Annotated in this window: 59 protein-coding genes and 1 riboswitch (2 of these 60 running past the window's edge); of the genes, 12 read left to right on the forward strand and 47 right to left on the reverse strand. The window is 43.8% G+C overall.

Translation table 11 applies throughout. The annotated features are described in order from the left end of the window. Positions 1–427: the 3' portion of a DUF2243 domain-containing protein gene (locus F6X55_RS04315; RefSeq protein WP_026571712.1), read on the forward strand. The gene continues 44 nt to the left of window position 1, outside the view; the window shows 427 of its 471 coding nt (coding positions 45–471); the start codon falls outside the window, past its left edge; the stop codon is at positions 425–427. Positions 428–431: 4 nt separating this feature from the next. After that, the gene (locus F6X55_RS04320; protein ID WP_153462094.1) at positions 432–1241 is read left to right on the forward strand and encodes a cytochrome c oxidase assembly protein; all 810 of its coding nucleotides are present in this window, start codon (positions 432–434) and stop codon (positions 1239–1241) included. 58 nt (positions 1242–1299) lie between these two features. On the opposite strand, the gene xylE is transcribed toward F6X55_RS04320, so the two are convergent. The 3 genes from xylE to F6X55_RS04335 form a co-directional block, all read right to left on the reverse strand. Beyond that, entirely contained in the window at positions 1300–2697 is a 1398-nt protein-coding gene (gene xylE / locus F6X55_RS04325; protein ID WP_026771615.1) for a D-xylose transporter XylE, read from the reverse strand. Between the two features lie 128 nt (positions 2698–2825). Next, positions 2826–3608: a class I SAM-dependent methyltransferase gene (locus tag F6X55_RS04330; RefSeq protein WP_337189817.1), complete on the reverse strand. Its 783-nt coding sequence runs from the start codon at positions 3606–3608 to the stop codon at positions 2826–2828. Between the two features lie 78 nt (positions 3609–3686). Beyond that, entirely contained in the window at positions 3687–4940 is a 1254-nt protein-coding gene (locus F6X55_RS04335) for an MFS transporter (RefSeq protein WP_153462098.1), read from the reverse strand. Between the two features lie 98 nt (positions 4941–5038). Between F6X55_RS04335 and F6X55_RS04340 the strand changes: the two genes are divergently transcribed. After that, positions 5039–6826, forward strand: coding sequence for an ABC transporter substrate-binding protein (locus F6X55_RS04340; protein ID WP_161993053.1), 1788 nt, complete (start codon positions 5039–5041; stop codon positions 6824–6826). Continuing rightward, positions 6823–7737 carry an aminoglycoside phosphotransferase family protein gene (locus F6X55_RS04345; protein ID WP_153462103.1) on the forward strand — a complete coding sequence of 305 codons (915 nt, stop codon included), beginning with the start codon at positions 6823–6825 and terminating at the stop codon, positions 7735–7737. The genes F6X55_RS04340 and F6X55_RS04345 overlap by 4 nt, the downstream gene beginning before the upstream one ends. Here F6X55_RS04345 and F6X55_RS04350 read toward each other — a convergent pair. The 3 genes from F6X55_RS04350 to F6X55_RS04360 form a co-directional block, all read right to left on the reverse strand. After that, a complete protein-coding gene (locus tag F6X55_RS04350; RefSeq protein WP_153462105.1) occupies positions 7734–8693 on the reverse strand; it encodes an aminoglycoside phosphotransferase family protein in 960 nt (319 codons plus the stop codon). The two genes, F6X55_RS04345 and F6X55_RS04350, sit on opposite strands and share 4 nt — an antisense overlap. Continuing rightward, positions 8686–10074, reverse strand: a complete 1389-nt coding sequence (locus F6X55_RS04355; protein ID WP_153462107.1) for a bifunctional metallophosphatase/5'-nucleotidase — start codon at positions 10072–10074, stop codon at positions 8686–8688. Before F6X55_RS04355 ends, F6X55_RS04350 begins: the two co-directional genes overlap by 8 nt. Positions 10075–11002: 928 nt before the next feature. Next, positions 11003–11566, reverse strand: coding sequence for a beta-class carbonic anhydrase (locus F6X55_RS04360; protein WP_153462109.1), 564 nt, complete (start codon positions 11564–11566; stop codon positions 11003–11005). A gap of 258 nt (positions 11567–11824) precedes the next feature. Here F6X55_RS04360 and F6X55_RS04365 point away from each other — a divergent pair, with 258 nt between their 5' ends. Continuing rightward, entirely contained in the window at positions 11825–13315 is a 1491-nt protein-coding gene (locus F6X55_RS04365) for a peptide MFS transporter (protein WP_026771622.1), read from the forward strand. A 141-nt stretch (positions 13316–13456) separates the two neighbouring features. Here the strand turns inward: F6X55_RS04365 and F6X55_RS04370 are convergent, their stop codons facing one another. From F6X55_RS04370 to F6X55_RS04420, 11 genes are all read right to left on the reverse strand, one after another. Next, positions 13457–14896: a hypothetical protein gene (locus F6X55_RS04370; protein ID WP_153462111.1), complete on the reverse strand. Its 1440-nt coding sequence runs from the start codon at positions 14894–14896 to the stop codon at positions 13457–13459. Further along, positions 14893–15585, reverse strand: coding sequence for an ABC transporter ATP-binding protein (locus F6X55_RS04375; protein WP_153462113.1), 693 nt, complete (start codon positions 15583–15585; stop codon positions 14893–14895). The genes F6X55_RS04370 and F6X55_RS04375 overlap by 4 nt, the downstream gene beginning before the upstream one ends. 195 nt (positions 15586–15780) lie before the next feature. Then, positions 15781–15960, reverse strand: coding sequence for an H-type small acid-soluble spore protein (locus tag F6X55_RS04380; protein ID WP_153462115.1), 180 nt, complete (start codon positions 15958–15960; stop codon positions 15781–15783). Positions 15961–15973: 13 nt separating this feature from the next. Then, positions 15974–17452, reverse strand: coding sequence for an aldehyde dehydrogenase family protein (locus tag F6X55_RS04385; RefSeq protein ID WP_026771626.1), 1479 nt, complete (start codon positions 17450–17452; stop codon positions 15974–15976). Between the two features lie 338 nt (positions 17453–17790). Then, positions 17791–18348, reverse strand: a complete 558-nt coding sequence (locus tag F6X55_RS04390) for a TVP38/TMEM64 family protein (RefSeq protein ID WP_153462117.1) — start codon at positions 18346–18348, stop codon at positions 17791–17793. A 173-nt stretch (positions 18349–18521) separates the two neighbouring features. Further along, positions 18522–19082 carry a GNAT family N-acetyltransferase gene (locus F6X55_RS04395; protein ID WP_153462118.1) on the reverse strand — a complete coding sequence of 187 codons (561 nt, stop codon included), beginning with the start codon at positions 19080–19082 and terminating at the stop codon, positions 18522–18524. Positions 19083–19097: 15 nt separating this feature from the next. Beyond that, a complete protein-coding gene (locus F6X55_RS04400; protein ID WP_153462120.1) occupies positions 19098–19886 on the reverse strand; it encodes a nucleotidyltransferase domain-containing protein in 789 nt (262 codons plus the stop codon). A gap of 105 nt (positions 19887–19991) precedes the next feature. Then, positions 19992–20525, reverse strand: a complete 534-nt coding sequence (locus F6X55_RS04405) for a GNAT family N-acetyltransferase (protein WP_153462122.1) — start codon at positions 20523–20525, stop codon at positions 19992–19994. 150 nt (positions 20526–20675) lie between these two features. Further along, positions 20676–21515 carry a DUF2785 domain-containing protein gene (locus tag F6X55_RS04410; protein ID WP_051382082.1) on the reverse strand — a complete coding sequence of 280 codons (840 nt, stop codon included), beginning with the start codon at positions 21513–21515 and terminating at the stop codon, positions 20676–20678. A gap of 78 nt (positions 21516–21593) precedes the next feature. Further along, positions 21594–22718 (reverse strand): radical SAM/CxCxxxxC motif protein YfkAB, encoded by a 1125-nt coding sequence (gene yfkAB / locus F6X55_RS04415; protein ID WP_153462124.1) that lies wholly within the window; start codon positions 22716–22718, stop codon positions 21594–21596. A 108-nt stretch (positions 22719–22826) separates the two neighbouring features. Then, positions 22827–23669 carry a LysR family transcriptional regulator gene (locus F6X55_RS04420; RefSeq protein ID WP_153462126.1) on the reverse strand — a complete coding sequence of 281 codons (843 nt, stop codon included), beginning with the start codon at positions 23667–23669 and terminating at the stop codon, positions 22827–22829. Positions 23670–23790: 121 nt separating this feature from the next. Between F6X55_RS04420 and F6X55_RS04425 the strand changes: the two genes are divergently transcribed. Together F6X55_RS04425 and F6X55_RS04430 are read left to right on the forward strand one after the other, a co-directional pair. Continuing rightward, positions 23791–24384 carry an NAD(P)H oxidoreductase gene (locus tag F6X55_RS04425; RefSeq protein WP_026771633.1) on the forward strand — a complete coding sequence of 198 codons (594 nt, stop codon included), beginning with the start codon at positions 23791–23793 and terminating at the stop codon, positions 24382–24384. Positions 24385–24392: 8 nt separating this feature from the next. Beyond that, positions 24393–24938, forward strand: coding sequence for a flavodoxin family protein (locus F6X55_RS04430; protein ID WP_202616112.1), 546 nt, complete (start codon positions 24393–24395; stop codon positions 24936–24938). Between the two features lie 315 nt (positions 24939–25253). Here the strand turns inward: F6X55_RS04430 and F6X55_RS04435 are convergent, their stop codons facing one another. From F6X55_RS04435 to F6X55_RS04500, 14 genes are all read right to left on the reverse strand, one after another. Next, on the reverse strand, positions 25254–26096 hold the full coding sequence (locus F6X55_RS04435; RefSeq protein ID WP_153462128.1) for a nucleotidyltransferase domain-containing protein: 843 nt from the start codon (positions 26094–26096) through the stop codon (positions 25254–25256). A gap of 795 nt (positions 26097–26891) precedes the next feature. Beyond that, entirely contained in the window at positions 26892–27641 is a 750-nt protein-coding gene (locus tag F6X55_RS04440; RefSeq protein ID WP_153462129.1) for an ABC transporter permease, read from the reverse strand. Beyond that, on the reverse strand, positions 27642–28403 hold the full coding sequence (locus F6X55_RS04445) for an ABC transporter ATP-binding protein (RefSeq protein WP_026771636.1): 762 nt from the start codon (positions 28401–28403) through the stop codon (positions 27642–27644). A gap of 432 nt (positions 28404–28835) precedes the next feature. Further along, entirely contained in the window at positions 28836–29180 is a 345-nt protein-coding gene (locus F6X55_RS04450) for a DUF1048 domain-containing protein (RefSeq protein ID WP_026571692.1), read from the reverse strand. 1 nt (position 29181) lies between these two features. Next, positions 29182–29520, reverse strand: a complete 339-nt coding sequence (locus tag F6X55_RS04455) for a PadR family transcriptional regulator (RefSeq protein ID WP_026571691.1) — start codon at positions 29518–29520, stop codon at positions 29182–29184. A 233-nt stretch (positions 29521–29753) separates the two neighbouring features. Further along, entirely contained in the window at positions 29754–30515 is a 762-nt protein-coding gene (locus F6X55_RS04460) for a class I SAM-dependent methyltransferase (RefSeq protein ID WP_153462130.1), read from the reverse strand. A 113-nt stretch (positions 30516–30628) separates the two neighbouring features. Next, complete coding sequence (locus F6X55_RS04465) at positions 30629–31318, reverse strand: LrgB family protein (RefSeq protein WP_026571689.1); 690 nt, start codon at positions 31316–31318, stop codon at positions 30629–30631. Continuing rightward, on the reverse strand, positions 31315–31683 hold the full coding sequence (locus tag F6X55_RS04470) for a CidA/LrgA family protein (RefSeq protein ID WP_026571688.1): 369 nt from the start codon (positions 31681–31683) through the stop codon (positions 31315–31317). Before F6X55_RS04470 ends, F6X55_RS04465 begins: the two co-directional genes overlap by 4 nt. Before the next feature lie 113 nt (positions 31684–31796). Further along, positions 31797–32681 carry a LysR family transcriptional regulator gene (locus F6X55_RS04475; RefSeq protein WP_153462131.1) on the reverse strand — a complete coding sequence of 295 codons (885 nt, stop codon included), beginning with the start codon at positions 32679–32681 and terminating at the stop codon, positions 31797–31799. Between the two features lie 225 nt (positions 32682–32906). Then, a complete protein-coding gene (locus F6X55_RS04480) occupies positions 32907–33890 on the reverse strand; it encodes a ring-cleaving dioxygenase (RefSeq protein ID WP_026571686.1) in 984 nt (327 codons plus the stop codon). Positions 33891–34049: 159 nt separating this feature from the next. Then, positions 34050–34712, reverse strand: a complete 663-nt coding sequence (locus F6X55_RS04485) for a VC0807 family protein (protein WP_026771640.1) — start codon at positions 34710–34712, stop codon at positions 34050–34052. Between the two features lie 179 nt (positions 34713–34891). After that, on the reverse strand, positions 34892–35308 hold the full coding sequence (locus tag F6X55_RS04490) for a GNAT family N-acetyltransferase (RefSeq protein WP_026771641.1): 417 nt from the start codon (positions 35306–35308) through the stop codon (positions 34892–34894). A gap of 12 nt (positions 35309–35320) precedes the next feature. Further along, positions 35321–35761: a VOC family protein gene (locus F6X55_RS04495; RefSeq protein ID WP_153462132.1), complete on the reverse strand. Its 441-nt coding sequence runs from the start codon at positions 35759–35761 to the stop codon at positions 35321–35323. A 15-nt stretch (positions 35762–35776) separates the two neighbouring features. Then, positions 35777–36811, reverse strand: coding sequence for a S66 family peptidase (locus tag F6X55_RS04500; RefSeq protein WP_153462133.1), 1035 nt, complete (start codon positions 36809–36811; stop codon positions 35777–35779). Between the two features lie 187 nt (positions 36812–36998). On the opposite strand from F6X55_RS04500, the gene F6X55_RS04505 reads away from it, so the two are divergent. Then, entirely contained in the window at positions 36999–37694 is a 696-nt protein-coding gene (locus tag F6X55_RS04505; RefSeq protein WP_153462134.1) for a YetF domain-containing protein, read from the forward strand. 61 nt (positions 37695–37755) lie between these two features. Here F6X55_RS04505 and queE read toward each other — a convergent pair whose 3' ends face one another. From queE to queC, 3 genes are read right to left on the reverse strand one after another with little or no spacing between them, the layout of a single operon-like run. Further along, positions 37756–38487, reverse strand: coding sequence for a 7-carboxy-7-deazaguanine synthase QueE (queE, locus tag F6X55_RS04510; RefSeq protein ID WP_153462400.1), 732 nt, complete (start codon positions 38485–38487; stop codon positions 37756–37758). Next, a complete protein-coding gene (queD, locus tag F6X55_RS04515; RefSeq protein WP_153462135.1) occupies positions 38477–38953 on the reverse strand; it encodes a 6-carboxytetrahydropterin synthase QueD in 477 nt (158 codons plus the stop codon). Before queD ends, queE begins: the two co-directional genes overlap by 11 nt. Beyond that, on the reverse strand, positions 38953–39618 hold the full coding sequence (gene queC, locus F6X55_RS04520; protein WP_026571678.1) for a 7-cyano-7-deazaguanine synthase QueC: 666 nt from the start codon (positions 39616–39618) through the stop codon (positions 38953–38955). Before queC ends, queD begins: the two co-directional genes overlap by 1 nt. A gap of 153 nt (positions 39619–39771) precedes the next feature. Next, a riboswitch (PreQ1 riboswitch) is annotated at positions 39772–39816 on the reverse strand. A gap of 114 nt (positions 39817–39930) precedes the next feature. On the opposite strand from queC, the gene F6X55_RS04525 reads away from it, so the two are divergent. The 3 genes from F6X55_RS04525 to F6X55_RS04535 all read left to right on the forward strand — a co-directional run bounded on the left by F6X55_RS04525 (position 39931) and on the right by F6X55_RS04535 (position 43300). Beyond that, positions 39931–40683 (forward strand): AAA family ATPase, encoded by a 753-nt coding sequence (locus F6X55_RS04525; protein ID WP_026771645.1) that lies wholly within the window; start codon positions 39931–39933, stop codon positions 40681–40683. A gap of 81 nt (positions 40684–40764) precedes the next feature. Then, positions 40765–41079, forward strand: a complete 315-nt coding sequence (locus F6X55_RS04530; RefSeq protein ID WP_153462136.1) for a DUF3889 domain-containing protein — start codon at positions 40765–40767, stop codon at positions 41077–41079. Between the two features lie 940 nt (positions 41080–42019). Further along, positions 42020–43300: a glycosyl hydrolase family 18 protein gene (locus tag F6X55_RS04535; protein WP_161993054.1), complete on the forward strand. Its 1281-nt coding sequence runs from the start codon at positions 42020–42022 to the stop codon at positions 43298–43300. Here F6X55_RS04535 and F6X55_RS04540 read toward each other — a convergent pair. From F6X55_RS04540 to F6X55_RS04600, 13 genes are all read right to left on the reverse strand, one after another. Next, complete coding sequence (locus tag F6X55_RS04540) at positions 43293–43892, reverse strand: response regulator transcription factor (protein WP_153462138.1); 600 nt, start codon at positions 43890–43892, stop codon at positions 43293–43295. The genes F6X55_RS04535 and F6X55_RS04540 overlap by 8 nt on opposite strands. 20 nt (positions 43893–43912) lie before the next feature. Beyond that, the gene (locus F6X55_RS04545) at positions 43913–45025 is read right to left on the reverse strand and encodes a sensor histidine kinase (protein WP_026571672.1); all 1113 of its coding nucleotides are present in this window, start codon (positions 45023–45025) and stop codon (positions 43913–43915) included. A 217-nt stretch (positions 45026–45242) separates the two neighbouring features. Further along, complete coding sequence (gene desA / locus F6X55_RS04550) at positions 45243–46307, reverse strand: Delta(5) desaturase DesA (protein WP_026571671.1); 1065 nt, start codon at positions 46305–46307, stop codon at positions 45243–45245. Between the two features lie 174 nt (positions 46308–46481). Then, entirely contained in the window at positions 46482–47423 is a 942-nt protein-coding gene (locus tag F6X55_RS04555; protein ID WP_153462139.1) for an ArsA family ATPase, read from the reverse strand. A 15-nt stretch (positions 47424–47438) separates the two neighbouring features. Continuing rightward, positions 47439–47696: a cory-CC-star protein gene (locus tag F6X55_RS04560; protein ID WP_026571669.1), complete on the reverse strand. Its 258-nt coding sequence runs from the start codon at positions 47694–47696 to the stop codon at positions 47439–47441. A gap of 211 nt (positions 47697–47907) precedes the next feature. Continuing rightward, the gene (locus F6X55_RS04565; protein ID WP_153462141.1) at positions 47908–49632 is read right to left on the reverse strand and encodes a carbon starvation CstA family protein; all 1725 of its coding nucleotides are present in this window, start codon (positions 49630–49632) and stop codon (positions 47908–47910) included. Positions 49633–50024: 392 nt separating this feature from the next. Next, positions 50025–50891 carry a BglG family transcription antiterminator LicT gene (licT, locus tag F6X55_RS04570; protein ID WP_153462143.1) on the reverse strand — a complete coding sequence of 289 codons (867 nt, stop codon included), beginning with the start codon at positions 50889–50891 and terminating at the stop codon, positions 50025–50027. A 264-nt stretch (positions 50892–51155) separates the two neighbouring features. Then, a complete protein-coding gene (locus F6X55_RS04575; RefSeq protein ID WP_153462146.1) occupies positions 51156–52577 on the reverse strand; it encodes a DHA2 family efflux MFS transporter permease subunit in 1422 nt (473 codons plus the stop codon). A 549-nt stretch (positions 52578–53126) separates the two neighbouring features. After that, positions 53127–54368 (reverse strand): dicarboxylate/amino acid:cation symporter, encoded by a 1242-nt coding sequence (locus F6X55_RS04580; protein ID WP_026771652.1) that lies wholly within the window; start codon positions 54366–54368, stop codon positions 53127–53129. 154 nt (positions 54369–54522) lie between these two features. Then, positions 54523–55008 (reverse strand): DUF1189 family protein, encoded by a 486-nt coding sequence (locus F6X55_RS04585; RefSeq protein ID WP_026571664.1) that lies wholly within the window; start codon positions 55006–55008, stop codon positions 54523–54525. An 89-nt stretch (positions 55009–55097) separates the two neighbouring features. Then, complete coding sequence (locus tag F6X55_RS04590; RefSeq protein ID WP_026571663.1) at positions 55098–55346, reverse strand: YuzB family protein; 249 nt, start codon at positions 55344–55346, stop codon at positions 55098–55100. A 37-nt stretch (positions 55347–55383) separates the two neighbouring features. Further along, the gene (locus F6X55_RS04595; protein ID WP_026771654.1) at positions 55384–56337 is read right to left on the reverse strand and encodes a bifunctional riboflavin kinase/FAD synthetase; all 954 of its coding nucleotides are present in this window, start codon (positions 56335–56337) and stop codon (positions 55384–55386) included. A 432-nt stretch (positions 56338–56769) separates the two neighbouring features. Beyond that, positions 56770–56922 carry a small acid-soluble spore protein P gene (locus F6X55_RS04600; protein ID WP_026571661.1) on the reverse strand — a complete coding sequence of 51 codons (153 nt, stop codon included), beginning with the start codon at positions 56920–56922 and terminating at the stop codon, positions 56770–56772. A gap of 276 nt (positions 56923–57198) precedes the next feature. Here F6X55_RS04600 and F6X55_RS04605 point away from each other — a divergent pair, with 276 nt between their 5' ends. Continuing rightward, positions 57199–57671, forward strand: the 5' portion of a protein-coding gene (locus F6X55_RS04605; RefSeq protein WP_153462148.1) for a TetR/AcrR family transcriptional regulator. It continues 133 nt past the right edge of the window; 473 of the gene's 606 nt are visible here — the first part of the coding sequence; its start codon is at positions 57199–57201; its stop codon lies off the right edge, out of view.

Consider the following 57671-nt stretch of genomic DNA (forward strand, 5'->3'; position numbering starts at 1 on the left):
CCTTTGGTCCGGTTTTCTATTCGGTTTGGGCCTGATTGCCTTTTTTGATGAAGCCGTTTTTCATCAACTGCTTCACTGGCATCATTTTTATGATAAATCGACAACGAGTATAGGACTTGTTTCAGATGGTTTTTTTCATGCTTTCAGTTGGTTCGCTACCATCGGCGGCTTGTTTCTTGTGGCGGACTTGCGAAGAAGGAATGCCTGGTATATCAAACGTTGGTGGGGCGGCGTTTTGACTGGGGCTGGGCTCTTTCAACTATATGACGGGACAATCCAACATAAATTATGGAGGCTGCATCAGATCCGCTATCATGTCGACATCCTCCCTTATGACTTGGTCTGGAACATTACAGCCTGTTTGATACTGTTGGCTGGTTTGATCATGGTCGTCAGGACCCGGCCAAAAGTAAAGGAGGAAAAATGAACAAATGGATCACCGATTGTACTGGATTCCCCAACTGCTTTTGTTGCTTCCTTTCGCGGTCGCCGGCTTTGCCTATTTATTCGGAATCATACATACAACGAGACGCCAGCGGCCTTGGCCGGTATTTCGGACATGTTTCTGGTTTGCAGGTTCCGTTTTTGCCATAATCTCTGTTGCCGGACCAATAGCAATCCTAGCGCATGATAGCTTTTTCTTTCATATGCTCGGACACTTATTGCTGGGAATGCTCGCTCCATTATTGATGGTACTTGGAGCTCCTGTGACGCTGTTACTCCGCGCCTTGTCTGTAGCCAATGCCAAGAGGGTCTCACGATTTTTAAGAAGCCGCCCATTTTCGTTGCTGAGCGATCCATCATTTGCCGGTATCTTAAACATCGGCGGTTTGTGGGTATTATACACAACAGGATTGTACCAAGCGATGCATCACAGTATCTTTTTACATGTCTTTATTCATTTGCATGTTTTTATTGCGGGATATGTATTCACCGCTGCCATGGTGTACATCGATCCGACTCCACACCGTGCGGGTTACCGTTACCGTGCTAGTATCCTGTTACTGGCGCTGGCAGGGCATGCCATCCTGGCCAAATATCTTTACGCGCACCCTCCTGCACAAGTTCATGTAGCGGATGCAGAAGCCGGGAGCATGCTGATGTATTATGGTGGAGATTTAATTGACGCCTTCCTCATTTTTCTTGTCTGCCTGCAATGGTATAAAGCCGCCCGGCCATCGGTCCTGCATACCAGCCATCATGCATCCCGAGGAGTCAAGAAACAGCCAACCTCCAGTTGATATCCCAGAGGTTGGCTGTTTCAACGAGCACTGCATACTCTATCCGAAACCGGATGGATTATGCTGAATGCTTCCTGCTTCTAACCAATATCGATTCCAGTTCTTCCAAAGAACGCCCTTTGGTTTCGGGGACCATTTTCCAAACAAACAATGCAGAGAGGACACTCATCAGCCCATAGAAAGAATAAGTCAAACCACCGCTGAATTCCATCATCGATGGATAAGTAGAAGATATAAAATAGTTAGCTGCCCACTGTGCTGCCACGGCAATCGCAACTGCCTGGCCGCGGATTTTGTTCGGGAAAATTTCCGCAATCAGCACCCAGACAATCGGACCCCATGACATCATAAAGGAAGCAGTATAAATAATGATGAAAATCAAGGTTCCGATGCCGATCGCATCAGAAAATGCCATGCCAGCTACCCCGAACATTCCCACAGCCATACCGATTGAGCCGATAATCAGCAGTGGTTTACGACCGAATTTATCAACTGTGAAGATGGCAATGAGGGTAAACACGACATTGACCAGTCCCATAATGATTGTCTGGAACATGGATGCATCCCGGGCAGCTCCCATGCTTTCAAATATTCGAGGAGCATAATAAAGCGCCACGTTTATGCCGACAAATTGTTGAAAAACGGATAACAAGATACCGATTACAATTATTCTCTTGCCAAACGCCAACAGTTTTGCCTTTTTTTCATCGAAGGATTTTTCAATTTCAAACATCGTGGCTTTCGCCATCGTTTTGTCGTAGATTTTGTTGAGTATTTCCCTCGCCTTTTCATTTTTCTGTTTGGAGACAAGATATCTCGGTGTTTCCGGCACAAAGAAGAGTAAAAAAAGAAACAACGCTGCCGGTATTGCCTCTGATAAGAACATATAGCGCCAACCGGTTTCATTTACCCATGCGACAGACTGTCCCCTGGCTATACCCCAGTTTACGAAATAGACGACCAGCATGCCGAATATAATAGCGAACTGATTCAGCGAAACCAGACTGCCTCTCGTTTCGGGAGGTGCAATTTCTCCGATATACATCGGTGACACCGCAGAAGCAAGGCCCACACCGATTCCCCCTATTATCCGATAGAGATTGAAGGTCACCAACAAAGCAAGCGTAGGTTCACCTTTTGTAAAAAATAGAAACTCGGGAAATGCGGAACCAAGCGCGGAAACAAGGAATAACACGGCAGCCAGCACGAGCGAATACTTCCGGCCAAGCCTGGAAGCCAAATAACCAGACAGAAGACCGCCGATGATACATCCAATCAGGGCACTCGAAACGGTTATACCGTGTACTAGCGCGCTGAGGTCGAGATTATCGGCAAAATAAGCCTGCAATGCTCCCTCTGCACCGGAAATCACGGCAGTATCGTAGCCGAATAACAATCCACCAAGTGTCGCTACCAGGGTTACAAGAATGATATAAAACTGTTTATGATTTTTCATTTACCGCCGGAAAGTATCGAACACTCTCCGTCTACACCCCTTTCAACTGTAATCGCTTTCTCAGGGATATTTTATCAATCACTTCTTAGTTTGTCCAGTAAACAAACTAAGTAAAAAGACTCATTCTTTTATCCTTTCAAAGCTTTTATGAGGCTCGCCTCCGCTTGAAAGCTGGAAACCGCCCCTTTTTCCTCAGTGATGCGGAATTTCTGCCTGATATCCATGGGAGCCTTAAGCATTTCCTTCGATAAGGTGTGTTTTTCTTTATCGGGCAAATCCATTGTTTTACACCACTTTTCAAACTGAAATTGCTTGGGGAATCGATATAGTTCTTCCAAATCAAACCCTTGTTCTTCGATCAACTGCAGCCATTCCGACTTTTTCCAGGCACGTTGGTGACTATAATCTCGGCGTTTTTCTATTTTGTTATAAAAGTGGTCCATTCGTTCGGATTCGGGTGCTGTATTGTCGATGAGGATAAATGCGCCGTTCCTTTTCAGCACCCGGTAGGTTTCATGAATAAACGCCCCTACATTTGAAAAATGGTGGGCTGCAATTCTGCAGACAGCAATGTCAAAGGATTCATTTTTAAATGACAGCTGTTCAGCGTCTGCTTCCATAAATTCTACGTTTCTATGCCCGTTTTTCTCTATAAACATCCTGGAAACAGCCAGGATTTCCGTGGTCAAATCGACGGCGGTCACTTTTTTAACAAGAGGAGCCAGTGCATTTGCCACATGTCCTCCACCTGTTGCAATATCCAATACGTTCTCTTCACCTGTCCAATCGATGATTGCTTTCAATTTTTCCAAGTCTTGGCCATGGGCATGGATTGTGCTTGTTATATAATTGGCTGCATTTTTTCCAAATTGCGCCTGAACATCCGCTTTCGATTGATTCTCTCGGTTCATCGACATGATCCCTTTCTTGATTAGATTTTCCGTCCCATTCCTTCTTTCTAGATTTTCCTCTTGAATCCCTTCTGTGTATCAGCTGTTAATATCAAAACTACTGCCACCCCTCACATATGCGACCAACCAGCAAAAGCCACCTACGAAAAAAATATAACCAGCCATTGTGTAAACAAGCGCTATACTCGTCAAATCCAGCAATAGGAATGAAATCAGCGGCCCCAAAGCTGCACCTACATCGACAACGATGGTATAAGCCGTCATCATTTTCACCCGATCAGTCTTCGCTGCTGTACTGGCGGCCAATGTGTCGGAAGTCGTGACAAACGCTGTTGAAATCAGCTGGAACACCAATAATGCTGGTAACAGAATGGCCAGCGAAGCAGCGTTTCCGAGCAGGATAAAAATCATCCCGCCGGAAAACAGTACAATCAACAACGACCGAACCATACCCCGGTGAGTCGTTAGCGTTTTCCCGATCAATGGAGCGACAAATGGATCCCATCCCCAGCGTACTGCCTGTATGACACCGGCAATAGTTGCCGCTCCAACAGCAAATCCGCCTGCAGACCAGTTATTCGGTATATTCCCAGCGATTAATTGACTGAGCGTCGATGCGAATAAACCAAATACAAGGATGCCAACAGCCCCTCCGGTACCAAGCACAAACCAAGTGTGGACAGATTTCCATTTCCATGCCGCTGTCTGTGCTCCTGGCTCGGAAGTACTTTCTTGATGATGGACTGGTATGAATCGGTACACTGCCGGAATTGCTAATAGACCGACAAATGCAAACAAGCTGGAAGTAAACAGGAAGGAAGTTTGATCAATCAGCATGCCGCCAACAAGCATCCCGGTCAATCCTCCAATCCCCCATAATCCATTATACAGGCCGACATACTGACCACGATTCCTGTCATTCGATGCCTCAATCACGGACAGATAACCGCCGAGACGAAGAAGGGACCAGGCAACCCCCCATATGGCACGCATAAGCAGAAGCAACCAAAAATCCTTAAGCCATCCATATGAAGCTGTCGTAAACACGGCCAGGATTACTGCAATCATGATACCGGTACGTCGGTGAAAATGTTTATAAAACAAACCTATTAGAGGATTGACCGGCAGTCGGATAAAACGATTCACCGACAAAAGCATCCCTACTTGCCAGAGGGAATCAATTCCGGCTTCCTTCCAATAGATCGGCAGTGCGATCAACAGCATGGAATCCCCCAGAACTGCTGCTGCTGTGATTAAAGCTATTCCAATAATACGTTTCTTTCCAAAATCGATCGTCCCACCAGTTTCTTTCTTCTTGCATTCATTTTTCATAAAATCTCCCCCTCCTTAAAGTCTACCTGCTGAAAAGAGGAAAAAAAGTGTATAATCAAACCATATAAATTTCCCCTTTTTCCATGAGAGGTGACAAAGTGAGATTATTGGAACACTATCAACGTTTATCCGGGATATTATCCGAACATGAAAAGGCTCATTCCATAACCATCAGCGAGCTCGCCAAAAACTTATCCTGCACAGAACGGAATGCAAAATTGATCGTCCACCGCTTGCAGCAGGCTGGCTGGATCATATGGAAGCCGGGCAGAGGGAGAGGGAACACTTCCTCTATTCAGCTAATAGCCGATCCTGAAGACTTGATACTAGCAGAAGCAAAAGCTCGCAGTTCGGTTTCGGCGGAAGAAGGAATCCGCTATTTACAAGCGTTATCAGTAAGCAGGTATACGCAACAACGATTTATCGACTGGCTGTTTTTCACCTCTGATAGAGGGAAGGCCCGACAAAGCGAAACAATCGACCGGATTCAATTCCCGTCTTACCGGCCATTGCCAAAGTTGGACCCTTTACTTGTCCATCGCCGCTCGGAAAACCATATCATGCGGCATATATACAGCCGACTGGTCCGTTATGACAAAAAAACTGAAAAGCATGTACCAGAGCTGGCTCATTCCTGGTCCCACCATGCCAACTATACCGTGTGGATTTTTCAATTAAGAAAAGGGGTTCTTTTTCACGATGAAAATGAAATGACCGCAGAGGATGTATGTTACAGCTTTCTTCGCCATAAGGCGGCATACTCAGCCTATCACTGGATGGTCGATAATCTGGAAGAAACGGTGGCACTTCACCTTTACACCGTACAGTTTACCTTTCAAAAACCGATGCCACATTTTTTACATCTTGCTGCAAGCATGGGCGGCAGCATAGTACCTGCTCCCGGCCCCCATCCTGGTCCGCCAATCGGGACAGGGCCGTTTCAGGTAATGGAAAATACAGAAACACAACTGCACCTCCGTGCCTTTGAACGTTACTTCGGGACACGGCCCTTCCTGGATGAAATCATCATGTATTTTTTCCCTGATCTGTATGACAACCAAGCCGGTGATGTTATAGAAAGTGAACGAATCAATTTTTATCAATATCCATACTCGTCTAGTTCAACGGCGAACTTCCGGCAAACAACATCGGTCGATCAAGGCAGCAAACTGTTGTCCTTGAATGGCAGACGAGGGAAGCTGGCCGCTGACTCATTATTGCGTAAAGCTATTTTCCAATTGTTACAACCAGAAAAGTTAATCAAACAGCTGCAGGGAAATCGGCATTTGCCAGCCTACAGGCTATCACGCGATACAGAGAACGCCACCGAGTCATCCAAGCGGAATTTCTCTTTGGGAAAAGCACTGCTCGATGCTAGTACCTATCAAGGGGAAAAACTTCATTTGTATAGTTATACGGGGGCCGGGAACGAATTGGATGGCAGATGGATACAGCAACAATTGACAAAAGCAGGTGTGGAAGTGGCCTTGCATTTTCTTCCCTACGAGAAACTTATAGGGCAGAACCTAGATGAAGCGGACCTGTTGCTGGGAGAACAGCTTGCCGACGAGAGCCGACTTCTGGCTTATTTGACTTGTTTTATTGGAACACACAGCTTACCAGCCCGTCACCTCCCTGAATATAGTCGAAGAAGAATACGACAGATTATGGCTGAAAGTCTTTCTGAAAGGGAATATGTTCACCGATTACAACAAGAAGAAGCTGCATTATGCAAGCACCACCATTTCCTTTTTTTATACCGGTTGAAGCAGTTTGCCATCTATCCGGAAAACATAGAAAACATTCACCTAAATGCACTCGGATGGGTTGATTACACACAACTCTGGTTTAATCCCTTGATCGGCACGAAAGGAGCTCAAGAATGAATGAACAGACAATACTCTCAATCATTAGTCACCATTTCCCTGCTTTGACTATTGAAACAACCAACTTCAATCATACAGGCTGGGATCATGACATCCTCATTCTTAATAATGAACTTGTCTTCCGGTTTCCCAAGAATCACGACGTTCACCGCCATACGGAACGAGAAATCGCCCTATTGCAAGCAATCAAGCAAGCGAGACCGCCATTACAGATTCCCAACTGTCAGACGCTTCAGGATATCCATGGCAGAACTATCGCTATATATTACCCACTTATCGAGGGAGAGGCTCTGACATGTCATCAACATGCTGCACTACTTTCTAATCAACACAACGCAAAGCTGCTTGGCGAATTTCTGAGTAAGCTGCACCAGCTTCCAGTCAAGCAGGTTGACAGTCCCCTTTTTACTATTCATACACCGGATTATTGGGAGGAGTTGTTTGTTTCGGTCGAAAAGTATATCCTTCCTAATTTGACTGAAGAAGAGGCCGATATGGTGTCTAGATTTTTTCGTTCCTTTTTTCCAGGAATAGAACAACAACCAATCCAAAAGACTTGGATTCACGGCGATTTATCTGCCAATAACATTATTTTCGACAAGGAATCAAAATTGGTAAACGGTATCATCGATTTCACTGATTCCCAATACGGGGATCCAGCCTTTGATTTTGCCGGATTTTATTGGGATCTCGGACCGGACTTCACCCGCCAAATCCTGCAGCATTATCAAGGGAAAGAACCTGTGGCAAAGCTTTTTGAGCGTGTCCGGAATTTTTATGGGCTTCAGCCCGTCTTCCATGAATTGCTATATCAATTAAAACGAGGACAGCCGGTGAATTGGACGACTGCCCTGGAAAAATTCAAACGGTTAAAAGAAACAAAAGATATTGCAGATCAGTCGATGGATTAGCTTATCTCTGTTTCATGGATTTCATGATTGTAGTAGTTTTGATGAAGCTGTCGGAAAGCAGCAATCGCCCGGTAAAAAGGACGGTAATAATTGCCATTTGCCTCCACCGTCCAGCAAGTGGCCAACACGCTGTGGCAAAATCCCCATAATACAAAACGATGCTTATCGAGGTGCAGGATTTCCGAGAAAATTTGTATCCTTTTGTCGATGACAGAAACAGGATCATCGTCCGGCAGCTTGTTTAATAAATATTGTATTAAGTCGTACTCCCTTTCTCCGATTAAACCTTTTGGATCGATCACTTTCCATTTCTTTTCTTCATGCAGAAGGACATTGTAATGATGGAAATCACCGTGCAAAAGCCATTGTTTTTTCCCTGTACTGTGTAAGCGGTGAAAAACCTGCTGTGCCTCCAGCAATGTCGATCGGCTAACCGGTCCGCATCCAGATGGATGATTGGCAACAACCTTTGTCAAAGATGCCTCCCGGTCTTCCGTGGTAGGGAGCACCGTTCCTTTCGAAAATTCTCTTGTCATCTGTCCGAAAACCTTTGCGGCAATTCGGCAAGCTTTATCCTCTTCTACTATCTCGGCGAGCATTTCCCCTGGCTCTATTCGCTCTAAAAGAAGAGCACCCAACTCCACGTCGAAGTCGAGCAAACTCACCATCGACGAGGAGGCCAACTGCTGAAGAGCTTCCAATTCGCTAGCAAATTCTTTACCGGGTAAGGATATTTTCACCACCATTTTCTCGCCATCCCTTCCAACTGCCGGAGCCACATAGTTGAACGAGAGCTGGAATGGTTCTTCCATTGTCACTTGCCAATTCTGCTCACATTGTTTGATGACCTCCGGCAGTCTTTCCAGCCACGCTTCGCCTTCCTGTTTAAAGTGATGCTTGACATTTTTGACGAATTCCTCCTGCATGGGCGCCCTTTCTGATTTATTTTCAAACATGGATGCCGGCACCTTTTATCCATCGTCCGGTTGTCGCTTTTTTCAGGAAGGCTGGTTGTGCTGCATACTCTTTGATGACGTCTCGAATATATCCCGGTTGGAATACCGGGTTACGATTCTCCGCCAAAGCCGGAAAGCCTGAACCCCGCTGCAAATAATCCGAACTTGCCACGGTGTACCATGTATCATCCTCGATTTCCCGGTCTTTAATGGTCACCTTTGTAAGATGATTGCCGTCATGCACGGCAGTCATTCCGGAAATATGCAGTCTGCCTGCGTATTTCCCTCTGAATCCAGGGCCTCTGCCATCGGCCAAGCACACCTGAGCATCAAGTGACTGCTCCAATGCTGCTTTTAAAGCTTTCCCTTTCACCTCGAACGTGGTGGGATTTAAGGGAGAAGGACAGATTTCAATCAATTTTTTCTCTGACACTTGCTCAAATAAACCTGCATGGGCAATACCGCTGTTGATCAAGCCGATATCGGCCTGCAATAAATCTTTCAGCCCGTCGGCGATTAAATTCGACAGCGGGTTTTCCTCTATCACATCATGCCATAACGGCTGCTTCAATAAATATAACGGCTGACTTAAATTTTCCACCGCTTTTGCTTTATTGTTTGCCAACACCTCCGTAATTCTACTGGATGCTTCTGCCTTCTCTGTGGAGAGCATCCCGGAGTCCATCAAGGAAACTTTACCGTCTTCTACCATCAACTCCAGGATGCCGATATATTCGCCGAACGATCCCGCACTATTACAAATCGTACCATTTATCAGCTTGGGTTCGGTATATAGCTGGTGGTCATGAGCGGAAATCAGCACATTGATACCCTCGATTTCTTCAGCAAGTTTTTGATCTGCGGCTGTTCCAATATGGCTTAATACCACACAAAGGTCGAACAACCCATGGTGCCTATCCAGTTCTGTTTGCAGTGCGTTTTTGTAATCGGAGACATGTATACCGAGCCCATCATTGAATTCCTCTAAATCTGGAGACGAACCGGTTATTAATATGCGCAGCCCATCTTTTTTGATGATCGTACTGCTAACCACTCCATCAACCGTTGTCAAATCCTTTTTCAATAGATTGTTGCTGATAAATGGAATCGGACTGTTTCCTGCCATATGTTCCAGTGTTCCCATGCCGTTGAACATTTCGTTATTTCCAATAGTCAATGCATCATACCCTGCTTCAGTCAGCAGTTCAATTGCCGCCATTCCTTTTGTTCCCTGTAATTCAATGCTTTTAAAATCGGCAAAGTCTCCGCCATCCAATACTAAAGTATGATCATCCTTGTGCTGATGGATCAACGACACTGCTCTGGAAAAGTTGTCAAAATGACTGTGCAGGTCATTGGTATGTATGATTTTAAGCCTCACATGTATCCCCCTCTTATTTCTGGTATTCGTACTAATCTTTTACTTACGGTTTCTATTCCGCAAAAAATATAAACCGGGACATAACCTTTCTGTTACTTCCTCCTAGTCTTAAAAGAATAAGTGATCCAACGTCTCGAAAAAACACTCACTTTCCGTGGGGAACGCTTCAGCCAGGGTGCTACATGAAACAGCTTCTTCGCACCTTGGGGGGGGGAGGAAGCCCGCTGCAAAGCGTAACGGGAACACGGAAACAGTGCCTATCTCTGATAGATTACCGACTAACCCAATCAATGTTTAGTGGATGAAAGAAACACTTTCAGAAGCTGGTCCCAGCGAAGGAAATACCCGGAGACTCCTCGAAAATACAAAACAATTTTCTTCGTGCGATGCATTGCTGCCGCAGCCTTCCTTGGGACTGCGATTACTCGTCCCACCGAAAACACCTGTCCTGCGGGAGGATAGGCCCCGGTGAGATCCCGCAGAGCGTCAGCTCGAGGAAGCTCACCAGCCGCCCACGGAAAGCGCAGGGTATTTCCGCAGCGCTGAACTACAATTCAATACATTTAGGAAGTAAGAAAGACGCAATCAAACTATGTCGAAGGTTATACCCACTTATACGAAAGAGAACAAAGCAAATGAAAATGGCCTGTCCATTTTATAATTCGGATAAACCTGCCGAACTCCTGCAAAAAAATGGTCCTTTCTTGTACTTCACCATGAACGGTCTAAGCATCGCTAGCCTATGAATATTTTTATGTTCTTGGTTCCTTAACGAAACGATTTACATGATAAATAGTTGAGCATATGCGTGTTATCAATAGATCCCCTTATTTTCCCATTGCTGTTGACCCTCCCTCTATTAATGCTGGTTCTAAATTAAAAAGCCATCCCGCTGAAAATACGTTCAGCAGAATGGCTCAATTTCCTGTTATTTCTGATATCCGTCTACCACGACATCCAGTTTACCTGTATCGGGAGCAATGACCAACCCATGCACCGGCACATCGGAAGGCAGCATTGGATGATGCTTGATGGTATCGACACTGTGCTCGACACTGTCCTCCACTCGATCAAACCCTTGTAAAAATTTATCAAGATCCACACCGGAATTCTCTAATGTCGCCAATGTTTCCTCGCTTACACCGCGCTCTTTCACTTTGCCCAGCATCGCTTCAGCGTTCAAACTGGACATGCCGCAGTCATGATGGCCGACCACAAATACCTCATCTGCTTTCAGTTCATAAACGGCAACAAGGATGCTCTGCATGACACTGCCAAACGGATCAGCGACGATTGCTCCGGCAGTTTTAATGACTTTTGCGTCCCCATTTCCGACATTCATTGATTGAGGAAGAAGTTCGACAAGGCGGGTGTCCATGCAGGAGATGATGACCGCCCGCTTATTCGGAAACTTGTCCGTTTGATATTTTTCATAATCCTTATTTTTGACAAACTGTTCATTGTGCGCCAAAATTCCTTCCAATAATTTCATATTAGTCCCTCTCTTCTATTTTATGTACTAGATAAATTATAAAAGGTATTACGGAAAAAATAAAATGAATAGGTAGTTCAAAAATAGATCAATTAACCATCAATAGACCATTCAACCGTAAAACTCCTCTATTTCTATCTTCTTCCTATGAAAAATAATCCCTGCCATATCAACGTTTATAAGGCATTGCCTGATTTTTACTTTGACATTTTAACTAGATAGAAATAATATGGTAAAGGTAATAAAAGGAGGTTGCTTATGACTGGCGAGAAAAAACAGAAAATTGTGGACAGCGTACCTCAGAAAGGCTTTTTTGGTCATCCGAAAGGTTTATTTACGCTATTTTTTACTGAATTTTGGGAACGTTTTTCCTATTATGGAATGCGAGCGATTCTCGTATTTTATATGTATTACGAAGTATCCAACGGCGGATTAGGACTGCCGGAAAGCACTGCGCTTGCTATCATGTCTATTTACGGATCTCTCGTATATATGTCGGGTATAATTGGAGGCTGGCTTGCCGATAGAATTCTCGGTACTTCCCGGGCACTTTTATATGGTGGGATATTGATCATGTTCGGACATATTGCCCTGGCAATTCCAGGAAGCATCACATTGTTCTTTGTATCAATGGTACTGATCGTCCTGGGAACAGGTTTATTGAAACCGAATGTTTCTACCATGGTCGGCGAGATTTATAGTGAGCAAGATCAGCGCCGCGATGCCGGTTTCAGCATTTTTTACATGGGCATTAATCTAGGTGGTTTTCTTGCTCCGTTAATTGTCGGAACACTCGGAACAGAATATAACTTCCATCTCGGTTTCGGTGTAGCCGCAGTAGGAATGTTTTGCGGATTGATGGTTTATATCTTTACGAGAAAGAAAAACCTCGGTCTTGCTGGAAACTATGTGGGTAATCCACTGTCACCGGAAGAAAAGAAAAAATTTACTAAATGGATGGTGTTGGCAGCTATCGTTGTCATTGTGCTTATCGCCTTCACTATTCCAATGGGACTGCTTACCTTCGATACGTTTATCGGATTAATAGGAGTACTTGGTATCTTGATTCCTACCGCTTATTTTGTCGTCATGTATCGTAGTCCGAAAACCACAGCTGTTGAACAGTCAAGGATTATTGCTTATATTCCCCTTTTCATCGCTTCGGTGATGTTCTGGGCAATTCAAGAACAAGGCTCGACGATCTTGGCTAACTATGCCGATCAGCGAACTCAATTACAATTCGCAGGTTTCGATATTTCTCCGGCTTGGTTCCAGTCACTGAACCCGTTATTCATCATTTTCCTGGCACCTTTATTTGCCTGGTTATGGGTCAAGCTTGGTGACCGCCAGCCATCCGTACCGAAGAAATTCTCTTTAGGCCTGTTGTTTGCCGGTTTGTCGTTCATCGTCATCCTCGTACCTGGCGCATTGAGCGGAGACGCATTAGTTAATCCTTTATGGCTGGTACTGAGCTACTTTATCGTAGTTCTTGGCGAATTGTGCTTGTCACCTGTCGGTTTGTCGGCTACTACGAAACTCGCACCTGCAGCCTTCTCGGCTCAAACGATGAGTCTATGGTTCCTGTCCAACGCGGCAGCCCAGGCTATCAATGCACAAATCGTTAAATTCTACACAGACGAAACCGAAACACTTTACTTCGGTATTATCGGTGGATCTGCATTGGTACTAAGCTTGTTGCTGTTCCTGCTTTCCCCTGTCATTCAAAAGAAAATGCAGGGTATAAAGTAACAGCAGCGCTAATTGTTTAACTGTCCACACAATAAATTTTTTGATAATTAACAACAAAGCGGCTAGGCGCACTCAGCGTCGAGCCGCTTTTTCACTCCACGTTGCCATGAATAAAACAGGGTACCTTCCTACACATTAACCTTACTGGCTAAATTCTTTTCCTTCTTTTCCTGAAAACAAAACATCATCCGGCTGTTTCCAACGCAACAAGACAACGCCCAGGATGGTTACGTATGGAAAAACAATACTGATGGCAGCCAGGCCGAATAACAAAAAGACAAAGAAATTCTGGATGCTGGGAAGCTCGGATTGTGACTTTGCTAAAACCGCCATGGTAAGTTCCATCTGCTGATGAAAATAACGTCTCGTTAACTCTGCATAGAACCATAATTGGACCGGAAACCACCATGGAGTTTCCTGGAAAAACAGTAAAAGCAACGTAAGGACTAGACAAACAATCGCCCCCGAACGGACAAACCAAGTAAAGAAAGCAAGCTTCCACTGTTTCAATTCCCAAGGCAAACAATAAACAAGCCGATTGCCGAATCCGCCGGTAAAAAAGCTGGATGCCATTTGTACATATAAAAAGATGGACAGCGCTATTCCAATTCCAAACATCCACTCATTGCGGGACCCCAGAAGCACCAATAGGATCAAGACACTGCCAATTGTACGGAGCACCGCTTCCTTCTGTTCCAGAAAATACGTTTTCCAGAGTCTTCGATACATACTGACAGGGTTGGAGTAAACAAATCTTTTTCGATTCATCCTACTGGTGAACAATTGTTGAATCCATCCACGTTTGGGAGGAGGCTTTATTTCCATCTGTGACATTTTGTTTATGAACCACATATTCCAGATAATCAAATCATTCGTCTGTACGACTTTCGACCAATTCACGGATTCGGTTGCTCTTTTTACCAGCAGGATATTGATGCCAGCAAGCGATACAAATAGCCCTCCCATCCACCATGCCGCATCGCCGGCATAAATACTAAGCAACCTGACAACTGCTGCCAATACAACGATTCCTGCATTGGTAATCAATTTCATCCAAAACTGCTTTTGATACAGCTTCCACTGGGGTAACGCCATTAATATTTCCATCAAAATTATCAGCCCAGCTGTCCCCATTGCAAAATGAATAGAAAGCGGCGTAATAAAAGCGATAAAACTGGCAATAACCGTCCACAAAACGATTGTTTTCAGGATTTTTTCTCCTGTACAGTATTGCCAGAGCTGTTGCTTGGAAAATGGCAGCATGCTTAACTTCAGTTCAGCGCTCGAGAATAACACCCCTGGCCTGGTAAATGAAGTGACGACAGGCCGTACAAGCAAGACAAGCATTAGATTGAGATAATTGGCAGTGACAAATGATTCTATCTGGAGAATCATGTTCGCCGACTCTTTCAATGTTTCGTGTAATATGAATAAGCCAAATATTATGAATGCCCCTAAATAGATGGATATTGTCACATCAAAACTGACGCCGAAGGCCAGCTTGTAAAGCTTTGCCTTTTTTCTGGACCGATGCTTTTTCACATGCCGATAAACACTCCATGCAGTAGCGAACCCATTCATTCTGAAAATCTCCGTTTCAGAACATGAAAATCTTTTATCTTACCATGGTCTGCCACTTTTCCATGCTGCAGCATGATAAAATGATCCGCCAACTGCTGAACACGGTCTAGTTGATGGGAAGTCAGCAATATTGCCGTTCCTTGTCCTGCTTTATCCTTCATGGCTTCGGCTAAAAATTCGGAAGCATAAATATCCAATCCCATGAATGGTTCATCAATTAGCAGTAGTGGAACATCAGGAAGCAAAGCACAAATCGTCTGTACCTTCTGCCGCATTCCCTTCGATAACGACTCGGGAAATTCGTCAAGTTTATCGGTTATTTCCATTTTCCCGGATAGATAATCCACCTTGCGCAGCAGCTCCTGTTCATCGATTTGATAACTGCGGCCATATAGTTGAAAGTGCTGCATCGCAGTCAGCTCCGGCAGTAAAAACGGTTCTTCTGGTATGTAGGAAATCATTTTCTTATAGGGTAGGAAGTCTTCTTCTTGAGAGACACCATTCAAAAGAATATTTCCCGTCTTCCTTTCCTGCAGACCGATCAATGTTTTCATGATGGTCGACTTTCCTGCTCCATTATGGCCTACCAATGCGGTGATGGTGCCAGATTTCAAATGGAACGATATATCCTTCAAAATCTGTTCCCGGTTTATTTCTACGGAAACCTCTTCTATCAGCAATCCTTGCACACGGATCACCTGCCCCTGTTTTTGTTATAACCAATTTACGTTTTTTGATATCGATCGGTTTCGTTTTTGGTAGAAAAAATGGAGCAATGTCAGGATGGTATTCTCTTAGCTAGTGATTTTTCGGAGTCTTCGAGGGGTAGTATAAAAAAAGCTTGCAGAAAAACGAATCCGTTTCTCTACAAGCATTAAGGCCGACTAACTTTCCTGGAGCTGTTCAATTGCTACGTTTTGCTGACGTGATGGATCATCCAAGGCATAAACTTGCGCAGTTCCGTTTTGTTCATCAATTCGCTGGATGTAAACGGAACTGCCCTGGTAAGTAACCTTGGTTAAGTCTTGTGATTGTTTGATCGCTTTTGCACGTTGGTATTCCATCATTTCTTCCTCCTTATTCGGGAATATATGGGAGATCGCGTTGATCGGGTATATTTATCACATGGGTATCAGTATAGGCAAGAATCCCTTCCTTGCCATATTCCCGCCCCATTCCAGATTGTTTGACACCGCCAAATGGAAAGCGGACATCGAGCCCCTGCACCGCTGCAGTATTTATCATGGTGGTTCCTGCCTGAATATGCTTGGCTATTTCCACGGCATGCTCTTCTTCTCCCCAAACCGAACTGGTCAGCCCAAAAATACTATCATTCGCCAACTTGATTGCATGCTGATCATCTTCGAACGGCAATATAGGCACTGTCGGTCCAAATTGCTCTTCTACCACAATCGGATCATCATATCCGGCTCCCAGAACGACAGTTGGCTGCATAAAGTATCCTTTTTCATATAGATCTTGATCGAGAATCTTGCCAAGCTTGACTACTTTGGCACCTTTGTTTTTAGCATCGTCCACCAGACTTTGGACAAACTCCATCTGTTTTTTGTTATTTACCGATCCAATCGTCGTATCCTTGCCAAATGGGTCCCCTACCCGTACCCATCTATTGGCTGCTTCGATATATTTCTCTACAAATTGTTCGTAGATGGACTGGTCAACATATACCCGCTTGGCTATCATACATATTTGCCCGGCGGTAAGGAAGTTGGAGATTACAAGACGCCGCATTGCTTTCTCATCATTGACATCAAAATCCTTCAATACAATCGCGGCATCATTACCGCCCAGTTCCAACGTCATGTGCTTGATGGTATCGGCAGCAGCTTTCATGATGTGCTTCGCCGTTTCTGTTCCGCCAGTAAAGGCTATCTTGGCAACTTTAGGATTGGAAGTTAGCTCTACCCCAACATCGGACTCTCCATGGACTAAGTTCAGAACACCCGGCGGAAATGCATCAGCGATGATTTCGGTTACCACGCTGACAGCGAGCGGGGCCAATGGACTGGGTTTTAGCACCATGGTGTTACCGGCCAACAGAGCGGGGGCTATTTTAATAGTGGAAAGGGATATGGGATAATTCCACGGCGAAATGGCGGAAACAACACCAATCGCATCTTTGGCGATAATCGTTTTACCACCATCGTGGTTTTGGACTTCATTTTTCAGTACCTCCGCCACGTTTTCACAAGCAAACTCCATCCAAGCAAGCGAAACCCCTATTTCACCTTTAGAATCATATAACGGTTTGCCGTGCTCACGACTCAACAATTCAGCTATCTCCGGTGTACGGTCTTTTATATTCTGAATCGCTGTCTGCATCCGCTTGATCCGATCCTGCATTTCCGACTCTGCCCAGACTGGAAAAGCATCATGGGCAGCATCAATTGCCCGGATTGTATCCTCCCGTGTATTGACCGGAGCATAACCGACTACTTCATCTGGTCTTGCCGGATTTTCACGTGGTGCCTGTTTTTCAGCTTTGAATTTTTCCCCATTAATAATTGCATCAATGACAATCTGCTTCTCGGTCATTCTTTAAACACTTCCTTCCGAGGGAATCAAAAGATAAGCTTAGTATTCTCAACAACCTCTTAGTCATACACACTTTTCAACCGTCTGATCAGACGATATAAAAAGAAGCGTTTTGTATATGACCAGTTTGAACTGTCAGCTTTTCAACTGATCTCTGATCATATCAACCGGATGAAATGCATTTTGGCTGGTTCTCTGTCCCGATCCGAATGTCATCCATCCGATGAAGAGCATTTGTCTCTTCTTCTGCCTTCATCCGATTCTCATTAAAACGGTTGATAAAAGGATATGATCCATAAGTCAACAACCCATGGACCATATCCTTCCTTGTCAGTAAACTAACTGTTACTGCTCTCGATATTCATTTGATGAATCCTGCCTAAAAGCGTATAGACAGCAGCTAATATAATCATGAATAAACCGACTACATACCAAGGAAACTCCGTGATTGCCTCCCCAAAAGCTGTATATAACACGGCAGGTAAGATAACTCCTAAAGCTGAATAATACATATAGCTTTTAAAGCCGTTCGTCATTTCCATCAAATACAACGACAATAAATGAAAATGCACAAACGGCATGACCCGAAGAACCATCACCTGACTTACCGTAATCGTCCGATCAGGAAGAATCTTGCTTTTCAATCGGGCCACCCCTTCCCGAAAACGCGGAAATCTACTGACCAATTTATAAAAAACGAGACTCATCAACGATAAACCAATAAAAGACAATACGGCTCCTTCTACAAATCCAAACAACACACCACCGGCAATGCATACAACGATCACCGGTAAAAACAAAAAGGGCCTGAGCAAATGAATAAGAATAAATAGTGCGGGAGCCAGCCACCCTGCCCCTTCTATCAAGGATTGAATGGAGTCATTGAAATTATCCATGCACATCCTCCTCTCTTGCAAAATACAAGTACTATAGCATTTTATAAGAAATGGCCCGGATTGTAAAAGATGTGTGGTTGGGTATTCAAGGACAAGAAATGTTCGCAATACCATTTTATGTTGTTTTTCTCAGATGGTCACGACGTTTGGTTAGAGAAGAACCGAAGAATGTATCAATTGTTTTGGTGTTTCTGTTTCTTCCAATCTTCCAAAAGCAATCCATAAACAATATGGTCGACGTATTCTCCCTGTAGTAATTCAGCTTGACGAATCTTCCCTTCCTGGGTGAAACCCAGTTTTTCCGGTAGAGCTCTGCTTTTTTTGTTTTCCTCTGCCGCTCTTATTTCCACCCGGTTCAACTGCCAAGTTTCAAAAGCGTGCTGGACCATTGCCCGACAAGCTTTGGTCATCAATCCTTTTCCCTCGAATCCATCTCCAATCCAGTAGCCGATACTTGTTGTGCGGTTATGCCAATTAACGAAATGGAAACCGATTACACCGCCGATCTTATCTTGATGCCAAATCCCTGCCTGAAAACCATTGTTCTCGCTCAATTGCAGGAGCGAAGATTTGATAAATGCCTCGGTGTCTTCTTGTCTCCTGTTATTTCCGATTAACGGAAGCCATTTTTTCAATCGTTCCATGGAATTCCAGGTCAGCAAGAACAATTCAGAAGCGTCTTCTGGCTCCAGCATTTTTAAATATGATTGTTCGTCAAGAGAATATGTAAACATTTTTTCCGCTCTCCTTTACATCTTATTAGATTGGAAGTCCCACGTTTCTTCGGAAATCATTGTCACCAGTAGACGCTTCGCATGAGGAGCAGAACTCAATTGTTGCGTCAGCCATTGCTGGTGGTCCCGCAATAGCTGGACAACCTGCACCGCTGCCAGGGAATGCTTATCCGGGGTGATAGATTGAAAGAAGTTCCGCATTTCGGCTGTTATTTCAGCAGGAAGCGAGTTTTCGACAGCTTTCAATCCCAGCTGTGCCCGGTTCGGGGAATAGTGATGCAGCAAAACTCTGGCAAGATGGACAGCAACATGGCGTAACATTTCTACCGCCCATAAATCATTCTCCCGCAAAGCTGTTTTGCGGTATTGCAATAAAAACCAGGCAACATCGATCACCTCATCCAAAAACTCATCCTGCGACAAGGTCAAATGCTGTTTTGAAACATACTTTTCCATCCGTTGTTCTGGATCATACAATACCTGGAAATAATCTTTATCAATGTACGTCTCTTCCGTGACTGTGAACAAATCAACATGCAGTAAATCTTCATATACTGCAATAATTTGTGGGGCGATGATAAATATATCATCATAAAACAGTAACGAACCATATGATTGCAAATAATCGAGACGACGTTCCAAGAAAGTTTGCTTGTCCGATTCTTCCACAAGACAGTAAAGATCAATGTCCGAGTTTTCATCATGTTCTCCTCTACCGATCGAGCCCTTGACGAACACTGCCCGGACAAGCGGATCCGCTTGCAAGCTTGCAGCTATCTTCTCTAATGCCTGCTCTTGAATCAAGTTTTCTTCCTCCCTTTTAAAAGTAAATATTACGCCATTATATTACCTGGCAAAAGGGATGGCAAGTTTTTTTTAAGGCGGGGACCCGTTCAACTCCAATTACAGTTAAAATCTGGATAGCTGTTCATTGCCCATCAATGTCAATGAAGGAGCGGTTTCCATTGGACGAATTGCGGATTTGATCACTTCCCAGCCCCTTGATTCATACAGACTTTTGGCAGCATGATTATCGACCTGAGTTGTCAGGAGCGACACAGCATGACGTGACTCTTTAAGTAGAGCATCATGAAGCTTGCTGCCGATTTTCATTCTTTGAAATGCAGGATCGACAGCAAGTTCGACAAATTCAAAACAATCGTCCAGCCATTTTTTCTTTTCTCCCTCATCCAAAAAGCGCTCGATTTTGCTACGGTAGAATTGTCCAGGCATCGACGTATAGCCATAGGCCATCCCGACAATCTTCCCACTCTCATCCAATGCTTTTATTGCCTTGAAGCCTGGATAACATGCATGCTTTCGAATCCTCTCTTTCATTATTTCCTGATGTTGTTCTGGGTTTTTGGGATGATGAACATTACAATAGACAGCTGTCACCTCCTCCAAGTCTTCCTCTATATTGGCTACCTTCAAGATTTTCACGCTTTCCCCTCCACTATTATTCTATGAGTGATTGGTAATGATTTTTCTGATCTTGCTGATATTTCCCATGGTTTCTCTTTGTAGAGGACCTGAGTGCTGCGCTACTCTCCTTGCTTGCTACTGGTCCTAAAAAACTCAATGAACTGAACATCAACTATAGTAAGGCAGGCTTATTCGAAAAATCGCATTCCTGATGTTTTCTTGTAACCTCGGATGTTTTTGTTTATAGATGAGGCGAAAATATAAACTTCTTAAAAATTGCTTTATATTTTCCCTCCGGATAAATTGCTGCTGACTCCCAACATGAAAGCTGGCCTCTAGCTCCTCTGTAACAAAGGAGATTTCCCGGAGTACAGCTTCTTCGCAAAATCCTCGATCAAGCATGGACGTGACTGGAATAGCCATCCGCTCGTCCTCTTCAAAACCATAACTTCCAATCGAAGTGCCCATCACCCGAATAACAGCTTCAAATATCTCTTGATAGCAGGACTCGAGGCCAGGCTGTTGGACCAGTTCATCGATGGCGTCAGCCGCATGGGCAATACTATGAGCCCACCCTTTATCTTCCACCAGGCCTCTGATGTCCTTTTCTTCCTTCAAATACCTCAGCAAAGCTTCTTTTACTGTCAACAGTTGCTTTGCATCCAGAAAACCAGTGTGCAAGTTTTTATGTAATAGAGCCGCGATGATCAGGGAAGAAAACGATCTGGTAAACACCGAGTCGTCTTTTCTCCCGCCGATTTGATAAAACAGATGCTGCTCATCGATACATTTTGCTAAAATGACGGTCAGCTTCCCGTTAGAATAGTCACCGTTCAGAATCAGCCGACTGAAAACAGGATAAATAAGCTCATCACGTAGAACCGGATCGGTGACTCCGATGCGGGAAAGCATCTCATTTGTCAGCAGATCCAGTTCTTCTACTTCAAGTTGGTGTTCTTTGTTTTCTTTAATCTGCCTTAATCTATTAGTAAATCGTTCTGCATCCATGCCTCGGCCACCTTTTTTCCTCTGTTTTTTATAAATCGTTAAATCGAAGAGCAGGAACGTTTGCTCCTGCTCTTTGATTCACCTGCTAATGTTTGCTTGCTTTTGTTGAAAATCGGTTGTTGGATAGTATGTATTTTTCACCAACACATTCGGACCTAGGCACTTCACTGCCGGACAATGACAATTCAGTGATTTAGCTGTTTTCGTCTCCATCCACCGCTGGTAAGACTCTTGTAACGGTACCGTTTGAATATTTCCAAGGGGCGGTTCATCGCCAAAGTCCGTCACCGTCACTTCACCGGTGAAAATACTGACGTTGAGTCTTGAACGCCCATCCGGATCGTTCCGCACTGAGACGTTCCTGGCTGCATATAGCTGCTGTTGCAATTCCAACTCTTCGGGTGAAGAACTGCATGGATAGAACGGAAGTGTTCCAAACAGCATCCAAATGTCTTCATTCCGGTGTGCAAGCAGTCGGCGAATAGCCGTTCTTATTTGTTCCAAACTCAATGTTTCCAGTTTTTCAGCAAAATCGACAGGATACATAGGATGTATCTCGTGCCGTGTGCAGCCCATTTCCTGTACATGATCATGGATTCTCTCCAGATAGGGAAAAGTCCTGCCGTTCAGCATGGTTTCGGCGGAAACCATGACGCCCTCTTTCGAAAGGCGCTGGGCATTTTCCACCATCCGCGCAAAGTACTTCTTACGATTTTCCATCGACGGCTTTCGTTCCATCCGAGCAAACCCGGTTTCCGCGAATTCTTCCTCCGTCCCCCAGTTATGGGAAATATGGAGAACATCCAAATAAGGGGTGATTTCCTCGTAGCGTCCGTAAGGTAAAGTCAAATTCGAATTAATTTGTGTTTTCACACCGCGGGCGTTGGCATATTGAAGCAAGGGCAGAACATAATTCCTTACCGACTTCTTGGACATCATCGGCTCTCCCCCGGTTATGCTGATCGCCCGTAAATGTGGAATTTCATCCAAACGCCGAAAAATCAAGTCCATCGGAAGTGCTTCCGGATCGCGATCTCGCAAGGCATAACCCACGGCACAATGATTGCAGCGCATGTTGCATAATGTAGTGGTTGTAAATTCCACATTGGATAGCACCATTTCACCATGTTCCTCTACATCCAAGTACGCCTCCCACGGATCATTGGACGGTGTCATTTTATCAGCGATTAAATTAGCGTTCATTTATGTAACTTCCTTTCGGTTGTTCAAATAATAATCTTTTCTATCGTAACATATGAAGCATTTTATGAAGAAAGAAGTTTACAAGAATCTTCTCCTTCTGTTGTCTAATTAGTCTGACAGCAATGACAGGAATGCCTGTAAATTGCGAGAACGCCACTTGTCTTTGTGAACAGCGGTATAAATCCCGATTTCATTTCCGGTGCTTATCGGGACTGTTGCCAGATCACCGTTCGCCACTGCATCCTTCACTGTAAAAGAAGGCAACATGGCTTTTCCCAATCCACTCAACACACCTTGTTTGATTGCTTCGATACTCGGCAGTTCTATTCTTGCATATCCCCCCTCATTTTTCAGATAGTCCTCGATCAATGGCCTCCAGCTGCATGTATACTCCGTCACCAGCATGGTTTCGGCTATACGCGGGGCAGACTGTTTTGCAGGTCCAACAAGGATAAGGCGATCCTCTTTGACTTTCTCAACCGTTAAATCCTTGGGCTGCCAATCAGGTGTATCGACCAGAATCGCCGCATCGATGTCCCCTTTTTTTAATTGGCCGGAAAGATTTTCGTAATCGATTGATTTGAGCGTCAACTCCACCAGGGGATACTGCTCCATGAATCGCCGGATTTTACTTGGCAGCCAATAAATCATCAGTGATTCACTTGCTCCGATGGATAAGGGCCCTGCTGGTTGGTCGCCTTCCTGAATGATTCGTTTGGCTTTGGCGTACAACTTGATGATGTCAGCGGCATATGGCAAAAATCGCCTGCCGGTCTCGGTAAGGGTGATCGTCTTTCCCATCCGATCAAATAAAGGATACCCGAGTTCTTCTTCTAATGATTTGATATGGGCGGTGATCGAGGATTGAGCATACCCCAAATCATCCGCTGCTTTTTTGAATCCTCCTTTTTCCACGATGGTTTCAAAAGTCACGAGGTGACGCAATTCCAATCCAATCCCTCCCCATTATCGTTTTTATTGATCAGAACAATCTAAAACTTCAATTTTACTGAACTTACACTCTATTATAGACTGGTTCTGAGGAACATTTCAACGGAAGGAGTGATCATTCATGAAGGTGTTGACATTTGTCACACATCCACGGACAAATTCTTTAACCTTTGCAACTGCAGAGAAATTCATGGAAGGCCTAAAAGACGCAGGACATGAGGCAGATATGCTCGATTTATACCGTAGCGGTTTCAAGCCATTAGTGGAAGAAAAAGATGAGCCTGACTGGAACAATTCCATCCAACACTTCTCCCATCAAACAGCAGCAGAAATGGAACGCCTGAAACAATATGATGGCTTGGCGTTTATTTTCCCTTTATGGTGGTGGAACATGCCGGCTTTGATGAAAGGGTATATCGACCGCGTTTGGAATTATGGTTTTGCGTACGGAGGGAATAAACTTCCGCACGATCGCGTTCTATGGCTCACTCTTGCTGGTGCTCCTCCTGAACGATTCAGTAAAAGGAAGTACGATTCCATGATGCGTCGTTATTTCAATATAGGACTTGCCGATTACTGCGGCATCGAACATTCTCACTTCGTGTTGTTTTATCGAACCATCAACCCGTCGCAAATCCATGTGGATATGCTGCTTGGAAAAGCTTATCAGTTGGGAAAACAATACACATTACTTTCAGATGAAAAGGAGAGTTGATCATGAGTATCTTGACTTTGCATGGCAGTTCACGAAAAGGTGGGAATAGTGATTTCCTGGTCGAAGAGGCGTTGGATGGTGTTGACCATACGTCCATGCATCTGCTTGATTATCAAATGGATCCTATTATTGACGAGCGTCATACGGAGGAAGGCTTTACAGCTGTCGAGGACGACTATGAAAGGATCCTCAAGGAATTTCTGGAGCACGACATCATTGTCTTTGCCACGCCATTATACTGGTTTGGTATGTCCGGACAAATGAAAATCTTTTTTGACCGCTGGAGCCAGTACATGCGCGATCCCCGTTTCCGTTTTAAAGAATTGGTAAAACAGAAAAAAGCGTATGTCATCATAACAGGTAATTCACCTGATCCTAAAATTTCAGCGCTTCCCTTGATTCAACAATTCAAAGCGATTTTTGATTACGTCGGTATGGAGTTTTCCGATTATATCATCGGCCAGGCAAACAAGCCAGATGAAATAAAATTCGATTCCTACGCAATGGCCAAAGCCGATTTATGGAGTCAGCAGTTTAAACAATTAAGAAGTTAAAAGTCTAGACCGGTTTGATTAAAATAGTTGCAATCCCGTCGAGAAAGCTACCATCACAGGGAAATACTTTTCAATCACTTTACGTTACAGTGATGAAATTGCCTGTTGTTTGATGGGTGCTTCGTATCGAAACGGCAAGATACTACGAATTCCATGCGTACGGCTCCCACTTCCTCAGAAGGCAAAAGATGCTTTCCTGCGGGATTTTCAGCTCGTGCCGGTACTTTTGGAACCTCTGTATCTTGCCTTCGCTACGTTTTCATCGTCTTTTTGTTATGGAAGGGTTGAACGGCTTCCTTTTTTAGAGAACGTTATTTAAAGTGGTAGATGTATTTCATGCGTCGGGTTATAAACGGCAAGCCATTTTTTCGTTTCCGCCTTTATCCAACTTCCAAAATGATGCAAGAATTTCAATACTTCTTCTGATTCTGATAAAGGGTTGATTGCATACCAAAGTGCTGTTCTCATCTCCGGTTCTTTTTCAGGATAATGCTTAGAGAACAGTTTATAGGCTGGGAACAGGTCCCTTGTGTAGGACTGTTCTTGAACAATGACAAGCGCAGCGCCAGCCCTCACAATAATTCTCATGATCCATGAACAACAATCCTTAATGTCCTCAATGTCTTCATTTCCCATTAAATCATCCTTCGCTCTATCAATTAAAGTTGTTAAGTGAATAAGGTGTTCATTCGCCAAAGAACTATCGGGTTTATAATCAGGGAGCTTACTTATCAGATTTTCGCCATACACACAGATACTATAGGTTTTTAGAATAAACGGGATCATGGAGCAATATGTTGACTCCTCAACATCACTTAAAGGATAAAACCCTAATTCTACACCGTTTATAAAACGGAAGCTTTGATCGATGAATTGTTCGGTCTCCTCCACCCAATCAAGGTCAATCTCTTCAGTATCAGAATAGGTGACGACTATTACGTCGACATCTGATATACCTTCAATCTCTAACCCTCTTGGCACAGATCCTCTTATATAAATACTGTGAATTTCCTTTGGTAAAACGGAAAGACAGCTTTCCTTTATTAGTCGGATTACTTCACGAAATTTATTGTTGATATTTCGGTGATCTGACTGGTTCATGATATAGCCTTTGTCGTCTAAAGGGCATAATGATCCTATTTCTTTGATTTCTGTCATACTTACAAGCCTCCAGAAATTTTTATATCAATTCAATCTCTTTGATTATTGCTTCCCTAAAGTTTAATTAAAGGGAAGCTTCGACCAGTAAGGTATTACTATATGTTAATGTTCGATAAATGAAAACTCTTCCATATTTCATGAGTCGACCAAAAGCACTATAGGTGTTAAGAAATAGGAATAAGTCAATAAATACTGTGATTAAAAACACTCAACTTTCTTTAGCTTTAATTGTACAAAAATGGAGATTATTACAAGGATATTAAAAATCGCAATAGCTGTGAACCAAACTTCAAAAGTTCTATTTGGGTCTGGCGAAGCGATATTATATACTGCTCCCAACCCAATTACTGTTGCCGCTAATAATAGTAAAAAATATGTATCAAAATGACCGCAAATGTAAAGAACAATTTCCCCCACTTCATATAAGGGAAACTGACCTGCAATGTTTAAGAACAATCTTTAATAAACTCTCCATTTATTTTAACATAACATTGCAAAAGCATTGACCTGCATTGTTGTATGAAAATCAACATAGCAAATAGCATAAATAAATCGTGGACAACTGCCACTGTCAGTATGTTAATAAAGTTCTTGCGATTTTGTAAAGCCTGATTCAGTGGTATATCCAATAATCGTTTATTTATGGGGAGAATCAGCGACCTAATCATATCCGATTTGGTCGCTGATTAATATACTATTTTGTATTTTTCTCCGTCGGAAAGAGAACTACTTAATCGTTGATCCGTACTATTTATATCAATCTTTTTTGTTTTGAACTTTTTTCTAATACGCTTACCCTAACTGGCGCTGAAATACTTTACTGGCTATCAAATAAGCGAGGACCATGATTCCAACGCACCAGGCAAGCGCAGTCCAGATACCATTTCCGACAGTGCCTTCATACATGAGGGCACGAATGGAATTCACAATGGAAGTGACGGGCTGGTTTTCAGCGAACACACGAACTGCCTTGGGCATGGTATCGGTGGGAACGAAAGCCGAACTGATGAACGGCAGGAAAATCAGCGGGTAGGAATATGCTGTCGCGCCTTCCATAGATTGTGCAGTCAATCCGGGAATGATTGCAAGCCAAGTCAGTGCCAATGTAAACAGTCCGAGTATACCAACTATCGCTATCCAATCCACCATATCAGCATTTGAACGGAACCCCATTATGAGCGCGACCAGGAAAACCATTACTAACGTAAGTGCATTGGAAACAAGCGAAGTCAAAACGTGAGCCCACAGTACCGACGAACGCTTGATAGGCATAGTGATGAAACGTGCCATCAGTCCGCTTTTCACATCCGTAAATAGCCGTAAGGAAGTGTACGCAACCCCGGATGCGATAGTGATCAGCAAGATTCCCGGCAATAAATAATTGACATAGTTATCCGTTCCTGTCTCAATAGCTCCACCAAATACATAGACAAAAAGAAGCAGCAGCATAATCGGTGTAATGGCAACCGTAATGATGGTATCCGGGCTGCGCATGATATTTCGCATTAATCGTCCCATTAAGACCCCTGTTTTCCTTTTCATTTACTTCTCCTCCTTTTTGCCAATGATCGTAAGGAAAATTTCCTCTAATGTCGGCTGCTTCTCGATGTATTCCACTTTCACTGGCGGGAACATCTCTTTTAGTTCGTTAAGGGTTCCGGTTGTGATGATTTTACCGCCATGAAGGATGGCGAGACGGTCTGCCAGTTGTTCGGCTTCCTCCAGATACTGGGTTGTCAGCAATATGGTCGTGCCATTGTCGGCAAGCTCTTTGACTTTATCCCAGACTTCCATCCGTGCTTCGGGGTCGAGCCCCGTGGTCGGTTCGTCGAGAAAAATGACTGCCGGAGTTCCGATCAAACTCATGGCGATGTCAAGCCTGCGCTTCATTCCACCAGAATATTTGTCTGCGCGTTGGTTGGCAGCCTCGGTCAGGTTGAATTTCGCAAGCAGATTGTCGGTGACTTGAGCGGGATTAGATACTCCCCGCAATCTGGCAATCATTATCATATTTTCCCGTCCTGTTTGCATGCCATCTAAAGCAGCAAATTGTCCTGTCAGGCTGATGGCTTGGCGAACATTGTCCGGTTCCCGCTGAACATCAAAACCGCAAATGCTTACTTTGCCTCCATCTGGCTTCATCAGTGTCGAGAGAATGTTGATCGCCGTCGTCTTGCCGGCTCCGTTTGAACCTAGCAGAGCGAAAATTTCACCACGTTTCACCTCAAATTCGACTCCCTTTAATACTTGCTTGTCTTTAAAGGATTTTTTTAATCCTTTTACCGTAATGGCTGTATTGTTCATTTTAGTTTTCCTCCTTATAAAAAGTGCCTGTAAGCCGCTTCCGAAATCCTGAGTTTAGGGCATTCTGCCTGATAATCTAGAGGATTGTTCTCCTTAGACAAAGAACGTTCGATCAGTGAAGGGCCTTGCAGAGCTCGGTTCTAGATAATTCATTCTACTTAATGTCACTGGTATTCAGTATCACTTACTACCAATTTAAAAATGAAACTGAATAGGAAAGTTGGCAACAGAACTTTTGTTACCAGCTATTCAGTCAGAGTGATCTAATGAACTTCGTTTTCAATTTTGCATACTGTAATTGAAATTTTCATGGTGCTTAGCCGATGTCTTTAGCGCGTACCACCAGTTCACCGACAAATGATTTATGCGGAGCGAAAGCGAATGTTATTTTCAGACTGGCTATGTGAAATGGCAGCGAGAATCAATCTCATTTCACCTATCATTGCGCCCGATTGTCTCATTTAACTTCGTACGATATTTGTCCTGCCAGGTTTTCGAATCCTTCACTAGTTCATCACAAAAAGCAGCCACGTCTTCTCCCGTGAGGTCGGTTACTTTCTTGCCATCCGCAGCCCCTTCCTCGAAAAGGTCGAGAATGCCGTGAAAAATTCGGCTAGTTTCCTTCCAATCGGTGAGACCACCAGAGGTCCACATATATTTTTGAATAGCTTTGTATGCTTGATGATACTCATTTGGAAGTGCCTTTGCTCGAGCCTCCATCGCCTTCCATTCCCGCTTTTCTTCCAGATTCCCGATAATTTTTTCAAAAAAATTCATTTTACCTTCTCCTTTTGATTTCTTTCGTTTTGAGCTCATTCATTTTGTCCGAAATAAATTCCCATCTTTCCCAAAAATTTTCAAGGCGTTCTTGGCCCGCTGCATTCAGTGTATAAAATTTTCTCGGCGGTCCCACAGTGGATTGTTTTTTCTCTATATCCACCAGATTGTTTTTTTCAAGCCGTATGGTTATGGTATATACTGTACCTTCAACTACATCAGTAAAGCCAAGTTCCCGTAGCTGTTGTGTGATTTCATAACCATATGTTTCTCCACGGCTGATGATTTCAAGCACACAACCCTCGAGCACCCCTTTCAGCAATTCTGTTATTTTTTCCACCTTCATCACCCATTTGTATTATTCAGTATTCTGTATCACCGGTAATAAGCGTTACTTACTACTGGTATATAGTATTACATAATAGCTGTCCTTGTCAAACTTTTTTCTTCTGAAAATGCTTAACAAGGAAGTTCATAGAATCTTGTTGAGGAATTATATCTCTCCAGGAAAAATACAAAGCAGGCAGTCCCACCCAATGGTCTGCCTGCTTCAACCCAACTCCGTTTATGTAATTATTTTTTCACGGCTTTTATTATCATCGCAGCAGGAAACCGTTGTGCCTTATACAAGGAATAATAACCGTCAGACTGCTCTGCTTTTACATCTTTCAGATCGGCTGGAACATCGCTTTCTATCACGCGTTCGATAGTAAATCCAGCAGTGATCAAGGCGTTGAGATACGTGCTCATCTTCCGTCGCTGAAATGCCATGGGTTTCTTTTCCCCTTTGAAATTATCGAATTGCAGCATGCCTTCCTCCTGATAAGAGGCGTCCAAATAAAAACGTCCATCCTCACTTTTCATATGGGGATATAAAGGGTGGTCCCAACTGAATATAAAGGAGCCTCCTACTTTCAGATACGAATAAATCAATTGAAAGGTTGCGGGTAGATCTGTCGTCCAGCCGATTGCATAAATCGAATAAACGTAGTCAAAATATGCTTTGGGCAGACCGATATCCGTTTCCATAGGTGCACAGAACAAGTGAGTCAGATGATCCTGCAGGGTAATTTCCGCAAGCTCTTTTTGTTCTTCTGAAAAATCAACACCCCATAACTCTGCTGCACCTTTTTCTGCCATATATTTTAGTGAATGACCACTCCCAAAACCAATATCCAGTACCTTTTTGCCGGCTATCTCCCCGAATAACTGTAATTCTTCCTCGGACTGTGCGTATGGTCCATATCCCGGCAACGCATCCTGTCCGTTAAAATGGTGTGCCACGGCATTCCAACCGGACCTGTTTTTTTCCAATAGCTCTTCTGTCAATTTCATCGCCTCCATTCCCTTGTAATTCCATGGGAAGCAATAAAATCCCTCTAAAATTTCAAAAAAGCAAGCTGCTTTTGCCGCTTTAGGTTTTCAAAAAAAGCTGACCTGCATTCAGGTCAGCCGATAAATGAAACAAGCATGGGTATCAAAAATTTCCCCCATAATACAGTTAAACTGGCGGCGAAAATCATCGCCAATGTCGAAAACGTTGCAGCTTGCTCGCCATATTCCATTGCTTTATTGGTTCCGACGCCGTGCGCACTCGTACCTAACGCCAGGCCTTTAGCTATCGTCGATTTTATCGAAAAGCGCTTGATCACAGCTGGTCCGATAATCCCGCCGATAATACCGGTGAGAATGACAAAAACGGTTGTCAAGGTAGGAATACCGCCAATATCTTTTGAAACCTCGATGGCAATTGGCGTGGTAATCGACCTTGGCAGTACACTGACCAGAAATTGATTGTTCAAGTGCATAAGCAAGGAAAGCAAGAAAGAAGAAAATATTGCAACGAGCGTACCGATGGTAATGCTGGTCACGATTGTACCGATATATTTTTTCAATACTGGTAAATGCTTGTAAATGGGAATAGCAAATGCAACGGTTGCCGGTCCCAGCATATGTGTGAGCAGACTTGCGCTGTCTAAATATTGATCGGCAGACACATGCAGCAAACTGATTAAAACAATAATCAAAATCGGGCTCAACAGCAATGGGTGAAAAATTGGCAGCGGGATGCGTTTATATCCTGCCTTCGCCAACATATATAACAAACTGGTTACAAAAATAAAAAAGATGATACTCATTGGGTATCACGCTCTTTCCGGATCATGATTTTATCTGCAATAAAGGCGGTAGTGCCCATGACAATAAAAGTACTTATCCCGATGATCAACACGGTGCTGAAGCCTTGCCAGCTAAGCATTTCATCATAATTAACAATTCCGACCGCAGACGGTACGAAGAACAATAACAATTCAGCTATCAGCCAATTTCCGCCCTGCTCGACCCATTCCAGCTTAACCATCTTCAGGCAGAGGGCCAAAAACAACAGCAGAAGTCCGATCATCGAAGCTGGTATCGGAATCGGAATAAGTGCTTTGACACCAGCTCCCAAAAACAGAAACAAGTGAATGAAGACAATTTGGAAAAGAATCGTAATGATTTTCAAAGCCTATCCCTCCCAACTCCTTTACCTAAGCTTTAAAATTCGATTAATCTCATCTTACTACCGTTGCCTTCATTCGTAAAATACATATAAATTATATAACGCATAACTTTTAGTTATACACGATCATGCGTTTGTTGGATAAAATCAATGAAAGTCCTGCCTGCGTAAGAAATATACTTATCTTTCTTGGTGATGACGGCGAGATTCCAAGGTATCTTCGGGTTCACCTCCAAAATATGCAATCCGCTGTTTCTCACTTTGTTACAGATCGAATCAGGCAAAATCGTTATCCCGAGATTGGCGGCGACCATTTCCGCCATCAAATCCCATTGGGAGCTTTTAAACAAAATATCCGGATGATAACCAGCCTGAATGAACTTTTCCAGAATAATATCGTGCAGTGCAAAATCTTCATGATAAAAAATAAACTCTTCTTCCTTCAGTTCCAATAAGTCAATCGATTTCCGATTGGCAAAACGATGCTCCTCCGGCACGACAACATTCATTTTTTCCTCCACAATCGGATAGATGTTAAATATTTCGTCATCTACCGGCAAAACAGCGACCGCCAAATCGAGTTCGCCCTCATCGACACTTTTTACAACCTTGGCACCGCCATACTCCGTGATGGTGATTTTAATGTTCGGGTATTTTTTATGAAAGGCAGATAACACATTCGGGAAAAACAAGCTGCCAATGATCGGAGGCAGTCCGATATGTATGGCACCACGCTCCAATTGCGTCAAGTCATTCAATATGGTTGTCATGTCATCCAATTGTCCTTCAATCTTCCTCGCATATTCTCTTACCACCATACCGGCATCCGTCAGTTCACTCGTTTTATTGGATCGGACGATCAACGTCATCCCCAATTCATCCTCGAGTCCCTTGATCATTTTACTCAATGCCGGTTGTGAAATATGGAGAGATTCCGCCGCTTTAGTGATGCTTTGTTGTTTTGCCACCTCTAAAAAGTAATGCAATTGGCGTAATTCCATCCTGGCACCTCCTGTCGCTTGTATGCACCCATCGTCATTTTATCAAACCCTTGCAGAATTCAAGAAAAACATGCTCAATTCAAAAACTCCACCCGTTTTTCATTCACAGTTATAAGGAATTTGGGCAGACTTGCTGAAATTGACAGAGGGAAGGTTAATGGAATTACCAATAAAACAACAGACACTAGCATTGGAAAAAACTCCATACAAGTGTCTGCTGTTTCGCTATTCGTATTCTTTTTCAATACTTTTCGTACTTCTGACCGTATCGATCGGCCGAACCGCATTTTCGATTTGGGCTCGTTTCGATTCGAGAAACGGCGGCAGGGAAAGCTTTTCCCCCAGTGTTTCATATGGTTCATCCCCCATGAAACCTGGACCATCGGTTGCAAGCTCAAACAGAATCTGTGGTGCCACCCTTGTGTATAAGGATTTAAAGAAGAAACGGTCAACATACCCAGAGGTTTGGAAACCAAATCTTCGATACCATTGATCCCACTCTTCTAACTCATTCCGATCCTCGATACGGAAAGCGGCATGATGGACGGTGCCAAATCCTTGTCGCGCTTGGGGTAGCACTTTGTTGTGTTCCACTATGACTTGTGCGCCATTCCCTCCTTCACCCACTTCAAATAAATGGAAGGATCCTTCCTGATCGATTTCGTTAAAGACCAAAACTTTTTCCATCATTTCTTTAAAATACTCGAAATTCGCAATCCGAACAAATATCGGACCCAGTCCTGTGATGGCATATTCCAATGGAATCGGACCTTGCTGCCAAGGGGTGCCCGATGCCACCCCTTCATTTTGTTCATCAGAAATCAGTTGGTAATGCTGGTCGTCAAAGTCGACGAACGACAATGTTTTCTTGCCGAACTGCTCTTTGATGCCTGTATGTTTTACTTCCAGACGATCAAATCGTGCCACCCAATAGTCCAGAGCAGCGTCAGTCGGAACACGAAAGGATGTTTTGAAGATTTCATTGGTTCCATGCTCGCCTTTCGGTATCCCTGGAAAATCGAAAAACGTCATATCTGTACCCGGGTTTCCTGTATCATCCGCAAAAAACAAATGATAAGTTTGGATATCATCCTGATTGACTGTTTTTTTCACCAACCGCATTCCAAGCACATAAGTGAAAAATTCATAGTTCTTCTCCGCACTGCTTGTAATGGCTGTTACGTGATGAATTCCTTTCAACTGGTTCATCTCAATTCCTCCATATATTTAGTTCACGAACCGCCTCAGACGGTCTTAGCTATTCCCGGCGGCTAATGTCTCAATCATATTGGTATTTTCTTCATAATATCTTTAATTCAAGATAAATGTAACATGCGCTTGTTTTTCGTGTCAATGTATGCAGCTTCCTCAAACAGAACGTGCTCTCTTCTCCTCTATTTCCTGTTCCGCTTTCTTGATTAAATCTGGCGCTGTATAGATAACTTTTCCGATATAAAAAATACCCACGATGGTAAATCCGGTCATCAGCCAGCTGAATGCCTGACGAAGGATGATTCCTTTCTCGAATGCTTCCACCCCGTACTCCATAATCAACATGGTCTTCACTGCAGCGAGGACACCACTCCTCAATGCAAAAACGAAAGTAATCAGCTGAAAAATCCGAAACAGCCGTTTCTGATAGTAAAAACATTTACTAAACCTTCGATCATATCCCTGCAGTTCGGCAAAATCTAATCCAAAATAAAGGGTGATCGGTTTTTTGATTATGATGGACCCGAGAAAAAACAAACCCATCGCTGCAGTATAAAAGACTTTGTTCCAAAGTAACTGCAGGGAAGAGCCTGCTAGGATATCGATCAGCGTCTCGATCATCAGTGTAACCAAAATAAAGACACCGAAAAAGTTGATTCGTTTCAACTCGTAAAAGCGATATACACTATACACAATCCCCGGCACAGAGGAAAGCAGCATGGCATAATAATCACCGATGAAATCACGGACAAAATGCCAAATAAATAAAGGAAATAAGGCATAAATGATAATGTCGAGCAAAACAATATTCTTCTTCATACAGACCCCCGCTTGACGAAAATAAACTATATATATCTTCATCTCCCAACAGGGTTAGGTTCCCCCTGGAAGTATGCTGTCCTACAGCATTATGTCTTTCCTTCAAGCTGTTTTTGTCAGTAGAAACGGAAACTTTCCTTAAGTCGAAAAAAGAAGGCCGATAATCAGCCTTCCAACTTTCAAAGTCTTTTTTGCAAAAAGTATTGGTTGAATCCTTGTGGATGGTCTTCCAGCACCCCGAATACCCGATACCCCTGTTTTTGATAAAATTCCGGCGCCTGGAAGCTAAACGTATCGAGGAAAATCAAACGACATCGTTTCTCCACTGCAAGTTTTTCTGCCTGTTTCAGTAACTGCGCCCCATACCCTTTGGCACGATGGTATTCATCCACCCAAAGAAAATCTATATGCAGGTGTTGCCAATACATCGTCCCGGTGATGCCTCCGATGATATCACCATTATCTGATGAAACCAGAAAGCAAATATTCTCCTTCGGTGTTTTCAAATGATCGGGCAGCTGGCTCATATTATGTTCAATTAATTTTTCCCGGATGTATTCTTTATCAGACTGATTATATGTTCTCTCTATTTTCACTGATTACTCCCCTTATTTCATTATCAGCATGTCTTGTTCATCAAATTCCCAGTTTTCCCCATAGGCAACTTCCCAATAAAATCCATTAGGATCCTGAAAATAACCGCTATAACCACCCCAGAACACTGTTTGCGGTTGTTTGACGATGGTGGCTCCAGCTCTAGCTGCCATAGCGAAGACCTCATCGACTTCTTGTTTTGATTTTCCATTGTACGCCAGGCTGATTGCAGATCCTCCTGATTTCAATGCTGGCGGCTCTTGTTCATTGATGTCCGCAGCCAACTGTTCCAGAGGAAAAAGCGATATTTTCGTGCCGCGATTATTGAAGAAAATGACTTCCGGGTTCGATTCCTCCCCATAGACAAGGACCTCGAAACCAAGACCTTCACGATAGAAGTGCAAGGATTCCACCATATCTTTGACTCCAAGCGTTACCAAATTCAAACGATTCATTCTCTATTCCCTCCTTTACTCTTTCACGCCACTTTCCAAGATAGAAAAAGCCAAGTTTTCACAATCAATCTCCGCCCTGGCACCATAGGGGAGGACGAACTTCGGTTCAGTATGTCCGAAATTCAAGTTATATAGAATAGGTAAATCGGTATGATTGTACTCCTCCATCACTTGCCTGATGACTGATTTATATTCCTCATAATAGGTCTCGTCCATCGGTTTTCCGAATACAATCCCGTTTGCCACATCCAGAATTCCCTGCGCAGCATAATTGCGCAGCCAATACTTTATAAATTCAGGCTCCGGTTTGTCTTCCGATGTTTCAAAAAACAATATGCTGTCTTCCCAATATTCTTTGTCCGGCCACAGAGGGGTCTGTTTTGCGAATTCCAAAACATCTATACAGCCGCCGATTAGCCGTCCTTGAACGCACCCTTTTCCCTGTAAAAGTTCATAACCTTTGTCAGGACGCAGGTTTCTTCGTTTGTGTTTATTTTCTTCTGTCCATTCCAGGCGTTCACTGGTCCACTGCTTTGCCGGTTTAATTTCACCGATTGGCTCGGTATCAAAAAGGGTACGTCTGATATGCTCCACTGTGTAAGTGTCCATTTCCACGTTTTCAGCGAAATCCGTCATAATTGCCGGTCCGTAAAAAGATGACACACCAGCTTTGTGACAAAACAAATGCGCAATGGTCACATCGGAATATCCCAGCAAAATTTTCGGATTTTGACGAATCACTTCAAAATCTATGTAAGGCAGCAGCCTGATACTGTCATCCCCGCCGATATTCGCAATAACCGCTTTAATGGAAGAATCCCGAAAAGCGGCCATGATGTCTTCCGCACGGGCTTCGGGATGCTCATAAAGATACGCTGCCCCTTTCAGACTGTGCGGCATTGCCACCACTTCCAGACCGAATACATCAGCAAGCCGCCCGATTCCCTGCTGATACCTCCAGCGCAATTCAGGTTCTCCTGCCCCTCCCCAAGAAGGGCTTATCGTAGCTACCCGGTCACCGGGCTTTAGTCTTTTTGGTTTGATTAACATGTTGGACCACCTCTCCCCTACACTCTACTGAAATTATTCGATTTAACGACTAAAAATCCTTTTTTCTTCCTTTTAAGCTTTTAAGGAATATATCAAACCTCTTAAATTTGGCGAGCCATAGAATAGTTTTTTTGCATGAGGCAAATAACTAAGAACAGAAATTTGAAAAGAAAAAGGATGGTTGGGTATGGATACAATGGAACTAATACTTCGGATTTCCATCGGCTTTTTGGTTCTGTTTGTCATGACTAGAGTGATGGGCAGAAAAGAAATCAGCCAGATGACCTTCTTCAATTTTGTTTCGGCCATCGCAGTCGGTTCCATAACGGCGAATCTTGTCGCTAATCAAAACTTCAGCGTTCGGAACGGCGTTATAGCTTTAGTAGGCTGGACGGCCTATACGCTGGTGATGGATATGATCGATATCAAGTCAAAAAAAGCCAGAAAAGTAGTAACCGGCAGTCCGATCACTGTCGTCAAAGAGGGAAAAATCATCGAAGATGCCATGCAACAAAGCAGACTGGACCTGGATTCATTAAAAGCGATGCTAAGACAGAAAAATGTATTTTCTTTAAAGGACGTCGACTATGCCATCTTTGAAACAAACGGAAAACTTTCTGTCATGAAAAAACAAGACAAACAATCCGTAAACAAAAAAGATATGAACGTTGGCAGTCAACAAACCACTTATCCCATGGCTACTGAAGTTGTTACAGACGGAAGAATTCTTTCCAATAACCTGTCTAAGCTGAATTTGGACAACAAATGGCTGGAGCAGCAGCTTCAGCAGGCCGGCGTCGATTCTGTCGAAGATGTCTTTTATGCCGAGGTGCAACAGGATGGAACACTCTTTATTGACAGTAAAGATAACTTATTGCATTAAAAAAAACAAGAACCGCTTCATGAGAGGTATACTAAAGCGGTTCTTGCAAGTTATGAACATTTTATACGCCGCGCTTGTTTCCCCACACAAGGGCATGCACCTGCGGAAGTACACGAACCCGGTTAAGTGTTTCTGATTGCATGACCCGGTCGATCAACCACTCATACTTTTCCAGCAGTTTACTCGTCAGGCATGAAGGATCTGTTTCCGCTAAGTCGTCGTTGCCGACTTGCAGATAGAAGACTGTTTGTGGGTACCGTTGATGTACTTTTGAAGCATAATGCAAATCCGCCTCATCAAAAACAACCACTTTCAAACTGGCATGGGGAGACCTCCCATTGTCAGCCAGCTTGCTCAAAATGTTGTCGAGCGTTTGCCAGTTCGTTTTCATCCCGGAACTGGGCGGTTTAGGAGAGATGGTCAAATCATCTATATCGATAAACCAATCCTGCCAGCGACTGCCCTGTGTTTCCAGAGCAACTTCCACCTCTTTGCCATGCAGCATATCAATCAGTTCTCCAAGATGCTGCAACAATGCCGGGTTTCCTCCAGAAATCGTCACATGGTCAAACCTGCTGCCGCCAGTTGCCTTCAGTTCTTCGATAATGTCGCCAGCCGTCATTAACCTGATATCATCCTTGGCGCTTCCGTCCCATGTAAAAGCTGAATCACACCAGGAACAACCGTAATCACATCCTGCTGTTCTAACAAACATCGTTTTTCTGCCGACCACCATTCCCTCCCCTTGGATGGTAGGACCGAAAATCTCCAAAACAGGGAACTTATTCACTATCCATCCACTCCCTTCGCGCTTCGGCAAAGCTTGTGGGAGTTTCATACAATTTAACATACTCGAGCCGAAGACTTACGTTTTCATGCCTGGTCAAACCTGCTTCCATTTGCCGGTAAATCCAGACCACCATATTCTCTGCTGTCGTATTCATTGCCGGCAGCATCTCATTTAAATACCGATGGTCCAAATAAACTTCTATTTTTTCTTTCCATATGTTTTTTATATCTCCAAAATCGAGGACGAGCCCGATATCATCGGTATAGCCGCTGATACCGAAAATGACTCGATAAGTATGACCGTGCAGATTTTTACACTTTCCCTCATAGCAATGTAAATGGTGAGCAGCATCGAAAGTGAACTCCTTGCTTACCAGCACCCGTTTCCGGTGGTACTTCAACTGTTCTTTTTTTATATCTTCACCAAGCTTCTCCAACTTCTCTACGATGGTGAAACCGAAACCCTCCATTACTCCAGTGCCCCTTCCCGCTTCGCTATGTAAGAATCCAACCCGGCACGGCGCAGCTTGCAGGCCGGGCATTCTCCGCAGCCATCCGCCCGTATGCCGTGGTAACAGGTCAAGGTGTTTTTCCGGATATACTCAAACGCGCCAAGCTTATCGGCAAGCTCCCACGTTTCTGCTTTGTCCAGCCACATCAAGGGGGTGTGTATGACAAACTGGTCATCCATCGACAAATTAAGGGTGACATTAAGTGATTTGACGAACACATCCCTGCAGTCTGGATAGCCGCTGAAGTCCGTTTCGCATACCCCTGTCACAACATGCTTAGCGCCAACTTGTTTAGCCATGATCGCAGCAAACGACAAGAACAACAGGTTACGACCGGGTACAAATGTTGACGGCAGTCCACCCTCTTCTGCTTCTGTCACATCGATCTCTGCTCTTGTCAGCGCATTAGGGGCAAGCTGATTCAATAAAGCCATGTCCAGAACCGTATGCTTGATACCAAGATCAGAAGCAATATCTCTGGCAATCTCGATTTCTTCGTGATGTCGTTGATTGTAGTCAAACGTCACCGTTTCTACCTCATCAAACCTTTCCCTTGCCCAAAATAAACATGTGGTACTGTCCTGACCACCGCTGAACACAACTACCGCTTTGTTTTTTCCCATAAAAAAATTCCCCTTTCCGAATTGAAACGAGAATCCTATCTACACATTGAGTTGAATCGTTCCCTGTCAAGGAATACGGAAATGCAGGCATCCCCGCCCTTTCAGGTAAGCAAAAAACGAACATAAAAAAAACTATACCTAAGAAAGTATAGTCATTCCTTAGTTTTTTATAGAGGGTGTAGCTAGAACCTCTTATTATTTAGTTGCCTCCTCATCATAACACGCTTAGTGTAAAACAAAAAGCAACTTTTTGATTACGAAATTGGCAGAAAAATGTACAATAGAAAACAGGAAATAAAGGAGTCGGTGACAATGAAATTAACCAATTCGACCCAGTTTATTAAATCTGTTACATGGAATGGCGAAAGGATTCCCGCCACCAATAGATTTCCTTTTCATTTACCTGCTATCCGTTCCCTGGAAGAAGTCGGTTTTCATCCAGCGATCACCTTCTTGGTAGGAGAAAACGGTATGGGTAAATCAACCTTATTGGAAGCTGTAGCAATAGCATATGGATTTAATCCTGAAGGTGGCACCCTTCATTTCAACTTTTCCAGCTATGATTCCCATTCTGAACTTGATCGCTATATCCGATTGGTAAAAGGAGTAAAGCGGCCAACTGACAGTTTTTTCTTCCGTGCAGAAACGTTCTATAATGTTGCGAGCAATATTGAAGAAATGGACAAAGGACCGGGAGGAGGAAAAGTCATTGATGGATTTGGCGGTCGTTCCCTGCATAAGCAGTCTCATGGCGAGTCCTTTTTTGCAGCATTCCTTCACCGTTTCCGCGGAAACGGCTTGTATATTCTAGATGAGCCGGAGGCTGCGCTGTCACCATTACGACAGATGTCCATGCTCGCTCGTATTCATGAGTTAATCGAACAGGGTTCACAATTTATCATTTCCACGCATTCTCCGATATTGATGGCCTATCCCGGGGCGAAAATCCTTCAATTAAGCGAATCGGGAATGGAAGACATTGGTTTGGAGGACACCAGCCATTATACAATCATGAAACAGTTTTTTGAGGATAAAGACCGGCTCTTGCATCATTTATTCAAGTAATCTGGATAACGAGCGGGGAAAATGAATAACTTGACAGATGAAGCGAAAAATAAAGCAAAAGATGATTGGAGTTGAAAAACCATGTTGCAAAAACAAGCCGTAAACGTTTCCCTTGCATTTGCTGTCATTTTCCTAACGTTCCCTATGATTGCACTCTCCCAACCCGAATACGCCCAGTGGGGAAATATTGCCTTAGAAGATGCTAAAGCACAGTATCCAGATTATAATGCAACTGATTATGCCTATCAGGGAAAAGTTTTTATTTCTGATGAAAGGGAGCAATTTAACTTTCTTATTACACTTGAAGGGGAAGAAACCAAAGAAGTACGTGTTTATGTCCTGGTAAATCCCAAAACTGAGCAATTGATTGATGTTTACTTCGATGAGATTGAATAAATCCGGTCCATGTTTTTATTATGAAAACTTCGGGTTGGAAAATGTACCTGTTCGGAACAATCATCACTCTTTCATGGCTTCCATCAGTTTGCTTCAAGAGAATAGAAGAGCCTGGGACAAAAGCATCGTGACTAAAATGAAAACCGAACGATCCATCATTCGTTCGGTTTTTTTGATGAGCAAAAAGCAAAACATTCGATGCTATGAAAAGTGCAGTTTTCCATTCCGGCAAGGTACTTCGCTTTCCGCGGGCACGGCTTCAGCTAACTTGGCAAAGAATATCGTTTTGCCAAGTGGATCTTCAGCTCGCGCTCATCCCGCTGGAGTCTACGTACCTTGCCTCCGTTGGATGGAGATACCTTCTTCTGGTGTGTTTTCCGTTTTGCCTCATACCGTTACGGATAGAAAGCGAAGCCGCATGGATACCAGGAGTACTTCTTTATCTTTATTATGCTATTGTCCCATTTCCAAAGAATAAAGGAAACTCCGTGCTTATTTTTTTGTCCTCTTCTCTGTTTAGATACCTATCAGCCAATAGAAGAATACCGTTCTGTTCATCTTGTCTTGATAAAAGTAGAAATCAGGCCACGAAAACATAGCGAAGGCAAAATACGGAGACTCCAACGGGAACAGCACAAGCTGAAAATCCCGCAAGAAAGCGGTTGGTGCTTTCTGAGGAAGTTGAAGCCGTGCCCGTGGAACGCGTAGTATCTTGCCGTAGCGATTCGAAGCACCCATCAAACAACAGGATATTACAAGAATACGCAACTAAAAACCGAAAGAATTTGATTGTTAGTTATAATTTGTTCGGTTTTTGATTTGGTGGCCATGCTTTTGCCCCCGGCCTCTTTTTTTAAACGAGCTCTTCTATATACATCATGCATAAATGGTACTATTCATGCCATAAAATGTGTTGTGGTAATAGAAAGGACGGATGTATATGGAGATTCATGTGGTCAGGCCGGGGGACACCCTTTGGTCTATTGCATTTGCTTACCAGACAACCATTGAAGCCATTAGGGAAACGAATGGACTGACGAGTGACCTGTTAATGCCTGGACTTGCTTTATACGTTCCAGCTCCTGCAGCCTTACCGATACGCTACGTCCGTATTCAACAAGGAGACAGCCTGGCAAAGTTAGCAAGGAAATGGCAGTCTACCATTCCAATCCTGCTCCAGTCTAATCCAAATATCTCTCCAACTAATCTACCAATAGGAAATGTACTGGCAATTCCATCTCCAGTTCGTTATCCAATTCGAACGATCGGTTTTATCGATGCATTCGACCCTGCATCCATTCCTGCAATATTAGAGGAACCGTCTTCTTCCTTGACGTATGGTGCAGTATTCACATATGCCGCACTGCCTGAAGGAGGCTTGTCTGAAGTAGAAGATGAAGAACTGATTGAAGAATTAATTCGCCGTGATATCGATCCATTGATGGTCGTAAGCAACTACGCGGAAGGAACATTCAGCCCTGAACTAGCGGAAAATGTACTGCAACCAGAAGCCAGGAATAATTTAATCAACAGGATTGTCGAAACAATCGAAGAAAAAGGCTACAAAGGAGTCAGCCTTGACTTTGAATTCATCCCGCCTTCTTCACGGGAAGCATTCACTACATTTGCCCGGGAGCTGAAAGCAGCTATCGGAAACCTTCTGCTACACATCAATGTATTTGCCAAATCAGAAGATATGCCGGATAATCCGTTTTCTGGTGCCTTTGACTACCTGGCGATAGGAACAGCGGCAGATTTGGTAACCATACTGACTTATGATTACGGATATACCGAAGGACCACCAGACCCAATTGCGCCTATTGGATGGGTTGAAGATATCGTCCGTTATGCTGCCAGCTTGATTCCTGAAAGCAAACTTACAATTGCCATTGCTTTGTTTGGCTATGACTGGCCGGGCACCTCCGCTGCGGACACGACCGGGACAGCGACAGCCTTGTCTGCCCTGGCAGCCCAGCAAAAAGCGCTGGATAATTACACAGTCATTGAGTATGATCAGGAAGCCCAGTCCCCTTATTATACTTACACTTCCAATGGGCAGGAACGGACTGTCTGGTTTGAAGACGTCCGCAGCATATCGGTCAAATATCAGCTTTTGGAAGCCTATCAATTGGCAGGCGCAGCCTACTGGAGGATAGGCTATGATTTCCCGCAAAACTGGGCTTATGTAGAAAAAAACATGGCTGTATTAAAGACTATTTGAACCAACCCTTTTCCCGAAAACGGGAAATAGCCTCGATTCGATTGCTGACTTCCAGTTTCTCGAGGATCACGGAAATATAATTACGGACCGTTCCGTTCGTGATAGACAGCTGATTTGCTATTTCTTTGGTATCTTTTCCGTCCGCCATCAGTTTGATAACCTGTTCTTCCCGATCTGTTAGTGGATTTGCTTCTGCATAGGCGATATCGATTAATTCCGGCGCATACACCTTGCGGCCGTCGATAATGACGCGGATGGAATTCGCCAATTCCTCACTCGGGCTGTCTTTTAACAAATAACCATGCACATCCGCTTTTCGTGCCCGTTCAAAGTAACCCGGTCTGGCAAAGGTCGTTAAGATAATCACTTTGCATGGGTGGGTCTTTAATTCTTCCGCTGCTTCCAAACCACTCTGTACGGGCATTTCGATATCCATAATGCAAATTTCAGGCTGATGTTTCCGGACTAGCGAAACGGCTTCTTCTCCATTTTTAGCCATCCCTACCACTTCCATATCTTCTTCCAAATCCAGCAGCGACCCTAAAGCACCGAGCAGCATTTGTTGGTCTTCGGCAATTACTATTCGAATCACAGCCATTCCTCCCTTCTCCATTACTGCACAGGATGCGGCACACGTATATGGACCGTTGTGCCAGATGTCGACTCAACGTTCAGACTGCCGTTGACAAATTCAAGCCTCTCCCTCATTCCTTTTAATCCATGCCCGCCATAGGACGTAGTATCGTTTCCCATACCATGGCCATTGTCTTCCACAATGATGTGCCATCCATTTGGCAACTGTTGTATCATCACTTTACATAATGTCGCCTGGCTGTGCTTCACAACATTGGTTACCGCTTCTTTCAAGCTCATGCTTAATACATTTTCCACTAAAAGGGGAATATTGCCTAAATCCGGGCTGATTTCAATATTGAAATCCATATGCGCCGCATTTAACAATTGGCGTATGTGTGACACTTCTTCCTGTAAATTGGCCGCCCTCATTCCAGAAACCATTTCTCTAACTTCCTTCAAGGCGGTCCGCGCTGTTTGATGGATGTCATTTACTTCTTTTTTTGCGGCTGCAGGCTTGGAAGTAATCAATTTTCCCGCTAAATCACTTTTCAAGCCAATCAAGGATAACTTCTGTCCCAATGTATCATGCAAGTCACGCGCAATTCGTTGGCGCTCCTCCATGACCATCAGTTGTGAAATTCGTTTATTCGCATCCTCCAGCTGCCCCTCCAATTTTTCCCTTTTAATTCGATTGTACATGCTGAACGGTAATAAAATCACTCCGACTAAACTGATGACAAGAAAAGGGAGCTGCGAAAAAAATAAATCGAAATGTAAGAAAAAGCCGGACATAATCGCTGCGATTGTAGTGGTTAAGTGGATGATATATAGAGTGATGAACCCACCTTTTTGCTGGATATTGCCGATAAAAAAGGCTAAAAAAAGAGCGAAATAAACATATCCAAAAAATAAAGTCATCACAATGCTGATAAGCATCTCCACGCTCACCCAAACATAAACCGGCCACCCGTTTTTGATAAACGATAACCGATAGGAAAGGAAAAACACCAGGATCATCACAACCCCGGAAATGATTTCCATAAGCCCAGATGAACGGAAAATAAAATAAAAAGGCAAAATGCAGAAAATAATCCAGACGTAAGTGCTGAGTCCGGTGTTTTTGGGAATAATGTGGAACCAATTTTGCATAGAGCTCCTCCTGCTTCTTTTCATACTGATGCAGCTAAAGAAAGTATAGCAAAAACGCAGACAACCGCCTATTCTTTTTTGCCACCATACATCAATCTAAAGGGAAAGTCGAGATACCTGGGCCACTAAAAAAACCGAACGAGTTCGAATGCTTGGATTCGTATCACCGTTCGGATTTTTGCCCGCAATGCTTTTGCCATTCAGTGTGGCCGGGAAACTATTTTTCTTGGAAGCCTGGTCTCCTGTTCGTAAGGTTCAAATCAGCGGCAGGCCTTTTCTGACTGCCCTTTCGGGTGCTTTTAATTTCTTTGAAGCTAACAAACGTTTTGCTTTGCTCATCATACAAACGAAAACGCAGGGATTCCAGACTCGACAGAAAAGTTATGGTTGTTGCTTTTTGCAATGGTGGAGTGGACGTATGTGCCTCTTCCAGAAAATAATTCGGGACACGCGGATTCAAATGATGAACGTGATGAAAACCGATGCTCCCTGTTATCCACTGAATCACCTTCGGCAGTTTGTAGTAGGAACTTCCGTCTACAGCAGCCTTTACGTAATCCCACTCTGCTTCATTCTCAAAATAAGAATCTTCAAATTGATGCTGCACATAGAAAAGCCAAATACCCAGAGCCCCTGATACAAACAAAATGGTGCCTTGGATGATCAGCAGTGCTTCCCAGCCGATTGCCCAAAGCAGCAATCCATAGATGACCACCAATGAAGCATTGATCAAATAAGTGTTTAAACGTTCTTTTCGCCTTGCTCCCTTGCGATTGAACCGATTATCAATCAGGAATAAAAAGATCGGACCGAGGCCGAACATCACCAAAGGATTGCGATACAATCTATAAGAAAGCCTTTGCCAGAACGAAGCTTTCCTATACTCTTCCACTGTCATCACCCACATATCTCCTGTTCCTCGTTTATCCAAATTGCCACTCGTAGCATGATGGATGGAGTGGCTTCTTTTCCACTTTTCAAACGCAAAATGGGTAATAATACCGGTCAGGGTTCCCAGGATACGATTGGCTTTTTTGTTTTGGAAAAAAGATTGGTGGGCGCAGTCATGAAAGATAATGAACATCCGTACCACAAAACCCGCTGCGACAATTGCCAATGGGATGGTCAGCCAAATGGATACAGACAGACTTTGGTATGCCAAAAACCACAGGATAAAGAAGGCCGGTATTGTATTCAATAATTGTATAACACTCGATTTTTTGTCCGCTTTTCCATATGAAGCGACATTTTTTCTTAATTCCGCCGTTTTTTGTTTACTCATTGTTTTCCTCCTCAAGCATGTTTGTCCATGCTTTTTCTGGGATAAACCGCTTAGCTTATCTCCATCGTAGAGGAAAACAACGATGATAAACAGACACAAACGTCAAGTCCCCTACATGACATTTGTCATACAGCCCGCAATTTACGCCTATTACCAGAAGCATAACAGACTCTTCTACCTGACCGTATTGGTTAAATACGTTGCATAAGTGGAAAGACTGTCGATATCAGACATATCTTCCGAGAATAGCGGGACATAACATAGCTTTTTATTGAAAAAAATGCTCGCTATTTCATCCAGATAAGGTTGCTCAATTTGCTTGCGCTTATAATAAAATTCACCGTCAGCATTTTCCGGCAGCACCTTATTGACAACCAACGCGTCAATATGGATATGAAAAGGGCTTAACTGAGCGATAGCTTTCTTCGTTTCTTCGATGGGTAGCTTTTCCGGATTGAGGACGAAAAGAAAACCTGTCTCCTCCTTATCAAGCAACACTTTCCGTGCATGTTCGAACTTTTGTCTCCGCTTCATTAAGACATCGAATATTGGATCCTCGACTGGCTCTCCATCATGTAACAGCTGGCTATAGTTTTCATTTGTCTTGCGTCTCCGCTCCAACATACCATCCATCCACACCCCCATCAGCTCCGGAAGACTAAGAAGCCTGACAGTATGTCCGGTCGGCGCTGTGTCAAAAATTATTTGATCGAAGTTTTCCCGCTCCTCCAGAATGATGGACACCATACGATCGAATAAGGCAGCTTCCTCGGCACCTGGCGACGTTTTTGCCATATCCATTTGCCTGTTCACTTCTTCGACAAGGTTCGATTTCACTAACCCGGAAAGGTTGTCCTTTACACTTTTAATGTAAGCTTCTGCCTCTTTAGCGGCATCTATCTCTAGTACGGTCAAACAATCAGTGACACACATGGTTTCTGTACCGTTTTTACGATTAAAGATATCTCCCAAATTATGGGCAGGATCAGTGGAGACAAGCAATACTTGTTTACCTTCCTCTGCAACTGCATATGCCAGGGAAGCAGCTGTTGTCGACTTGCCGACCCCTCCTTTGCCACCTACAAACAAAATCGGTTTTTGCCATATGTCATTCATTATCAATCCCTCTTTTCAGCAACAGCGGATACCGTCCAGCGGAGACTTTTCCATGCCCATCCGCAGATGCCAGTCATGGAACTTTTCCAGCATATATGGATACAATTCAAGCGTGTAATAGTACACAGGATTAGGAATCCCCACCATTTCCGAATAAAGCAGCAGCATAAACAAGTCGTCTTCATCCCGTAATTCTCTTGCTACTTCGCTGCGATGCGGAAGACTTAACATTTCATCGTACCACTGAATCAATGTTTTAAGTTTGTCCTTCATCATCTTTTTCCTCCGTTCCTTACTAAGAAATGCGCAAGCGCCTGTCGAAAAGAATAATGTTAAATTCACCGCGTCCTGCGGCAACACCTGCATGGCCCACATCATGCGGACCTACGAAAGCTTGAAGAGGCGGTCTTAAGGGGGCAGGAATCCCCCCTTAAAAAAGCCTTTTTTCAAACAACCGTTCTCTAAAGCAGAAGGATCCTCTCTATTATGCTTGGTCTATGCGGTTTTTGGTCAAAGTGGAGATAGCAGTGATGATAATCCAGACGGCAAACACAAAAATGACTGCTCCCAGAACAAATAAAAGCATATTTGCATCGGAACCAAACCACGACCATTGGAAAAGCACTTGATTGAACATCGCTAAAAGTGTCATAACCAGGAGAAATACCATGGGAATCAGTGTAACCAGAAAGTTCCTGCCCTGCCGTTTCAGCCAGATGGAGATCAACAGCAAGCTGATACCCGCCAGCAGCTGATTGGATGTCCCGAACAGCGGCCATAGCAAATACCCACCGGAGCCGAACCCTTTGGATCCTTCCGGCAGAAGGACAAGCACGGCACTAAGAATGACAGCGATGCTTGTCGCTACATGCATCCTTGACAACGCAGGGATTTTATATTCGACGCCGAGTTCTGCAATGATATAGCGCATCAATCTTACCGAAGTATCGAGTGTTGTCGCTGCAAAACTGACGACAATGATCGAGACGATCGTGGTGGCGATTCCGGGCGGGATTGCCAGCCCGCTTGCCAATTGACTCGCACCTTCGATAAAGTTCCCGAGCCCGGTTGCATTCGCCTGGGCAAAACTGGAATAGGTAGCCGTGAAGTCACCAGCCGATGGAAACAGGGTGATGACAGCCAGAATCGATACTAATGCAAGTGCACCTTCGCCGACGGCTCCAAAATATCCGACAAAACGAGCGTCCGTTTCTTTGTCCAGCTGTTTGGAAGATGTTCCGGAAGAAACCAATCCATGAAACCCCGAAATAGCACCACAGGCAACCGTTATGAACAAGAGTGGAAACCAGGAAACATCGCCGGCCGAACTTGCGGCAGGGGCTGTCACCTCCGGATTGGTGAACAACAGGCCGAGATATAGGATGGCCATTCCGACTACCAACTGATGGGAGTTGATATAATCACGGGGCTGCAGTAATTTCCAGACAGGAAGCGTCGAAGCTATATAGACATAAACCATTAAAATCACAATCCAGATTAGAAAAGCACTGGAAACGGCACCCATTCCGAACAAGCCCGCCGCACCTTCTCCTCCGAAATAGCCAACGACATCGATTTGCAGGACCTGTACATTGCTGGATAGAATCGCCAGACCATACATGACCACGAGCGCTATGACAGATGGCAAAAGCATATTTGTTTTTCCTTTATATACAGCATAGCCAATCCAAATCGCCAGTGGAATTTGAATGAAAACCGGAAGCACACTAGCGGGATAAGAAATAAACAGATTCGAAATTACCCAGGCGAAGACGGCATTGATCATTAAAACTAAAATCAAAATGATAAACAAAAATAGTAGTTTTGCTTTTTTACCGATTAATCGATGGGCAAGTGTTCCGATCGACTGGCCTTTATTCCTGACCGACAAAACCAAGGTTCCGAAGTCATGAACACCCGCTGCAAAAACGGTCCCAAGAACAACCCACAGAAACGCAGGCAGCCAGCCCCAGTACACCGCAATGGCGGGTCCGAGAATCGGTGCGGCCCCGGCAACAGATGTGAAATGATGCCCCCAGACAACATATTTGTTGGTCGGGACAAAATCGACACCGTCTTTATACTGGTGTGCGGGGGTCACATAATTCGGATCAAGCCGATAAATTTTTTCGGCAACAAACTTCGAGTAAAAACGGTAACCAAGAATGAAGATAATGATTCCAATTGCAGCAACTAGCAAACTGCTCAATGAAAAGCCCTCCCTCACCTTTTTTATAGTGGCTCTTACGTATTCCTTATCAACTATATGTGTAAGCGTTTACTTGGATGCTGGTTTCAGCTTAAAAAAAGTTAGAAAAAAATACAAGCAATTCACCTGAGTATTCCTTCAGTTCAGGTCGGTGAGAGGCCATCAATTGTAAGAAGAGCGCTGATGTAAAGCTGATTACTGTGCAGATTTTTTTATGCAAAGCTTTTGGCATGCTTTTCAATTTGAGTATTTTGGCCTGGTCGCAAACACATGCAAACTTCCTGGGAAGAAAGGCAGTAACGAGATATTCTATCGAAGACAATAAATTCCTGCAAAAAAATACAAGCGGTCCCTCCAGAAGGGGACCGCTTGTATACATCTTGCTTTTTCAATCAATCGGAAGGATTGGCATTCATATCATGCCGATTGGTGACACGGTGAATGTGAAGCGTTAAATAAATGATTTCGTCCTTTGTCACATACCAGTCATAGTTTGTTTCCACAAAAGCAGCGACCTTTTGGCTGCACAAAAATGCTTTATGGTATTTCTTTTTCACTTGCTCGTATAAAAAGTTATCCGAATGCTCGACGGGAGCCCTTTCTTCTCGTACCGACCGCAGCGCGAAAAAACGCAAATGGGTCAGAAAGCGTTCATAGTTAATGGAGCTTTCATCTAATTCAATTTGAAAATAATATTTGACGATATTCAAGATGTTGTTGACCATCTTCGTCATTTTCACGGTGGCTTCCATGCTCTCCCCTGATAACTGACTATTGACCAAATGAAGGGCGATGGAACCTGCCTCATCCTCTTCCAGTCTCACACCAATTGATTTTTCTATTAAATCAAGCGATGCCATCGCTACCTGAAATTCCTGTTTATAATATTTTCTGATTTCCCATAGTAAGGCATTTGGAAGATGGATTCCCTGCTTATACCTGCTGATGGCAAAACTCAGATGATCGGTCAATGCAACGTAAATATAGTCATCAAGTTTATAAGGAAGCCGTGTTTTTGCATAATCGATGATTTGGTAAGACAGATCAAAGTACTCCTCCGGGATCTCACTAAGCAATTCGGCGAGCTTGTCTGATACCCCCTGATTTTCCAGTACAAATGTCTTTTCCACCTTGTCTGGATCTACAGGATCACCAGGCCTTTTTTTAAACGCCAAACCCCTTCCCATCACAACCATTTCCTGACCATGCTTATTTTCTGTCAATACGACATTATTGTTAAAGACTTTTTTTATTTCCATAATCGCTCGCCCTCAATAAGTAAATGAATGATAAAAAGAAAAACGCTACTATACTAAAAAAAACCTAAATTCGGGTATAAATATCCCTTTCAGAATACTTTACCACAAACTCAGGTTTTGCCTGCCGAACAGTAACAATCCATTACTATTAAATTGTTAGCGGTTTCTTTCATTAAAACATACGCAATGAACAGTGTCAATGATTAAGATAAGACAATCGGACTAGAAAGGTGTCCCCCCCTGACATGCCCAAGGGGGACTTATTCAGTTGTTATCTCCTTGTTGTTTCGATTCATCAGCTTCCGGCTTCGTATTTTTGATAAAAAAGGACAACAGCAATCCCAGCAAGGATAACAAAGAAACAACCAAAAATGCCATGTTCGCTCCGTGTATGTCCGGGTAAGCAATTTCCGGCCTGGACGCCGCATTGGAGGCTGAAGTCGTCATGACGGTGACCAGGATGGCCGTTCCGACAGAGGCGGCAATTTGTCTCATTGTATTGTCCATTGCGGCCCCATGCGGAATCAACCGTTGCGGCAGCTGATTCAATCCTGCAGTAGCTATCGGCATCATGACCATCGAGAGGCCAAACATACGGATGCTATACATGATCGTCAGAAAGCTGAAGGAGGTGGCGGTATCCAGGCTGGAAAATGCAAAGGAAGACCCCGTAATGATAGTCAGTCCGGTGATCGCCAGCCAGCGTGCACCCACTTTATCAAAAATCCTGCCGGTCACAGGCGACATAAAGCCGGTGATCAGCGCACCCGGAAGTAATGCCAGACCTGCCTCGAATGCACTGAATTCCCGCATATTTTGCATATATAGCGGGATAATGGTCTCTACACCGATTAACCCCATGAATACAATCATTCCTACCATGACAGCTAGTGGGAAAATCGGATATTTAAAGACCCGGAATTCCAGCATTGGATGTTCGAGCCGGAGCTGCCTGCTGATAAACAGGACCAGGGCGACAATTCCGACTCCGAGCGAGACTACGGTAAGCGCTGCAAACCAGCCGTTGTTCCCCGCACTCGTAAATCCATAAAGCAAGCTGCCGAACCCTAGTGACGATAAGATAATCGAAAGGATATCGACCCGCGGCCTGCTTACTTCGGTCACATTTCTCATGGCAAATATAGCCACTACGATGTCAATGATGGCAATCGGCAAAATAATGAAAAACAATAGCCGCCAGGAATAGTGAGAAGTAATCCAGCCGGACAAGGCAGGGCCGATTGCAGGTGCAAACGAAATAACAAGTCCGATCAGCCCCATCGCTGCTCCGCGTTTGTTAACAGGGAATATCATCAGAAACACTGTCTGCATCAACGGCAGCATGACCCCTGCCCCCGCTGACTGAATCACCCGGCCAAGCAGTAAAAGGGAAAAGTTGGGAGACAGCCCGGCAACCAAAGTTCCGAATGCAAACACACTCATGGCCGTGATGAATAACTGTCTTGTCGTAAATCGTTCTAGTAAAAAGGCACTGACAGGAATCATGATTCCGTTGACAAGCATAAAAACAGTGGTGAGCCACTGCCCGGTGTTTGCCGATATTCCCATCTCCTCCATGATCGGTGGTATGGCAGTAATCATCAATGTTTGATTAAGGATGGCAATGAAAGCCCCGGCCAGCAGCAGGGCCACAATTGTCGATCTCTTGTAGCTGTTTGTTGTCATCTTTTTCTTCCTTTCTCGTTTCGCCGGCCGGGTTGTCCGGTCTGTCATCTATGTATTTGCTTTCGCTCCCCGATTCACCTCAATAGATTACCTGATTTCCTAAAGGAATTCTATTATAGAGACTTAAAATTCACGACTTTTTTAAAAAACAAAAAAGAAGTCTTGAATCCTCTAAGCAATAGGGACTGCAGCCTGAGAGCATCATACCGGCATTTCATTTATCCTGTTAGACAAAAAAAGAAAGTGACCGGGACAAAATAGGCAACACAGAAACCGTACAAGAAGAGAAGAAACGCCATCCATGGAGACAAGGTACGCAGAAGCAGGCGGGATGAGCGTGAGCTGAAGATCCACTTTGCAAAGCGGTTTTCTATGCGGAAAGTGAAGTGCCTCGCCGGAGTGGAGCGTTGCGGGTTACATAATAGAAGGGTTGAACAGTTTCCTTTTTTGTAATCAAAATAAACCGAACGGGTTCGATACCTCGTTCGGTTTATCACTTATATTCTTTGCTTTAATTCGAACTAAATCAGACAGGTATTCTTTCCCTTTTTAAGCATGCAGCTGCTGAGGATGCTCTTCTTTATCCTGATGTTTCTTTTCTGTTTCCGCAACCACAACTGCGCATGCAGCATCTCCGGTGACATTCAACGCGGTTCTTGTCATGTCAAGCAACCGATCGATGCCAATAATAAGAGCGATTCCTTCGACCGGGAGCGATACTTGGTTCAAAACCATTGCCAGCATGATCAATCCTACTCCCGGCACACCAGCAGTCCCGATACTTGCAAGCACAGCGACCAACACCACCATTACCAATTGAGAAAAGGAAAGATCGACAGCGTAAACCTGAGCGATGAACACCGTCGCAACCCCCTGCATGATTGCAGTCCCATCCATATTGATGGTCGAGCCCAGCGGTTGTACAAAGCTGCTGATCGATTTGGGGACATTCAAGTTTTCCTGTGCAGCTTTCATCGACACTGGCAAAGTTGCACTGCTGCTCGAAGTGCTGAACCCTACTGTCATGGCCGGGAAAAAACCTTTCAAGAAATGAATTGGATTCATTTTTCCCAACAGAGAGACTGCCGTACCGTACGTAATGACCGCATGAACCGCAAGACCTGCAAGGACAACCAACATATACGAGGCCATCGCTTTGGCTCCATCCAACCCCATTGTTCCAATAGCCGATGCCAATAAACCGAACGCACCATACGGAGCAAACCGCATAACCAAATTGACCAAAAACATCATTATATCGTTGCCTTGTTCCAATAACCGCAATGCTCCCTCAGTCTTCTTGCCAAGCATCGCCAATGCAAACCCCACAAAAATCGAAAAAGCAATAATTTGCAGCATATTCCCTTCAGCCAATGACTGAACGGGGTTCGCCGGGATTATGTTCGTGAATGTTTCCACCACGGTCGGTGCTTCACTACTTTCAAAGCTAGCTCCGGTGGTATCGATACCCGCCTTCCCCGGCTGAAATAAGTAGGCAAGAACCAATGCGATCGTAATGGCAATCGTCGTTGTCGCCAAGAAAAACGCCACTGTCTTGCCGCCAATGCGGCCTAGTTTCTTCGGATCACCTAATGAAGCAGTACCTAGAACGATTGAAAAAAACACAATCGGCACGACAAGCATTTTGATTAAATTCAAAAACAGTGTACCCAGCAAGCTGAACACATAATTATCAAGCGTTTCAAACAAGCCCGGTGCAGAAAAATGCAAAATGAGTCCCAATACGGCACCGAGGATCAGACCAATGAAAATTTTGGTTGTCAATTTCATCTTATCTCCTCCTCAATTATTGAAAGCGCTTTCTTAAACTCAGATTATGCTGGTTCACGCTATATTATCCGAATATTTAAAAAATATTTGCCATCAAAAAACCTTGTCCATTCTCACTCATGAATGGACAAGGTTTTTGACAATCGATACAACACTACTTGTTTTTTCTTTTCGGATAAACAGTAATCATATTATATAGAATAAAATAAAGCCCTACTAACAGCAGCATTACCAGATAACTGTTTCCCCAGCCAGTCAGCTTTATCAACGTGTAAATAATGAGCGGCACTGTCAGCGCAAATGCAGTCATTTTCCAAAGATGCTGGAATGCCAGCTTCCTACTCAGCATCCGGGACATCAGCAGGGCAACTGCGGCCAGGGCAGAAATAACCACCAATCCGGAGAAAATGACATACATCGGATAAAAGGTGATGCTTTGCAGAATAAATACACTTCGCAAATCACTATCCAACAAAAGATTGTCCTGAATGGCCAAATCATATCCTTCAGGCAAATATAGTACAAATATCAACAAAAAAATATATACCAGGGTGTCACGCATGCTGACCCTGTTAAGCCAGAACACAGCCTGTTTTTTCGGCAATACGATGCTGTGTTTGAATATTTTAATCAATCCCACGTTCTTCAACCCCCGAGCCAGCTCTTAAAAAATCGAAACGACTTTCATTATAGCACAGCCAAGGCCAATCGGAGAGGTAATGTGAATAGTCAGTCCATATAAAAAGCCAGTTCTTCATCGATTTGGCTCCGGATTGCATTCAGACACTCTTCAGCAGTCTTTCCAAAGACGCGGGTTCCGTTTACCATCGCATAGGGACGCACCCGGCAAAGCCCACAAAAAGACAAGCAATCGTATTTCACAACCGATACTTCCGGATACTCCGATTCCAAAATTTGTTCGACATCCACTTCATTAATCAAACTGGCGTCACAAATTTCGACCACCACTATTCCCATTGTCAGCCCCTCTCTCTGCCGTAAAATTTCAGGCTTTTCAGGAATGATTATCAAGTCCAAGTATAACGCGCGCCTCTTCTTTATCTTTGTTCATCTGCTTGATTAATTCATCCAGGGAAGCAAAGTTTTCCTCTTCGCGCATTTTTTGAATGAACGATACCTTCATCGACTTGCCGTAGAGATCGCCAGAAAAGTCCAATAAATAGGCTTCAATCAGATAACCCTTCCCATTCACCGTTGGTCGATAACCAGCATTGATCAAAGCATACCAGCATTCTCCCGCCATATCGTCGTCCCCGGCTATTTCAACACTTCCGAGATAAACACCGCTTCCAGGCAACTCATAATCGCCATCCGGAGATAAGTTGGCCGTTGGAAATCCAAGCTTCCTGCCAAGTGCATCTCCTTCCACTACTTTCCCGTTGACAGAATAGTTTCTGCCAAGCAGTGTGTTTACTTTTTCAAACTGCCCATCTCTGATGGAGGCTCTTATATCCGTACTGCTGATTTTCTGTCCTCCAATTGTCATTAAGGGCGCTATCGTCACCGGAATTCCGATGTCAGCTGACAAATCTGTCAAAAGGTCGGTATCCGATTTACGGCCTTTGCCAAAATTGAACCCTTCCCCTACTACGATCCCTTTAATATTCAACAAAGATAAATGCTCATACACAAACGTTTCAGGTGTCGTTTCTGCGTATTTTTCCGTAAATTCGATTTCATATACTTTGCTGACACCAAGACGTTCCAATTGACTATATTTCTCTCTTCGCGGTGTGACACACTGCCTGTATCGTTCATCACGCTTCAATGCCCACAAAGGATGCGGATGAAAAGTCATGACCGCCAATGACTGCCCGGTTTCTTTCAAGCGCCCGGCCTGTCGCAAAATCGACTGGTGTCCTAGATGGACGCCGTCAAACTTTCCGATGCATAAAATGATTGGGTCATTATTCGCTGGAGGCGCGTCTTGAATCTTTATAATCTCCATTCCTTATTAGCTCCCTATTTGCTGATTCTCGCTGTCCATGACAGCCAAACGATTTCCTCTATTCATCAATACCCTGCAAGGGCAAAACAGTTTTTTTCTGTTTTCTTCTCTATCCATATCCATGTCCAGTTTTTTATTCTGATAAAATCCCATACATCCCCATTATACTAGATAAAACCGTTAAGCTGTAAAGTGCCAAGCACTTTTGGATAGAAAACTCGCCGTTCACCTTATCTTTAGCCGGAAGAAGAGTAAAGATATATTCCCATCGTTTTCCGTCATATCTATCCGTTCCTCGAAATGAAAACATACAGTATCCAACTGCTCGCCGCTGGCCAGCATATGCCAAAACAGAGGTTACCTTATAAAAACCGAACGAATACGAATCGTTCGGCTTTTGTTTTGGTCCCTATGCTTCTTTTCCATCCTCATTTACATATCGTGTGAAGATTTCCGTTTCTGCCGAGAATGATTTTGATTTTTCACTTGGTGGGATCCGCTCAATGGTTCTCCGTAAGGCTGGCTTGGACTTTTCGGGAGGTTGGGTTGCTTTTGTTGCTTGGGACCTTCACGTCTGCCTGACATTTTATCTCCTCCTTTCTACGGATAGTTTTTAAATAACCAGTCCACCTTATTCCATTTGAATGTCGGTCTTTTGGTTTTTCGGCAACATGCAGGTGTGACCACTAGTTTTAAACCCTGTTAATAAGCGCAGGCATTAGCGAATTAAAAGATTTATGTAGAAAGAATTCAGCTATTAGAATGGATGTACTAGGGACCAGAAAAAATGCGTTTACAACCGCGGATATTTGATACAGACTGAAAATGATTGATCAATCAATCTTTAACAAGGAGATAATTATGGCACTTTCAGATAAACAAATACGAAAAATGAAAGCAAAAAGGGATAAAATTTTGGACCAGGCGATTATCCTTTTTTCGGAACATGGTTACAACGATACCACTATTTCCAAGGTGGCAAAGGCTTCCGGCGTAAGCTTCGGTAGTGTATTTACTTACTTTGAGAACAAAGAAGAGTTATTTCATCATGCAGTTGTGGAACGTCTTAAAGACCTTTCCCCTCTTTTGTTGGATTTCAATTCAAATCCCGAAGACCCATACAAAGAATTAGAATCGATGATCGACAAGCATATCCGCTTATTTGCCAATGTTGGTACTTACTTGCGGCTTGTCACCCAGGTAATCGGACAGCACCAAAGGTTCGAACGCCAATTTAAGGAGCTTGATCAATTTTATCGTACCTTCCGTTATAAAATTGCAGACTTGGTTGCACAAGGGCAAAGCAGTGGTCAGCTTCACAGAGAAATAGATCC

This window comes from Sediminibacillus terrae (genome assembly GCF_009602435.1).
GTDB classification, from domain to species: Bacteria; Bacillota; Bacilli; order Bacillales; family Amphibacillaceae; genus Sediminibacillus; species Sediminibacillus terrae.

Bases quoted from the DNA above. Each gene is read 5' to 3' on its own strand.
- F6X55_RS04320 (WP_153462094.1), top strand. From the start codon at position 432: ATGGATCACCGATTGTACTGGATTCCCCAACTGCTTTTGTTGCTTCCT.
- xylE (WP_026771615.1), bottom strand. From the start codon at position 2,697: ATGAAAAATCATAAACAGTTTTATATCATTCTTGTAACCCTGGTAGCG.
- F6X55_RS04330 (WP_337189817.1), bottom strand. From the start codon at position 3,608: ATGAACCGAGAGAATCAATCGAAAGCGGATGTTCAGGCGCAATTTGGA.
- F6X55_RS04335 (WP_153462098.1), bottom strand. From the start codon at position 4,940: ATGAAAAATGAATGCAAGAAGAAAGAAACTGGTGGGACGATCGATTTT.
- F6X55_RS04345 (WP_153462103.1), top strand. From the start codon at position 6,823: ATGAATGAACAGACAATACTCTCAATCATTAGTCACCATTTCCCTGCT.
- F6X55_RS04350 (WP_153462105.1), bottom strand. From the start codon at position 8,693: ATGTTTGAAAATAAATCAGAAAGGGCGCCCATGCAGGAGGAATTCGTC.
- F6X55_RS04360 (WP_153462109.1), bottom strand. From the start codon at position 11,566: ATGAAATTATTGGAAGGAATTTTGGCGCACAATGAACAGTTTGTCAAA.
- F6X55_RS04365 (WP_026771622.1), top strand. From the start codon at position 11,825: ATGACTGGCGAGAAAAAACAGAAAATTGTGGACAGCGTACCTCAGAAA.
- F6X55_RS04370 (WP_153462111.1), bottom strand. From the start codon at position 14,896: ATGAATGGGTTCGCTACTGCATGGAGTGTTTATCGGCATGTGAAAAAG.
- F6X55_RS04380 (WP_153462115.1), bottom strand. From the start codon at position 15,960: ATGGAATACCAACGTGCAAAAGCGATCAAACAATCACAAGACTTAACC.
- F6X55_RS04385 (WP_026771626.1), bottom strand. From the start codon at position 17,452: ATGACCGAGAAGCAGATTGTCATTGATGCAATTATTAATGGGGAAAAA.
- F6X55_RS04390 (WP_153462117.1), bottom strand. From the start codon at position 18,348: ATGGATAATTTCAATGACTCCATTCAATCCTTGATAGAAGGGGCAGGG.
- F6X55_RS04395 (WP_153462118.1), bottom strand. From the start codon at position 19,082: ATGTTTACATATTCTCTTGACGAACAATCATATTTAAAAATGCTGGAG.
- F6X55_RS04410 (WP_051382082.1), bottom strand. From the start codon at position 21,515: ATGGATGCAGAACGATTTACTAATAGATTAAGGCAGATTAAAGAAAAC.
- yfkAB (WP_153462124.1), bottom strand. From the start codon at position 22,718: ATGAACGCTAATTTAATCGCTGATAAAATGACACCGTCCAATGATCCG.
- F6X55_RS04425 (WP_026771633.1), top strand. From the start codon at position 23,791: ATGAAGGTGTTGACATTTGTCACACATCCACGGACAAATTCTTTAACC.
- F6X55_RS04435 (WP_153462128.1), bottom strand. From the start codon at position 26,096: ATGACAGAAATCAAAGAAATAGGATCATTATGCCCTTTAGACGACAAA.
- F6X55_RS04440 (WP_153462129.1), bottom strand. From the start codon at position 27,641: ATGAAAAGGAAAACAGGGGTCTTAATGGGACGATTAATGCGAAATATC.
- F6X55_RS04445 (WP_026771636.1), bottom strand. From the start codon at position 28,403: ATGAACAATACAGCCATTACGGTAAAAGGATTAAAAAAATCCTTTAAA.
- F6X55_RS04450 (WP_026571692.1), bottom strand. From the start codon at position 29,180: ATGAATTTTTTTGAAAAAATTATCGGGAATCTGGAAGAAAAGCGGGAA.
- F6X55_RS04460 (WP_153462130.1), bottom strand. From the start codon at position 30,515: ATGAAATTGACAGAAGAGCTATTGGAAAAAAACAGGTCCGGTTGGAAT.
- F6X55_RS04465 (WP_026571689.1), bottom strand. From the start codon at position 31,318: ATGAGTATCATCTTTTTTATTTTTGTAACCAGTTTGTTATATATGTTG.
- F6X55_RS04475 (WP_153462131.1), bottom strand. From the start codon at position 32,681: ATGGAATTACGCCAATTGCATTACTTTTTAGAGGTGGCAAAACAACAA.
- F6X55_RS04480 (WP_026571686.1), bottom strand. From the start codon at position 33,890: ATGAACCAGTTGAAAGGAATTCATCACGTAACAGCCATTACAAGCAGT.
- F6X55_RS04485 (WP_026771640.1), bottom strand. From the start codon at position 34,712: ATGAAGAAGAATATTGTTTTGCTCGACATTATCATTTATGCCTTATTT.
- F6X55_RS04495 (WP_153462132.1), bottom strand. From the start codon at position 35,761: ATGAATCGTTTGAATTTGGTAACGCTTGGAGTCAAAGATATGGTGGAA.
- F6X55_RS04500 (WP_153462133.1), bottom strand. From the start codon at position 36,811: ATGTTAATCAAACCAAAAAGACTAAAGCCCGGTGACCGGGTAGCTACG.
- F6X55_RS04505 (WP_153462134.1), top strand. From the start codon at position 36,999: ATGGATACAATGGAACTAATACTTCGGATTTCCATCGGCTTTTTGGTT.
- queD (WP_153462135.1), bottom strand. From the start codon at position 38,953: ATGGAGGGTTTCGGTTTCACCATCGTAGAGAAGTTGGAGAAGCTTGGT.
- queC (WP_026571678.1), bottom strand. From the start codon at position 39,618: ATGGGAAAAAACAAAGCGGTAGTTGTGTTCAGCGGTGGTCAGGACAGT.
- F6X55_RS04525 (WP_026771645.1), top strand. From the start codon at position 39,931: ATGAAATTAACCAATTCGACCCAGTTTATTAAATCTGTTACATGGAAT.
- F6X55_RS04530 (WP_153462136.1), top strand. From the start codon at position 40,765: ATGTTGCAAAAACAAGCCGTAAACGTTTCCCTTGCATTTGCTGTCATT.
- F6X55_RS04535 (WP_161993054.1), top strand. From the start codon at position 42,020: ATGGAGATTCATGTGGTCAGGCCGGGGGACACCCTTTGGTCTATTGCA.
- F6X55_RS04545 (WP_026571672.1), bottom strand. From the start codon at position 45,025: ATGCAAAATTGGTTCCACATTATTCCCAAAAACACCGGACTCAGCACT.
- desA (WP_026571671.1), bottom strand. From the start codon at position 46,307: ATGAGTAAACAAAAAACGGCGGAATTAAGAAAAAATGTCGCTTCATAT.
- F6X55_RS04555 (WP_153462139.1), bottom strand. From the start codon at position 47,423: ATGAATGACATATGGCAAAAACCGATTTTGTTTGTAGGTGGCAAAGGA.
- F6X55_RS04560 (WP_026571669.1), bottom strand. From the start codon at position 47,696: ATGAAGGACAAACTTAAAACATTGATTCAGTGGTACGATGAAATGTTA.
- licT (WP_153462143.1), bottom strand. From the start codon at position 50,891: ATGGAAATAAAAAAAGTCTTTAACAATAATGTCGTATTGACAGAAAAT.
- F6X55_RS04575 (WP_153462146.1), bottom strand. From the start codon at position 52,577: ATGACAACAAACAGCTACAAGAGATCGACAATTGTGGCCCTGCTGCTG.
- F6X55_RS04580 (WP_026771652.1), bottom strand. From the start codon at position 54,368: ATGAAATTGACAACCAAAATTTTCATTGGTCTGATCCTCGGTGCCGTA.
- F6X55_RS04590 (WP_026571663.1), bottom strand. From the start codon at position 55,346: ATGGGAATAGTGGTGGTCGAAATTTGTGACGCCAGTTTGATTAATGAA.
- F6X55_RS04595 (WP_026771654.1), bottom strand. From the start codon at position 56,337: ATGGAGATTATAAAGATTCAAGACGCGCCTCCAGCGAATAATGACCCA.
- F6X55_RS04600 (WP_026571661.1), bottom strand. From the start codon at position 56,922: ATGTCAGGCAGACGTGAAGGTCCCAAGCAACAAAAGCAACCCAACCTC.